This window comes from Microbacterium sp. DT81.1, from assembly GCF_049844955.1.
GTDB lineage: Bacteria > Actinomycetota > Actinomycetes > Actinomycetales > Microbacteriaceae > Microbacterium.
In genome coordinates, this window is sequence record NZ_JBNCMA010000001.1 from 494,833 (window position 1) to 549,796 (window position 54,964).

59 protein-coding genes and 1 pseudogene (2 of these 60 running past the window's edge) are annotated in these 54,964 nt (G+C 69.6%); 43 read left to right on the top strand and 17 right to left on the bottom strand.

Annotated features, from left to right (window positions below):
- The 7 genes from ACLQ2Q_RS02200 to ACLQ2Q_RS02230 all read left to right on the top strand — a co-directional run.
- Positions 1–832: the 3' portion of an anion permease gene (locus ACLQ2Q_RS02200; RefSeq protein ID WP_425817491.1), read on the top strand. It extends 542 nt beyond the left edge of the window; only the last 832 of its 1,374 coding nucleotides appear in the window; its start codon lies off the left edge, out of view; the stop codon is at positions 830–832.
- A complete protein-coding gene (locus tag ACLQ2Q_RS02205) occupies positions 829–1,164 on the top strand; it encodes a peptidase (protein WP_425817493.1) in 336 nt (111 codons plus the stop codon). Before ACLQ2Q_RS02200 ends, ACLQ2Q_RS02205 begins: the two co-directional genes overlap by 4 nt.
- 71 nt (positions 1,165–1,235) lie before the next feature.
- Positions 1,236–2,162, top strand: coding sequence for a phosphodiesterase (locus ACLQ2Q_RS02210; protein WP_425817495.1), 927 nt, complete (start codon positions 1,236–1,238; stop codon positions 2,160–2,162).
- Between the two features lie 33 nt (positions 2,163–2,195).
- The gene (locus ACLQ2Q_RS02215) at positions 2,196–2,576 is read left to right on the top strand and encodes a MerR family transcriptional regulator (protein WP_425817497.1); all 381 of its coding nucleotides are present in this window, start codon (positions 2,196–2,198) and stop codon (positions 2,574–2,576) included.
- The gene (locus tag ACLQ2Q_RS02220; protein ID WP_425817499.1) at positions 2,573–3,550 is read left to right on the top strand and encodes an aldo/keto reductase; all 978 of its coding nucleotides are present in this window, start codon (positions 2,573–2,575) and stop codon (positions 3,548–3,550) included. Before ACLQ2Q_RS02215 ends, ACLQ2Q_RS02220 begins: the two co-directional genes overlap by 4 nt.
- A 100-nt stretch (positions 3,551–3,650) precedes the next feature.
- Positions 3,651–5,117, top strand: coding sequence for an aspartate ammonia-lyase (locus tag ACLQ2Q_RS02225; protein WP_425817501.1), 1,467 nt, complete (start codon positions 3,651–3,653; stop codon positions 5,115–5,117).
- Positions 5,118–5,199: 82 nt separating this feature from the next.
- Complete coding sequence (locus tag ACLQ2Q_RS02230; protein ID WP_425817503.1) at positions 5,200–5,643, top strand: DUF4190 domain-containing protein; 444 nt, start codon at positions 5,200–5,202, stop codon at positions 5,641–5,643.
- Between the two features lie 45 nt (positions 5,644–5,688).
- On the opposite strand, the gene ACLQ2Q_RS02235 is transcribed toward ACLQ2Q_RS02230, so the two are convergent.
- Complete coding sequence (locus ACLQ2Q_RS02235) at positions 5,689–6,564, bottom strand: fumarylacetoacetate hydrolase family protein (RefSeq protein WP_425817505.1); 876 nt, start codon at positions 6,562–6,564, stop codon at positions 5,689–5,691.
- Positions 6,565–6,623: 59 nt separating this feature from the next.
- On the opposite strand from ACLQ2Q_RS02235, the gene ACLQ2Q_RS02240 reads away from it, so the two are divergent.
- The 3 genes from ACLQ2Q_RS02240 (at position 6,624) to ACLQ2Q_RS02250 (ending at position 9,135) form a co-directional block, all read left to right on the top strand.
- On the top strand, positions 6,624–7,829 hold the full coding sequence (locus ACLQ2Q_RS02240; RefSeq protein ID WP_425817507.1) for a PrsW family intramembrane metalloprotease: 1,206 nt from the start codon (positions 6,624–6,626) through the stop codon (positions 7,827–7,829).
- 207 nt (positions 7,830–8,036) lie between these two features.
- Positions 8,037–8,408 carry an FKBP-type peptidyl-prolyl cis-trans isomerase gene (locus ACLQ2Q_RS02245; RefSeq protein WP_425817509.1) on the top strand — a complete coding sequence of 124 codons (372 nt, stop codon included), beginning with the start codon at positions 8,037–8,039 and terminating at the stop codon, positions 8,406–8,408.
- 157 nt (positions 8,409–8,565) lie between these two features.
- A complete protein-coding gene (locus ACLQ2Q_RS02250; RefSeq protein ID WP_425817511.1) occupies positions 8,566–9,135 on the top strand; it encodes a YceI family protein in 570 nt (189 codons plus the stop codon).
- Here the strand turns inward: ACLQ2Q_RS02250 and ACLQ2Q_RS02255 are convergent.
- Together ACLQ2Q_RS02255 and ACLQ2Q_RS02260 are read right to left on the bottom strand one after the other, a co-directional pair.
- Positions 9,098–10,174, bottom strand: coding sequence for a DMT family transporter (locus ACLQ2Q_RS02255; RefSeq protein WP_425817513.1), 1,077 nt, complete (start codon positions 10,172–10,174; stop codon positions 9,098–9,100). The genes ACLQ2Q_RS02250 and ACLQ2Q_RS02255 overlap by 38 nt on opposite strands.
- Positions 10,175–10,263: 89 nt before the next feature.
- Complete coding sequence (locus tag ACLQ2Q_RS02260) at positions 10,264–11,571, bottom strand: MFS transporter (RefSeq protein WP_425817515.1); 1,308 nt, start codon at positions 11,569–11,571, stop codon at positions 10,264–10,266.
- Between the two features lie 216 nt (positions 11,572–11,787).
- Here ACLQ2Q_RS02260 and rpsO point away from each other — a divergent pair, with 216 nt between their 5' ends.
- Entirely contained in the window at positions 11,788–12,057 is a 270-nt protein-coding gene (gene rpsO / locus ACLQ2Q_RS02265) for a 30S ribosomal protein S15 (protein WP_325485341.1), read from the top strand.
- A 216-nt stretch (positions 12,058–12,273) separates the two neighbouring features.
- On the opposite strand, the gene ACLQ2Q_RS02270 is transcribed toward rpsO, so the two are convergent.
- Positions 12,274–13,299: an isopenicillin N synthase family dioxygenase gene (locus ACLQ2Q_RS02270; RefSeq protein WP_425817518.1), complete on the bottom strand. Its 1,026-nt coding sequence runs from the start codon at positions 13,297–13,299 to the stop codon at positions 12,274–12,276.
- A 205-nt stretch (positions 13,300–13,504) separates the two neighbouring features.
- On the opposite strand from ACLQ2Q_RS02270, the gene efeU reads away from it, so the two are divergent.
- The 4 genes from efeU to ACLQ2Q_RS02290 are packed head-to-tail and all read left to right on the top strand — an operon-like array spanning position 13,505 to position 17,813.
- Positions 13,505–14,509, top strand: a complete 1,005-nt coding sequence (gene efeU, locus ACLQ2Q_RS02275; protein WP_425817520.1) for an iron uptake transporter permease EfeU — start codon at positions 13,505–13,507, stop codon at positions 14,507–14,509.
- A complete protein-coding gene (gene efeO, locus ACLQ2Q_RS02280) occupies positions 14,506–15,735 on the top strand; it encodes an iron uptake system protein EfeO (RefSeq protein ID WP_425817522.1) in 1,230 nt (409 codons plus the stop codon). Before efeU ends, efeO begins: the two co-directional genes overlap by 4 nt.
- Before the next feature lies 1 nt (position 15,736).
- Positions 15,737–17,062, top strand: a complete 1,326-nt coding sequence (gene efeB / locus ACLQ2Q_RS02285; RefSeq protein ID WP_425817524.1) for an iron uptake transporter deferrochelatase/peroxidase subunit — start codon at positions 15,737–15,739, stop codon at positions 17,060–17,062.
- A 49-nt stretch (positions 17,063–17,111) separates the two neighbouring features.
- Positions 17,112–17,813, top strand: coding sequence for an NAD(P)H-hydrate epimerase (locus tag ACLQ2Q_RS02290; RefSeq protein ID WP_425817526.1), 702 nt, complete (start codon positions 17,112–17,114; stop codon positions 17,811–17,813).
- On the opposite strand, the gene ACLQ2Q_RS02295 is transcribed toward ACLQ2Q_RS02290, so the two are convergent.
- On the bottom strand, positions 17,810–19,936 hold the full coding sequence (locus ACLQ2Q_RS02295) for a RecQ family ATP-dependent DNA helicase (RefSeq protein ID WP_425817528.1): 2,127 nt from the start codon (positions 19,934–19,936) through the stop codon (positions 17,810–17,812). The genes ACLQ2Q_RS02290 and ACLQ2Q_RS02295 overlap by 4 nt on opposite strands.
- Before the next feature lie 28 nt (positions 19,937–19,964).
- Entirely contained in the window at positions 19,965–21,107 is a 1,143-nt protein-coding gene (locus ACLQ2Q_RS02300) for an acyltransferase family protein (protein ID WP_425818599.1), read from the bottom strand.
- 145 nt (positions 21,108–21,252) lie between these two features.
- On the opposite strand from ACLQ2Q_RS02300, the pseudogene ACLQ2Q_RS02305 reads away from it, so the two are divergent.
- The 3 genes and pseudogenes from ACLQ2Q_RS02305 (at position 21,253) to ACLQ2Q_RS02315 (ending at position 24,353) form a co-directional block, all read left to right on the top strand.
- Positions 21,253–22,420, top strand: a pseudogene (locus ACLQ2Q_RS02305) (N(5)-(carboxyethyl)ornithine synthase).
- 122 nt (positions 22,421–22,542) lie between these two features.
- Entirely contained in the window at positions 22,543–23,712 is a 1,170-nt protein-coding gene (locus ACLQ2Q_RS02310) for an LLM class flavin-dependent oxidoreductase (protein ID WP_425818601.1), read from the top strand.
- Positions 23,709–24,353: an FMN reductase gene (locus tag ACLQ2Q_RS02315; RefSeq protein WP_425817530.1), complete on the top strand. Its 645-nt coding sequence runs from the start codon at positions 23,709–23,711 to the stop codon at positions 24,351–24,353. Before ACLQ2Q_RS02310 ends, ACLQ2Q_RS02315 begins: the two co-directional genes overlap by 4 nt.
- A 66-nt stretch (positions 24,354–24,419) precedes the next feature.
- On the opposite strand, the gene ACLQ2Q_RS02320 is transcribed toward ACLQ2Q_RS02315, so the two are convergent.
- Both ACLQ2Q_RS02320 and ACLQ2Q_RS02325 read right to left on the bottom strand, forming a co-directional pair.
- Positions 24,420–25,103 carry a response regulator gene (locus ACLQ2Q_RS02320; protein ID WP_425817532.1) on the bottom strand — a complete coding sequence of 228 codons (684 nt, stop codon included), beginning with the start codon at positions 25,101–25,103 and terminating at the stop codon, positions 24,420–24,422.
- Positions 25,100–26,398 carry a sensor histidine kinase gene (locus tag ACLQ2Q_RS02325; RefSeq protein WP_425817535.1) on the bottom strand — a complete coding sequence of 433 codons (1,299 nt, stop codon included), beginning with the start codon at positions 26,396–26,398 and terminating at the stop codon, positions 25,100–25,102. The genes ACLQ2Q_RS02320 and ACLQ2Q_RS02325 overlap by 4 nt, the downstream gene beginning before the upstream one ends.
- 133 nt (positions 26,399–26,531) lie before the next feature.
- Between ACLQ2Q_RS02325 and ACLQ2Q_RS02330 the strand changes: the two genes are divergently transcribed.
- From ACLQ2Q_RS02330 to ACLQ2Q_RS02345, 4 genes are all read left to right on the top strand, one after another.
- The gene (locus ACLQ2Q_RS02330; RefSeq protein WP_425818603.1) at positions 26,532–27,989 is read left to right on the top strand and encodes a cation:dicarboxylate symporter family transporter; all 1,458 of its coding nucleotides are present in this window, start codon (positions 26,532–26,534) and stop codon (positions 27,987–27,989) included.
- A gap of 73 nt (positions 27,990–28,062) precedes the next feature.
- A complete protein-coding gene (locus ACLQ2Q_RS02335) occupies positions 28,063–28,755 on the top strand; it encodes an NUDIX domain-containing protein (protein ID WP_425817537.1) in 693 nt (230 codons plus the stop codon).
- Positions 28,752–29,051, top strand: coding sequence for a SelT/SelW/SelH family protein (locus ACLQ2Q_RS02340; RefSeq protein ID WP_425817539.1), 300 nt, complete (start codon positions 28,752–28,754; stop codon positions 29,049–29,051). The genes ACLQ2Q_RS02335 and ACLQ2Q_RS02340 overlap by 4 nt, the downstream gene beginning before the upstream one ends.
- A 23-nt stretch (positions 29,052–29,074) precedes the next feature.
- On the top strand, positions 29,075–29,731 hold the full coding sequence (locus ACLQ2Q_RS02345) for a phosphatase PAP2 family protein (RefSeq protein ID WP_425817541.1): 657 nt from the start codon (positions 29,075–29,077) through the stop codon (positions 29,729–29,731).
- 27 nt (positions 29,732–29,758) lie between these two features.
- On the opposite strand, the gene ACLQ2Q_RS02350 is transcribed toward ACLQ2Q_RS02345, so the two are convergent.
- From ACLQ2Q_RS02350 to ACLQ2Q_RS02365, 4 genes are all read right to left on the bottom strand, one after another.
- Positions 29,759–30,382, bottom strand: coding sequence for a dihydrofolate reductase family protein (locus ACLQ2Q_RS02350; protein WP_425817543.1), 624 nt, complete (start codon positions 30,380–30,382; stop codon positions 29,759–29,761).
- A gap of 90 nt (positions 30,383–30,472) precedes the next feature.
- Positions 30,473–31,276, bottom strand: coding sequence for a DNA/RNA non-specific endonuclease (locus tag ACLQ2Q_RS02355; protein WP_425817545.1), 804 nt, complete (start codon positions 31,274–31,276; stop codon positions 30,473–30,475).
- Positions 31,273–31,458: a DUF5302 domain-containing protein gene (locus ACLQ2Q_RS02360; protein ID WP_425817547.1), complete on the bottom strand. Its 186-nt coding sequence runs from the start codon at positions 31,456–31,458 to the stop codon at positions 31,273–31,275. Before ACLQ2Q_RS02360 ends, ACLQ2Q_RS02355 begins: the two co-directional genes overlap by 4 nt.
- Positions 31,455–31,787, bottom strand: a complete 333-nt coding sequence (locus tag ACLQ2Q_RS02365) for a hypothetical protein (RefSeq protein WP_425817549.1) — start codon at positions 31,785–31,787, stop codon at positions 31,455–31,457. The genes ACLQ2Q_RS02360 and ACLQ2Q_RS02365 overlap by 4 nt, the downstream gene beginning before the upstream one ends.
- Positions 31,788–31,843: 56 nt before the next feature.
- Between ACLQ2Q_RS02365 and ACLQ2Q_RS02370 the strand changes: the two genes are divergently transcribed.
- The 3 genes from ACLQ2Q_RS02370 to ACLQ2Q_RS02380 all read left to right on the top strand — a co-directional run bounded on the left by ACLQ2Q_RS02370 (position 31,844) and on the right by ACLQ2Q_RS02380 (position 36,078).
- The gene (locus ACLQ2Q_RS02370) at positions 31,844–34,135 is read left to right on the top strand and encodes a polyribonucleotide nucleotidyltransferase (protein ID WP_425817551.1); all 2,292 of its coding nucleotides are present in this window, start codon (positions 31,844–31,846) and stop codon (positions 34,133–34,135) included.
- Positions 34,136–34,351: 216 nt separating this feature from the next.
- Complete coding sequence (locus ACLQ2Q_RS02375) at positions 34,352–35,392, top strand: aldo/keto reductase (protein ID WP_425817553.1); 1,041 nt, start codon at positions 34,352–34,354, stop codon at positions 35,390–35,392.
- Between the two features lie 83 nt (positions 35,393–35,475).
- Entirely contained in the window at positions 35,476–36,078 is a 603-nt protein-coding gene (locus tag ACLQ2Q_RS02380; protein WP_425817555.1) for a histidine phosphatase family protein, read from the top strand.
- Positions 36,079–36,084: 6 nt separating this feature from the next.
- On the opposite strand, the gene ACLQ2Q_RS02385 is transcribed toward ACLQ2Q_RS02380, so the two are convergent.
- A complete protein-coding gene (locus tag ACLQ2Q_RS02385) occupies positions 36,085–36,561 on the bottom strand; it encodes a GNAT family N-acetyltransferase (protein WP_425817557.1) in 477 nt (158 codons plus the stop codon).
- A 60-nt stretch (positions 36,562–36,621) separates the two neighbouring features.
- On the opposite strand from ACLQ2Q_RS02385, the gene dapB reads away from it, so the two are divergent.
- Positions 36,622–37,434, top strand: coding sequence for a 4-hydroxy-tetrahydrodipicolinate reductase (gene dapB, locus ACLQ2Q_RS02390; protein WP_425817559.1), 813 nt, complete (start codon positions 36,622–36,624; stop codon positions 37,432–37,434).
- Positions 37,431–37,886, top strand: coding sequence for a hypothetical protein (locus ACLQ2Q_RS02395; protein ID WP_425817561.1), 456 nt, complete (start codon positions 37,431–37,433; stop codon positions 37,884–37,886). The genes dapB and ACLQ2Q_RS02395 overlap by 4 nt, the downstream gene beginning before the upstream one ends.
- A 23-nt stretch (positions 37,887–37,909) precedes the next feature.
- Here ACLQ2Q_RS02395 and ACLQ2Q_RS02400 read toward each other — a convergent pair whose 3' ends face one another.
- The 4 genes from ACLQ2Q_RS02400 to ACLQ2Q_RS02415 all read right to left on the bottom strand — a co-directional run bounded on the left by ACLQ2Q_RS02400 (position 37,910) and on the right by ACLQ2Q_RS02415 (position 40,340).
- Positions 37,910–38,830, bottom strand: coding sequence for a TIGR01777 family oxidoreductase (locus ACLQ2Q_RS02400; RefSeq protein WP_425817563.1), 921 nt, complete (start codon positions 38,828–38,830; stop codon positions 37,910–37,912).
- On the bottom strand, positions 38,823–39,248 hold the full coding sequence (locus ACLQ2Q_RS02405) for an OsmC family protein (protein WP_425817565.1): 426 nt from the start codon (positions 39,246–39,248) through the stop codon (positions 38,823–38,825). The genes ACLQ2Q_RS02400 and ACLQ2Q_RS02405 overlap by 8 nt, the downstream gene beginning before the upstream one ends.
- A 143-nt stretch (positions 39,249–39,391) precedes the next feature.
- A complete protein-coding gene (locus ACLQ2Q_RS02410; protein ID WP_425817567.1) occupies positions 39,392–39,904 on the bottom strand; it encodes a DUF4395 domain-containing protein in 513 nt (170 codons plus the stop codon).
- Positions 39,897–40,340 carry a TlpA family protein disulfide reductase gene (locus tag ACLQ2Q_RS02415; protein ID WP_425817569.1) on the bottom strand — a complete coding sequence of 148 codons (444 nt, stop codon included), beginning with the start codon at positions 40,338–40,340 and terminating at the stop codon, positions 39,897–39,899. The genes ACLQ2Q_RS02410 and ACLQ2Q_RS02415 overlap by 8 nt, the downstream gene beginning before the upstream one ends.
- A 106-nt stretch (positions 40,341–40,446) precedes the next feature.
- Between ACLQ2Q_RS02415 and thyX the strand changes: the two genes are divergently transcribed.
- From thyX to dapF, 16 genes are all read left to right on the top strand, one after another.
- Complete coding sequence (thyX, locus tag ACLQ2Q_RS02420; protein WP_425817571.1) at positions 40,447–41,202, top strand: FAD-dependent thymidylate synthase; 756 nt, start codon at positions 40,447–40,449, stop codon at positions 41,200–41,202.
- Between the two features lie 43 nt (positions 41,203–41,245).
- Positions 41,246–42,043: an SDR family NAD(P)-dependent oxidoreductase gene (locus ACLQ2Q_RS02425; protein WP_425817573.1), complete on the top strand. Its 798-nt coding sequence runs from the start codon at positions 41,246–41,248 to the stop codon at positions 42,041–42,043.
- 58 nt (positions 42,044–42,101) lie between these two features.
- Entirely contained in the window at positions 42,102–43,079 is a 978-nt protein-coding gene (gene dapA / locus ACLQ2Q_RS02430; RefSeq protein ID WP_425817575.1) for a 4-hydroxy-tetrahydrodipicolinate synthase, read from the top strand.
- A gap of 31 nt (positions 43,080–43,110) precedes the next feature.
- The gene (locus ACLQ2Q_RS02435) at positions 43,111–44,787 is read left to right on the top strand and encodes a ribonuclease J (protein WP_425817577.1); all 1,677 of its coding nucleotides are present in this window, start codon (positions 43,111–43,113) and stop codon (positions 44,785–44,787) included.
- Positions 44,788–44,810: 23 nt separating this feature from the next.
- Positions 44,811–45,302, top strand: coding sequence for a GNAT family N-acetyltransferase (locus ACLQ2Q_RS02440; RefSeq protein ID WP_425817579.1), 492 nt, complete (start codon positions 44,811–44,813; stop codon positions 45,300–45,302).
- Positions 45,303–45,383: 81 nt separating this feature from the next.
- Positions 45,384–48,086 carry a DNA translocase FtsK 4TM domain-containing protein gene (locus ACLQ2Q_RS02445; RefSeq protein ID WP_425817581.1) on the top strand — a complete coding sequence of 901 codons (2,703 nt, stop codon included), beginning with the start codon at positions 45,384–45,386 and terminating at the stop codon, positions 48,084–48,086.
- Positions 48,086–48,658 (top strand): CDP-diacylglycerol--glycerol-3-phosphate 3-phosphatidyltransferase, encoded by a 573-nt coding sequence (gene pgsA / locus ACLQ2Q_RS02450; RefSeq protein WP_425817583.1) that lies wholly within the window; start codon positions 48,086–48,088, stop codon positions 48,656–48,658. The genes ACLQ2Q_RS02445 and pgsA overlap by 1 nt, the downstream gene beginning before the upstream one ends.
- The gene (locus ACLQ2Q_RS02455; protein WP_425817585.1) at positions 48,655–49,155 is read left to right on the top strand and encodes a CinA family protein; all 501 of its coding nucleotides are present in this window, start codon (positions 48,655–48,657) and stop codon (positions 49,153–49,155) included. The genes pgsA and ACLQ2Q_RS02455 overlap by 4 nt, the downstream gene beginning before the upstream one ends.
- A 157-nt stretch (positions 49,156–49,312) precedes the next feature.
- On the top strand, positions 49,313–49,621 hold the full coding sequence (locus ACLQ2Q_RS02460) for a helix-turn-helix domain-containing protein (RefSeq protein WP_425817587.1): 309 nt from the start codon (positions 49,313–49,315) through the stop codon (positions 49,619–49,621).
- Positions 49,622–49,642: 21 nt separating this feature from the next.
- The gene (locus tag ACLQ2Q_RS02465; protein WP_425817589.1) at positions 49,643–49,867 is read left to right on the top strand and encodes a DUF3046 domain-containing protein; all 225 of its coding nucleotides are present in this window, start codon (positions 49,643–49,645) and stop codon (positions 49,865–49,867) included.
- Positions 49,868–50,110: 243 nt separating this feature from the next.
- Positions 50,111–51,175 carry a recombinase RecA gene (gene recA / locus ACLQ2Q_RS02470; RefSeq protein ID WP_425817591.1) on the top strand — a complete coding sequence of 355 codons (1,065 nt, stop codon included), beginning with the start codon at positions 50,111–50,113 and terminating at the stop codon, positions 51,173–51,175.
- The gene (locus tag ACLQ2Q_RS02475) at positions 51,175–51,945 is read left to right on the top strand and encodes a regulatory protein RecX (RefSeq protein ID WP_425817593.1); all 771 of its coding nucleotides are present in this window, start codon (positions 51,175–51,177) and stop codon (positions 51,943–51,945) included. The genes recA and ACLQ2Q_RS02475 overlap by 1 nt, the downstream gene beginning before the upstream one ends.
- 45 nt (positions 51,946–51,990) lie before the next feature.
- Positions 51,991–53,571, top strand: a complete 1,581-nt coding sequence (gene miaB / locus ACLQ2Q_RS02480; protein WP_425817595.1) for a tRNA (N6-isopentenyl adenosine(37)-C2)-methylthiotransferase MiaB — start codon at positions 51,991–51,993, stop codon at positions 53,569–53,571.
- Positions 53,568–54,512 (top strand): tRNA (adenosine(37)-N6)-dimethylallyltransferase MiaA, encoded by a 945-nt coding sequence (gene miaA, locus ACLQ2Q_RS02485; protein ID WP_425817597.1) that lies wholly within the window; start codon positions 53,568–53,570, stop codon positions 54,510–54,512. Before miaB ends, miaA begins: the two co-directional genes overlap by 4 nt.
- Positions 54,509–54,928, top strand: a complete 420-nt coding sequence (locus tag ACLQ2Q_RS02490; RefSeq protein ID WP_425817599.1) for a GNAT family acetyltransferase — start codon at positions 54,509–54,511, stop codon at positions 54,926–54,928. Before miaA ends, ACLQ2Q_RS02490 begins: the two co-directional genes overlap by 4 nt.
- Before the next feature lie 24 nt (positions 54,929–54,952).
- Positions 54,953–54,964 carry the 5' portion of a diaminopimelate epimerase gene (gene dapF / locus ACLQ2Q_RS02495; protein WP_425817601.1) on the top strand. 876 nt of this gene lie beyond the right edge of the window, so 12 of the gene's 888 nt are visible here — the first part of the coding sequence; it begins with the start codon at positions 54,953–54,955; the stop codon falls past the right edge of the window.

The window sequence follows — 54,964 nt, forward strand, 5'->3', positions numbered from 1 at the left end:
ACAGATCTTCACCTCGTCGCTGGTCGCGCTGGCGCACGGCACCAACGACGCCCAGAAGACGATGGGCGTCATCACGCTGCTCCTCATCACCGCCGGCTTTCAGAGCGCCAGCGATCCGGACCCGCAGACCTGGGTCGTGTTCGCCTGCGCCATCACGATCGCCCTCGGCACCTACATGGGCGGCTGGCGCATCATCCGCACGCTCGGCAAGGGGCTCACGGACGTCAAGCCCGCGCAGGGATTCTCCGCCGAGTCCTCGACCGCGGCCACGATCCTGGCCTCCAGTGCCCTGGGCTTCGCGCTCTCGACGACCCAGGTGGCTTCGGGCTCCGTCATCGGATCCGGCCTCGGCCGCCGTGGCTCCACGGTGCGCTGGCGCATGGTGTTCCGCATCATGGTCGGCTGGCTCCTGACCCTTCCCGCCGCGGGCGCGGTCGGCGCGGCCGCGGCCCTCGTGGTGGTCTGGTTCGGCATGTGGGGCATCCTCGTGGATGCCGTGCTCGCCGTTCTCGTCATCCTGAGCATCTTCCTGCGCTCGCGCCGCAATGCCGTCACCGCGTCCAATGCCATGAGCGAGGTCGCGGACTCGGGTCGGGCCGTGAAGGTGAAGCGCAACCCGCCTCCCACCCGACGCCAGAGGGCCATCCAGCGTGAGGAGCAGCGCCGCGAGGCGGAGGAGGCGGCACGGGTGAAGGCGGAGAGCAAAGCCGCGGAGCGCCGCGCCACCGAAGAGCGAGCCCGTGTCGCCGCCACCGCGAAGCAGGCCGCCAAGGAGAAGGCGAAGGCCGACGCGCGCAGGGGAGCGGACAAGAACGGAGGGGGATCGCTGTGACCTTCAGCATCGACTGGATCGCCTTCGTGCAGGTATTCGTCGCCGCCATGATCGGGGCGGTCCTCGTCGTGGGCTTCTACTCGTCGGGCCTCCGGCTGCTCGTTCGTGCGGGCAGGGCCCCCGTGGTGACGCCCGCCGAGTTCACCGACGCCATCACCGTGATCACTCGGAAGGATGCCGAGCGCGCGGCGAAGGCTGCCGCGAAGGCGGCCCGCAAGAACCCGCTCACCGACGTGCAGAAGCGGGTGTCGCTGATAGGGGCGTACTTCTGCTTCGGGATGGCGGGGCTCGCCGTGCTCGGTGGGCTGCTGCTCATCCTCTTCAACCACTGAGCTGCTCGTGAACGCCTCGCGTGCCGGTCGCCTCCGTTTGCGCGTCGGCGGCCGCCCCTAGGCTGGGGCGTATGGTCCCCACCCCGGCCGCATCCGTCTCCTTCGGACAGTACCCGCCCGCGCGGCGCACGATCGTGCACCTGAGTGACACCCACCTTCTCGCGGGCAACGCACCGCTGGGCGGCCGGTACGACACCGAGGCGAACCTCGCCGAGACGCTTCGCGCCGTCGAGGCGCTCGGCATCCGCCCCGACGCCCTCGTCTTCACCGGTGACCTGACCGACCTCGGCGAGCCGGACGCCTACCGCAGGCTGCGGGCCGCTGTCGACCCCGTCGCCGAGCGGCTCGATGCCCCGCTCATCTGGGTCGCCGGCAACCACGACGAACGCCCCGCGCTCCGCGAGGCGATGCTCGGCCTGGCACCGACGGAGGAGCCGGTGACCGGCGTCTGGGACCTCGGCGGGCTCCGACTGATCGCCCTCGACACGAGCGTTCCCGGCTGGCACCACGGCGACCTCGACGCGACGCAGCTCCGCTGGCTGCGCGATGTTCTGAGCACGGCGGCGCCCCTGGGCACCCTGCTGGCCCTTCACCATCCGCCGCTGCCCTCGCACGTCCCGCTGTTCGACATCCTCGAGCTGCGCGATCAGGGCCGGCTGGCGGAGGCGATCGAGGGCACGGACGTGCGCGGCATCCTCGCGGGGCACCTGCACTACTCCACGAGCGGGACGTTCGCCGGGGTTCCCGTCAGCGTCGCGGCGGCGACCTGCTACACGATGAACCTGGCACGACCGGGCGACGCGGTGAACGGCATGGACGCCGGACAGTCGTTCCACCTGGTGCACGTCTACGACGACACGATCACCCATTCCGTCGTGCCCGTGACTCAGGCGCCTACCGGCGACTACTTCTCGCCGGAATGGGTCGAGCGGATGGCACGGCTCAGCCCCGAGCAGCGCCTGGAGGAGTTCTCGAGAAAGCCGCCTCGGAACGATTGACTTAGAGCGCGCTCTAAGTTCTAGCCTGGGGCTATGACCGTCACCGACGCCCGCCTCAGCATCTCCGACGTGGCGGAGCTCACCGGCCTGACCACGCACACGCTGCGGTACTACGAGCGTGCGGGCCTTCTGCTCGTTCCCGTAGACCGGGCGTCCTCGAGCCATCGGCGCTACAGCGAGGCCGATGTGGGATGGGTGAGATTCCTCACCAAACTGCGCTCGACCGGGATGCCGATCGCCACGGTGCGCGAGTACGTCGAGCTGGCGCGCGCGGGGGACGGGACGACCGGCGACCGCCTCGAGCTGCTGCTCCGCCACCGCATCTCGGTGCTGGCCCAGCTCGAAGAGATCACCCAGAGTCTCGCGGCCATCGACTACAAGATCGACCTCTATCAGAAAGCGACACTCGAATGAAGAAGATCACCCTCGGCGCGCAGGGGCCGTCCGTCGGCCGCATCGGCCTCGGCCTGATGGGAATGAGCGCGTTCTACACCGGAGCCGCGCAGGATGACGCCGGCTCGATCCGCACGATCCACCGCGCTCTCGAGCTCGGAGTCACGTTCCTGGACACGGCGGAGATGTACGGGCCGTACCTGAATGAGGAGCTCCTCGCCAAGGCGATCGCGGGGCGACGGGACGACGTCGTGATCGCCACCAAGTTCGGCACCCTGCGCCACCGCACCGATGACTCCTACGGCATCGACGGCAGCCCCGAGAACCTCCGGCTCTCGGTGGACGGCTCTCTGAAGCGCCTCGGCACCGATCGCATCGACCTGTACTACCAGCACCGCATGGATCCCGGCACCCCGATCGAGGACACCGTCGGTGCCCTCGCGGAGCTGATCCAGGAAGGCAAGATCCTGCACTACGGCCTCTCGGAGGCGCGGCCCGAGACGATCCGCCGCGCGCATGCCGTGCACCCGGTGACGGCGCTGCAGACCGAGTACTCGCTCTGGACGCGCGACCCGGAGGCGGAGATCCTCCCCACCGTGCGCGAGCTGGGGATCGGATTCGTGCCGTACTCGCCGCTGGGTCGCGGGTTCCTCACCGGGTCGATCCGGTCGCTCGACGAGCTCGATGCGACCGACTTCCGGCGCTCCAACCCGCGGTTCGCGGACGGCAACCTCGAGCGCAACATCGCGATCGTCGAGAAAGTGGATGCCGTGGCCGCCGAACTCGGAGCCAAGCCCGGGCAGGTGGCACTTGCCTGGCTGCTCGCGCAGGGGGATGACATCGCGCCCATTCCGGGGACGAAGAGGATCCCGTATCTCGAGGAGAACGTCGCGGCCGACGCGCTCGAACTGAGCGCGGACCAGCTCCAGGCGCTGGGCGACCTCGAGTCTCCGGTCGGCGACCGCTACGCCGATATGAGCTCGGTGAACCGGTAGCGCTCGGACACAGGGGGCGGGTACCCCGGGCAGAATCGCCGGTCGTCCGGCGATAGGCTCGAAGCACCCGCCTCTCGTGACCCAAAAGGACCCACACACCATGGCACTGGACGCAATGACGCGCACCCGTATAGAAACCGACTCGTTGGGATCGATGGAGATACCCGCAGACGCCTACTGGGGGATCCACACCGCCCGTGCGCTGGACAACTTCCCGATCAGCAAGCGCCCGATCTCCGTCTATCCGGACCTCGTCGTCGCGCTGGCGATGGTGAAGCAGGCCGCCGCGCGCGCGAATCGTGATCTCGGCGATCTCGAGCCGGCGACCGCAGACCTGATCGACCGCGCGAGCCAGCGCGTCATCGACGGCGAGTTCCACGACCAGTTCGTCGTCGGCGTCATCCAGGGCGGCGCCGGCACGTCGACGAACATGAACGCGAACGAGGTCATCACCAACGTCGCCCTCGAGATGGCGGGCCGCGAGAAGGGCGACTACGCCTACCTCTCGCCGATCGATGACACGAACCGCAGCCAGTCGACCAATGACGTGTATCCCACGGCCATCAAGGTGGGCCTCTCGCTCACCCTTCGCAGCCTTCTCGAAGAGCTCGACCTGCTGCGGAAGGCGTTCCTTGCCAAGGCGGTCGAATTCCACGACGTGCTGAAGGTGGGCCGCACCCAGCTGCAGGACGCGGTGCCGATGACGCTCGGTCAGGAGTTCCACGGCTTCGCGACGACCCTTCGCGAGGACTACAACCGCCTGACGGAGAACGCCTACCTGCTGTTCGAGATCAACATGGGTGCGACGGCCATCGGCACGGGCATCACCGCTCATCCCGACTACGCGGCCGGCGTTCTGCGTCACCTGCGCGAGATCAGCGGGCTCGACCTCGAGACCGCCGTCGACCTCGTCGAGTCCACGAGCGACACCGGGGCGTTCATGTCGTTCTCCTCGTCGCTCAAGCGCAATGCCATCAAGCTGTCGAAGATCTGCAATGATCTTCGCCTCCTCTCCAGCGGTCCCCAGGCGGGGTTCGGCGAGATCAACCTGCCGGCGCGCCAGGCCGGCTCGAGCATCATGCCGGGCAAGGTGAACCCGGTGATCCCCGAGGTCGTGAACCAGGTGGCCTTCGCCGTCGTGGGCGCCGACATGACCGTCACGATGGCGGTCGAGGGCGGGCAGCTTCAGCTCAACGCGTTCGAGCCGGTCATCGCGCACTCGATCTTCCAGTCGATCACCTGGATGCGGCAGGCGATGTGGACCCTGCGCGTCAACTGCGTCGAGGGCATCACGGCCAACCGCGAACGCCTCGGCGGGATGGTCGGCTCGTCGGTGGGAGTCATCACCGCACTCACCCCGTTCATCGGCTACGCGGCCGCCGCGGCGCTCGCCAAGACGGCCCTGCTCACCGGCCACAACATCGCCGACCTCGTGGTGGAGGGCGGCCTCATGACCCGGGAGGAGTGCATGAAGCAGCTCTCACCGGCGCGGCTGTCGGGGCTCGAGGCGGTCACCGCGGCGATCCCGATCGTGCCGCCGCCCGGAGCTCCCAAAGAGTCGCTCTAGGCATCCCCGCGGGTTCTGCGTTGCCGGGGGTCGGACCGGAGCGATAGCGTTCGAGCACACAGCTCAACACGAGGAGACCACCGTGACCGACCCCCAGGACCCCCAGAACTCCCCGCCGCCGTACGGCGCGACGCCGCCCCCGCCCGCATACGGCTCGACACCGCCCGCCCCGTCCTATGGCGCGGCACCGCCGGCCCCGTACGGCGGGCAGGCGCAGGGCACCATTCCGGGCAAGACGATGGGCATCGTCGCGCTCATCCTCGCGTTCTTCGTCCAGCTCGTGGCCTTGATCCTGGGCATCATCGCCCTGGTGCAGAGCAAGAGGGCCGGCTACAAGAACACTCCGGCCGTGTGGGCCATCATCGTCAGCTCCGTGCTCATGGTCGTCGGGATCATCGTCGGCATCGTCGTGATCAGCGGCGTGGTCGCGGCGGCGGGCGAATTCGCACGGCTCTGCGCCGAGTACGGCTCCGGCACCCATGACATCAATGGGGTCACCGTCACCCTGAACTGCCCGTCGAACTGAGATCGCCCGGGCGGGCGTCGATTTCGGCCGCTCCCGCCCGGTCGCTCAGTCGAGGATGCGGCAGTGCGTGGTGAGCTCGCCGATTCCGTCGACGCCCACCGTGACCGTGGAGCGGTCGCGAAGGAAGATCTGGGGGTCGCGCGAGTAGCCGGCGCCGCCGGGGCTTCCGGTCGAGATCAGCGTTCCCGGCAGGAGTGTCACGGACTTCGACAGGTGGGCGATCAGCTTGGCGACCGAGCGCACCATCTGGCTCGTGCTGGCGTCCTGCACCCTGTGCCCGTCCACGACGGTCCAGATGTGCAGGTCCTGCGGGTCGGGGATCTCGTCGGCGGTGACGACGAAGGGTCCCGTCGGAGTGAAGCCGTCGAACGATTTGCAGCGCGACCACTGCGCTTCGCTGAACTGGATGTCGCGCGCCGTGATGTCGTTGACGACGGTGTATCCCCACACGTGCTCGAGGGCATCCTCTTCGGACACATCCTTCGCCGGGCGCCCCATGATCACACCGAGCTCGGCCTCGTAGTCGACCGACTCGCTGAGCGAGCGCGGCCACGATGTCGTGTGCTCGTGGCCGCTGAGGGAGTTCGGCCACAGCACGAAGACCGTGGGCGTGGAGTCCGTCTTCAGCCCGAGCTCCCCGGAGTGGGCGGCATAGTTGAGCCCGATCGCGAGGATGACCGGGGGAGCGTTCAGGGCGGACTCGAAACGCACGTCGGCGAGCGGATGCCGCGGCTCGTCGCCCGAGTGCTGTTCTAGGGCGGTGCGCACCCGAGCGAGCGTCTCGTCGCCGCCGTCGATGAGGGTCTGCAGGTCGGCGGGAGCGCCGTCGAAGAGCGTCGGCACGGGAATCGCCTCGGTCTCGAGAACGACGGCCAGAACGGGATCTGTCGCGTCGCCGGGGCGGACGTGGGCGAAGCGCATCCCCCCACGCTACCCGGCCCGCGCCCCTTCGTGCTGGCTCGGCGTCCTAGGCTGGCGGTGTGACGTACAGCCCGCCGCCGCCACCTGGGGAGTTCGCCTCTTCACTCGCGCAGCCCCGCCGCGGTGCGGGCGCTCTGATCCCGCCGGCACCCCCGACTCCGGTCGGGATACCGACACCGCCGGTTCCGGCGCGACGTGGCCGCGTCGCCTCCGTATGGCTCTTCGGCCTTCTGGTGCTCGTGCTCGTCGGGCTGGTCGGGTACTTCCTGAGTGCGCTCGGGCCTGCGGCGTCGCTCATCGGCCTGGTGGTCGCCGTCGTGCCGTTCCTCATCGTGCTCTTCGCCGTGCGGCTCGTCGACCGGTGGGAGCCGGAGCCTCGGAGTCTCGTGGTCTTCGCCATCGCGTGGGGCGCGATCGCGGCGGTCGCCTTCGCCCTGCTCGTCGACCTGGTGCTCTCGCAGGCCGTCGGCAGTGCGCCCACCGAGGCCCGTGAGGTGCTGCGCGCGGTGGTGCAGGCCCCGATCGTCGAAGAGGTCGGCAAGGGTCTCGGCCTGCTGCTGCTGTTCGTGACGGCCCGCCGCGCCTTCGACGGTCCTGTCGACGGGGTCGTGTACGGCGCCCTGATCGGCGCCGGCTTCGCCTTCACCGAGAACATCCAGTACTTCGCGATCGCCTTCATCGAGGGTGGTGCCGCGGATCTCACCACGACGTTCTTCGTCCGCGGCATCCTCTCGCCGTTCGCTCATGCGATGTTCACCAGCGTCACCGGCCTGGCGCTGGGGCTCGCGGCCCGCAGGGGCGCCTCCTTCGGTGGCGCCCTCGGCCCGTGGCTGGGAGGACTCACCGGCGCCGTGATCCTGCACGCGCTCTGGAACGGCTCGGCCGTCTTCGGCGACTTCTTCCAGCTGTACATCACGCTGCAGATCCCGCTCTTCGTGATCTTCATCCTCGGTGTGCTGGCGCTGAGGAGGGAAGAGGCCCGGCTGACCCGCAACCGGCTCGGGGACTATGCCGCCGCTGGATGGTTCACGCCCCAGGAGGTCGAGATGCTCGCGACACCCGGCGGGCGCCGAACGGGGCTTGCCTGGGCGAAGACCCTCACGGGCGACCGCACGGACACGATGAAGACCTTCATCGAGGACGCCACCGCACTGGCAGCCGCGCGGCAGCGGGGGATCTCCGGGCGCGACCCGCGCGCCGTGGACGACGAACGCATGCTGCTGGCGCGCACGGCCGCCACTCGATCAGCCCTGCTCATGCGCTGAGGCAGAACTCAGCGCTCGGTGCCGCGGCGATGCCTGCGTGTCAACCGAGCGCTGAGTCGGTCTCTGTCGTAGAACCAGGGTGGCCCGAGCCCGCAGGCGTGTCAAGCGCCGTGGGGCCGTTCTACGCCCTCTGATGTGCGCGTGCGGCGGTGTTCGCGCCTGGCGCATCGGATTGCTTCTCGGGGGCTTCGCCGGTTGGATGGAGGCATGACTGAAGACCGCACCAAGCCCGAATTCGACGCCCCGCAGGGCCCCGCTCCGGACACCATGCAGATCCGCGACCTCATCGAGGGCGACGGCCCTGAGGCGAAGCCGGGCGACACCGTGACGGTGCACTACGCCGGCGTGGAGTACGAGTCCGGCGAGGAGTTCGACTCGTCGTGGAACCGTGGCGAGAGCATCCAGTTCCCGCTCCGCGGGCTCATCCAGGGCTGGCAGGAGGGCATCCCCGGCATGAAGGTCGGCGGGCGCCGCGAGCTCGTGATCCCGCCGGAGCTCGCATACGGCCCCGCCGGGGGCGGCCACTTCCTCTCCGGCAAGACCCTCATCTTCATCATCGATCTGATCGCCGTCGGCTGAGCTCGACGCTCGAACGGCCCGCGGCGCTTCGGCGCCGCGGGCCGTTCCTCGTGCCGACCCGGAGCAAATTTCCATTCACGGGAATGGAATAGTCCGGGGGTCGGTTGAGAGGGGGGACCGTCGCGGAGATCCGCACCCCCAACCTCAAGGAGCACTCATGTCCACTTCCACCGATCACGCGCTCGACATCCCGGGCTACCGCGCAGGAACCTGGGTGCTCGACCCCTCGCACAGCGAGGTGCAGTTCAGCGTTCGTCACATGATGATCTCCAAGGTGCGGGGCACCTTCGGCATGAAGTCCGCCACATTGATCGCGCCGGAGAACCCCCTCGATGCCCGCGTCACCGCGAGCGTGGATGTCACCTCCCTCGACACCAAGGACCAGGGTCGCGACCAGCACCTGCGCTCCGCCGACTTCTTCGACGTCGAGAACTACCCGACGATGGAGTTCGTCTCGACGGGCGTGCGCATCGAGAAGGGCGAGATGCTCGTCGACGGCGACCTGACCATCCGCGGCGTCACCAAGCCCGTCACGCTCGAGTTCGACTTCGGCGGCTTCGGCACCGACCCGTGGGGCAACTACAAGGCGGGTGCGACCGCCACGACCGTCATCAACCGCGAGGACTTCGGCCTGACGTGGAACGCGGCGCTCGAGACCGGCGGGGTGCTGGTCGGCAAGGACGTCACCATCACGCTCGACCTGCAGGGCGCGCTGCAGCAGGACTGACCACCGGTTCGAAGGGGGCGGATGCCTCGTCGGCGCTCTGTGGGAGCACCGGCGAAGCATCCGCCCTCCGCTCGTCAACCGACGCGAGCGCCTCACCGGGGGCCGTGGCGGCGCGCCGACGACGGAGGCGATCCTGCGCGAGCAGGATGCCGAGGAAGACGATGACGGCACCGACCGGCTCGTTCCAGGACAGGCTCTCGCCGAGCACCAGGATGCCGAGCAGGACCCCCACCACCGGCGTGATGTAGGTGACGGTCGACGCGCGCGTCGGGCCCCACGCCCGCAGCGCGTTCTGGTTCCAGATGTACGCGACGCCCGTGCCGAGGCATCCGAGCAGCACGATGCTGCCGACGATCCACGGGTCGAGCCGTACCGGCGTGAGCACGAGCACCGGTGTCAGCAGCGCCATGATCGCCGCCGCGATGCCGATGTTGAGGAACGAGAAGACGAGCGCGCTCATGCCGGTGTTCCCGACGAACTTGCGCATGTACGCGAGGCTGAAGCCGTAGCAGGCCGTCGCGCCGAGGATGGCCAGCTGTGCGACGAGGCTCTGGCTGAAGTCCAGGCCCTGCCACGGCGCGATGATCACCATGACGCCGAGGATCCCGACGAGGATGCCGGCGACCTGCACCGCCTTGAGCTTCTCCACCCGGAACAGCAGCCCCGCCATGATCGCGGTCATGATCGGCGTCGTCGCGTTGTAGATGCTGGCGAGCCCGGATGTGACGTGCTGCTGGGCCCACGAGAAGAGCAGGAACGGCACGACGCAGAACGAGACGGCGAGCACGCTCATATGTGCCCAGATCCGGATGCTGCGGGGGAGCCGGTCGCGTCGCAGCGCGACGAAGAGGCCGAGGGTGAGCGCGCCGAGCAGCAGGCGGGACCAGGCCACCTGGGCGGGCGAGAGCCCCTCGAGAGCGACCTTCATGAAGAGGAAGCTGGAGCCCCAGATGATGCCCGTCAGGGTGAACTGGATGGCGACCCACGCCGGCGACGGGGTCTTCGCCGCACGGGCGAGGAGGGGGCTGGTCGAAGTCACGGGGCGACTCTACGCGCGGCATCCGACGTTCTGCGGGCCACGCGGATGCCACGTCCGAATCCCGCCGATGGTTGGCGGTTCGGCGTCGATCAGGGCTCGGGGAACTCCGCGTCGTATGCGCGGAAGCGCGGATTGAGGCGCACGAGCGCAGCGACCAGCGCGATGATGAGGAACCCGCCGAGCAGCGGTGGGAACCACAGCGTGGTGACCGACGCCAGCGTGCCCGCGTAGAGCGCGCCGAGGCGCGGTCCGCCGGCCACCACGACGATGAACAGACCCTGCAGGCGACCGCGGATCGCGTCGGGGACGGCCGCCTGCACCATCGTGTTGCGGTAGATCGAGCTCACGTTGTCGGCGGCACCGGAGACGATCAGCGCGGCCACGGCGGCCACGATGAGCACGGAATTGGGACTGTCGATGCCGACGGTCTCCGGTGCGAAGACGCCGAGGGCCCCGGCGAGCAGGATCACGCCGAAGACGGAGATCGCGCCTCCATAGACCGCGATGGCGCGCTGGATGCCGACGCCATGGTGGCGCACCCGGCCGACCGGCCCGGAGAAGAGGCTCGAGAAGAATGCGCCCACCGCCACGGCGGCCGTGAGGATGCCCGTCGTGATCGGTCCGCCGCCGAGCAGCACCGCGCCGATGGCGGGGAAGAGCGCGAGCGGGTTTCCGAACGTCATCGCGACGATGTCCAGCACGAACTGCAGGCGGATGTTGCCCGCACGCTTGAGGAACGCCCAGCCGTCGGCGAGCGACCGCAGGCCGGGGCGCACGAGAACTCCCTCGGGCTGGATGCGGGGGAGGCCCCACAGCCCGAGGAACAGCGACGACATCAGTACGAGGTCGATCGTGTAGGTCCAGCCGTACCCCGAGAAGGCCACGAGCACGCCGGCGAGGGCCGGTCCGATCGTCACCATCACCCCGACTGTGATGCCGCCGAGCGCGGATGCCGCGGGGAGCAGCTCCCTCGGGATCAGGCGCGGGACGATCGACTGACGCGCGGCCATGACGATCGAGTTCGCCGAGGAGTTCACGATGCTGATCACGTACAGCCACCACACCGTCTCGAGCTGGGCCCAGGTGAGTGCGCAGAGCACGGCGGTCGACGCGAAGGTGACCGTCGCGGCAAGCAGAGCGACGCGCCGGCGGTCGAACGCGTCGGCGAGCATCCCGCCGTACAGGCCGGCGAAGATCATCGGCACGAGCCCCGCCACGGCGATCATGGCCACCGCGAACGTCGACTCCGTCAGCTCGTACATCTGCAGCATGATCGCGACGATCGTGAGCTGGCCGCCGAGCCCGGCGAGGGTGGAGCCGATCCACATGCGCGCGAACGCGGGACTCGTCGTGAGGGGCCGCAGGTCGAGGAAGTGGTCGCGACGCAGGCGCGGCATCCTCGTCGGGCCTCGACGAAGCATCACGCGGCGACGACGTCGAGCGGGGGCATCCATCGAGGCTAACGCGCATTCGACGCCCGGTCGCCGCCGCGTTCACCCCTGCAGTGCCCGGCTGGTAGACTCTTCAGGTTGCCGTTCGATCGGCCGCGGATAAAGAGAGCTCACGCATCAGGCGATGGGCGCCGCGCAATGAGGAGAAAGGGGATCCCATCTATGGCACTTGAATTCGACGCCAAGAAGGCGATCATCGAAGAGTACGCGACGCACCCCGGTGACACCGGATCCCCCGAGGTGCAGGTCGCAATGCTGACGCAGCGCATCAAAGACCTCACAGAGCACCTGAAGGACCACAAGCACGACCACCACTCGCGTCGTGGCTTGTTCCTGATGGTCGGTCAGCGCCGCCGTCTGCTCGGCTACCTCCAGGACATCGACATCGCGCGCTACCGCTCGCTGATCGAGCGTCTGGGGCTCCGCCGCTAGGCGCACCAGCGTACATCGCACTTCTCGAAGGGCCGTCCCAGGTGTGGGGCGGCCCTTCGCTGTTGTCCGCGGACGTCGTCGCTGTCGCGAGAATCGGTCGGGCGTAAGAAACTCGGTGCGTCGCACCGATTCTCGGCCGCCGGACCGATTCTCACGACGAGAACAAGGGGAGTCGCCTGCGCCGGTATCGCGGCGGTGAGGGCGGTCAGAGGGTGGTCAGCGGGCGGATGCCGCGGCCCGCGCCGCGAGAAGGTCGCTGTGGTGACGCTCGGCCACGTCGGGGTGCGCGCGCAGCCGCGACTTGAGCGCGTTCTCGCCGTAGAGGGCGTGGATGGGGTTGTCCGGGTCCTGGGTCACACCGGTCGCCTCCGCCGCCAGCTCGGCCGGCAGTTCGATGAGCGGCAGCCGCCGATCGAGCGCGGGGTTGAAGAAGAACGGGACCGAGATGCGGTCATCCGGGTAGCGGGGCGAGACCACGCGGTGGTTCGTCGCCTTCAGATAGCCCTGCGTGGCGTACTCCAGGAGCTCCCCGATGTTGACCACGAACGCGCCGGGCACGGATGGCGCATCCACCCACGCTCCGTCGCGCTCCACCTGCAGGCCGCCCTTGCCCGGTTCGACCCAGAGCAGGGTCAGCACGCCGGAATCCTTGTGCGCTCCGACGCCCTGCTGCGGCTCGGGCTCCCTGCTGCCCGGATAGCGCACGATCTTGATCAGGGTCGACGGTTCCCCGAAGTGCTCGTCGAAGTAGTCCTCGGGTGCGCCGAGCGTCTGGGCCCACGCCCGCAGCAGCCGCCGAGCCACCGCCGTCAGGCGCTCGTGCCACTCCGCGACCACCTCGCGAAGCTCCGGCTGTGCCGCCGGCCAGAGGTTCGGCCCGATCAGGCGCGCGAAGTCCGGCGCGTCCGGATCGGTGATCGCGGCCCGCTCGGGGCCGATGTCGATCTGCTCGCGCCAGTCGACCTTCCCCTGCGTCCGCTCTCCGCCGACCCGCGTGTACCCGCGGAAGTGCGGGCTCTGCACGTTCTCGATCGCGAGCTTGTCCGCCTCGGGGAGGGCGAAGAAGTCGCGCGCCGCCCGGTGCAGGCGCTGCTCGAGCAGCGGTGTCACACCGGTGCCCGTGAGGTAGAAGAAGCCGACGTCGTGGGTCGCGGCCCGAAGGTCCGCCCGGAATCGGGCCGCAGCGTCATTCCCGGCATCCAACTGCGAGAGGTCGAGGATCGGCAGGCTGAGCTCGGACATGCACACGAGGCTAGGCACGGCTCGCGGCATCCGCTCGTTTGTTGCCGATCGTTACTGACGGTGCCGCGCGCGAAGCCTCCTCGATTGGACAGCGGTGCACACCCTGAATACCCTTGCAAGGTAAGGCTTACCTTCCTCGAACACTCGACGGCGCAAGCCGAGCGTCACACAGGACGCCCCTCCCTTCTCACCCACCCGGAATCCCGTGCTTGCAACCTTCCTGATCGGCCTCCGCGAGGGCCTCGAGGCCGCGCTGGTCGTCGGCATCCTCGTGGCCTACCTGACCCGCATGGGCCGGCGGGATGTGCTGCCCCGCCTGTGGATCGGCATCGGGCTGGCCGCCCTGATGGCACTGGTCATCGGCGCGGTGCTCACCTTCGGCGCGTACAGCCTGACGTTCGAGGCGCAGGAGCTCATCGGCGGCACTCTCTCGCTGATCGCCGTGGCGATGGTCACGTGGATGATCTTCTGGATGCAGAAGGCCGGACGCACGCTCAAGCGCACGCTGGAGGGCGGCATCGACCGGGCGCTGGCACGCGGCACCGTCTGGGGACTGGTCGTGCTGGGCTTCGTCTCCGTGGCCAGGGAGGGCATCGAGACCACTCTGCTGCTGTGGTCGATGGTGCAGTCCTTCGGCGACGCGCCCTCCGCGCTGCTCGGCGCGCTGCTCGGCATCCTGACGGCGGTGGCCCTCGGCTGGCTGCTCGCCCGCGGGATGCTGCGCCTAAACCTTCGGCGCTTCTTCACCTGGACCGGTGCCTTCCTCATCATCGTCGCCGCCGGCGTGCTGGCGTACGGCATCCACGACCTGCAGGAGGCGGGCGCGCTGCCGGGTCCCTTCTCCGCTCTTGCGCCCGTCGCACAGGCAACGGGCGCCGTCGCGGTAGGCGCGAGCGCCTTCCCGTTCGGCTGGGCGTTCGACGTCAGCGCGGCGATCCCGCCCGGCAGCCCACTGGCCGCGATCCTGCAGGCCACGATCGGCTTCACCCCGCGGATGTCGTGGCTGCAGATCATCGCGTGGGTGCTGTACGTCGGCATCGTCGGCTCGATCTTCCTGGTGCGCTCGCTGCACTCCAAGCGCCGGGCGGCAGCCCCCTCTGCGGCAGGCGCCCCGACCGCGTCCACGCCGGCTTCGGCCGCGCTTGCCTCGGCGGTCACTCCCTCCTCCGCCGCATCGACCTCCTCCCCACCCCCGCTAGGAGCATCATGACCCCGAACAGGATCCTCGCCGGTCTCGCCGCGACCGCCGCCGCCGGCCTCGTCGTGACCGGCTGCGTCGCCAAGGCCGACGCCGCCGCATCCGATGCCATCACCGTCACGTCCACCGACGGATCGTGCGACGTCTCCGCCACGACCGCCGAGAGCGGAACGGTGGCCTTCGAGGTCACGAACGCCGGCGCCGACGTCACGGAGTTCTACCTGCTCGCCGACGACGGGCTGCGCATCGTGGGCGAGGTCGAGAACGTGGCACCCGGCGCGTCTCGCAGTCTGACCGTGGTGGCCCAGCCGGGGGAGTACTTCACCCTCTGCAAGCCTGGGATGATCGGCGAGGGCGTTGGCCGGACGGGCTTCACCGTCTCGGGCGACGCGGTCGCCGTCGATGGTCCGGATGCCGAGCTGAAGCAGCAGGCCGTCGACCTCTACGCGGCGTTCGTGAAGGACCAGGTCTCGCAGCTGGTGCCGCGGGCCGAGGAGTTCGCCGCCGCCTATGCTGCGGGCGACGACGAAGCGGCGCGCGCCGCATTCCCGCAGGTGCGCGCGTACTACGAGCGCATCGAGCCCGTGGCGGAGGCGCTCGGCGACCTCGACCCCCGCATCGACTACCGCGAGGTGGATGCCGTTGCCGAAGGCCTCGACTGGACGGGCTTCCATCGCATCGAGAAGGACCTGTGGGTGCCGGCGACGGACGCGCTGAACGCCGACGGCGAGACGCCGGCATGGCAGGACTGGGCGCCATCGACCCCCGAGCAGCGCGCCGAGTTCGGCGACCTCCTGGTCGCCGACGTCGCGGAGCTCTACGACTACGTGCACTCCGCCGATTTCCAGGCCGCGATCGACGCGCAGGGTGTCGCCGGGCTGAGCAACGGAGCGATCGCGCTCCTCGACGAGGTCGCCACCGGCAAGATCTCCGGCGAGGAGGACTGGTGGTCGGGCACCGATCTCTGGGATTTCGCCGCCAACGTCGAGGGCTCGAAGATGGCGTTCTCGCTCGCGCGCGACTTCGCGGCATCCAAGGGCGAGTCCGGCGCGGCCCTCGTCGAGGAGATCGACGCCGGCTACGCGGCGCTCGAGAGCTCCCTGGCCGCCCACGGATCTCTCGCGACCGGCTTCGTGACCTACTCCGCGCTGACGGATGCCGACAAGCGCGAGTTCACCGACCTCATCAACGCCCTCGCCGAGCCGCTGTCCCAGCTCACGGTGACCGTGCTGGAGTGAGATGACGGATCCTCACGACCCCTCGACAGGCTCGGGGACCGATTCGCTTACCGACGACGCCCCCGCGGCCGGTGTGAGCCGGCGTGGTCTGCTCGGCTTCGTCGGGGCGGGAGCAGCCGGCCTTGCCCTGGGCGCCGGTGCGGGACTGGCGGGCGGCGTCGCCGTCGCTCGTGCCGCCGCCGACACGGGAGCGGGCGCATCCGCCTACGACTTCTACGGCACGCATCAGGCCGGCGTCACCACGCCCGTTCAGGACCACCTGCACTTCGCGGCTTTCGACATGATGGCCGGTGCGACGCGCGCCGCCCTCGTGTCGCTGCTCGAGGAGTGGTCGTATGCGGCGGCGCGGATGACGCGCGGTCTCGACGTCACCGCCACCGGCGCCGTGGGCGGCTCGCCGATGGCGCCGCCGGATGACACGGGGGAGGCGCAGGGCCTTTCCGCCAGCAACCTGACGATCACGTTCGGATTCGGTCCGACCCTGTTCGAGGCGGACGGCGTCGACCGATTCGGCATCGCGTCGCGCCGCCCGCCCGAGCTCCACGAGCTGCCGGCGTTTTTGGGCGACGACCTCGACCCCCTCACGAGCGACGGCGATCTGTGCATCCAGGCGTGCGCGGACGATCCGCAGGTGGCCGTTCACGCCGTCCGCAACCTCAGCCGCATCGCCTTCGGGCGGGCCCGCCTCCGCTGGTCGCAGCTCGGCTTCGGCCGCACCTCCAAGACGACGGCCGCTCAGGCCACGCCGCGCAACCTGTTCGGCTACAAAGACGGCACCGCCAACATCCTCGCCGATGACCGCGAGGCGCTCCAAGACCACGTGTGGGTCGCGGCAGGCGATCAGCCGGCGTGGATGACCGGCGGTTCGTATCTCGTCGCCCGCAAGATCGCGCAGCTGATCGAGTCGTGGGACCGCGTGCGGCTCGCCGAGCAGGACCGCATCATCGGGCGATCCAAGGGGGAGGGGGCACCGCTTTCGGGCGGGAACGAGTTCACCGCTCCTGATTTCGAGAAGGCGGATGCGGCCGGCGCGCCGGCCATCGACATGGCGGCGCACGTGCGGCTGGCGCATCCCGCTCAGAACTCGGGGGCCCGCATGCTGCGGCGCGGCTACAACTTCGTCGACGGCAACAATGACCTCGGCCGCCTGGACGCCGGGCTCTTCTTCCTCTCTTATCAGCGCTCGCCGGAGCAGTTCATCACCGTGCAGCGAGCACTGGCGAGCGACGCGCTCAACGAGTACATTCGGCCCGTCGGATCGGCGTTGTTCGCCGTGCCGCCCGGCGCCGCCCCTGGTTCGTACGTCGGGGCCGGGCTCTTCGCCTGATCCGCCGCGACGATCCGGTTGAGGAGACGACCCGGTGAAGGAGGCGTCGGTGGCTGAGAGCGCGCCCGTCTACCTCGCCGCGCAGGTTCGAGCCGCAGAGAAGCCGCTGCTCGATGCGGGCGAACCGCTCATGCTGCGCGCCGCGGGGGCCCTCGCGCGCATCGCTCTGGGTGAGCTGGGCGCGCGCGGAGGCCGAGTGCTGGTGCTCGCCGGCAGCGGCGACAACGGGGGCGACGCCCTGTTCGCGGGCGCGCACCTCGCCGCGGAAGCAGGCGTGGCGGTCGACCTGCTGCTCACGTCCGACCGGGTGCACACCGCCGGGTTCGAGGCGGCGGTGGAGGCGGGGGCGCGAACGATAGGGCTGGCGGAAGCCGTCTCCGCGGCATCCGATCCCGACCTGCTGCTCGACGGGATCCTCGGCATCGGCGCGTCGACGTCCGCGGCGCTCCGCGGCGACGCGCGTGTGATCGTCGCCGGGCTGCTGCCCGCAGTGCACGCCGGCAGGCCGAGGGTGATCGCCGTCGACGTGCCGAGCGGGCTGCAGCCCGACGACGGATCGAGCGATGACGTCGTGCTCCCCGCATCCGTCACGGTCACCTTCGGAGCGGTGAAGGCGGGCCTGGTGCGGGGAAGGGGACCCGAGCTCGCCGGGCGGATCGTGCTGGTCGACATCGGGCTCGGTCCGCGATTGGCCGCAGCAGGCTCGGTGGGCACGGCTGCGGTGGCGGCGATCGTGCACGGTGGCGGCTAGGCGCGTGCGGCGAGCACGAAGGGAAGCACCGCTCCCGCTCCGGCGCGCCGCAGCAGCCGTCCCGCCACCGTGAGCGTCCAGCGGCTGTCGACCAGATCATCGACCAGCAGCACGGGAGCGGCCCGGAGGTCGCTGAGCGAGGAGGCCAGTTCGGGCCCCACCGCGAAGCTCTCGGCCACCCCGGCCAGGCGATAGGCGCTGTTGCCGCCGCTCCCGCCGGGACCCTTGCCGGTGAGCTCCAGCGTGCCGAGCAGCGGCAGGCGTCCGAGCTCGGAGATCGTGCGGGCCAGAGAGCCGACGAGGCGGGGGTGCGAACGGGACGGCATTGAGACGACCGCCGCGGGGCGCGTGTCCCAGCCCCAGTCCGCCAGCACGCGGACGCAGGCCGCGGCCATCGCCGACGAGATCTCGGCATCGGGGCTCCCGGGGGCGAAGAGCTCCCGCAGCGGGCCGCCCCAGCCGAGATCGGTGAGCCGCGCGAGTGCGCGCCCCGGCTCGAGCCGCTCGCCCGGTGGGATGTTCCCGCGCAGCTCCAGTCCGAGTCTCGGCATGCCGCTCGGCCACTGCGCGCGCGGCTCGATGAGGACGCCGACCCGGTTCAGCGCCGCGTCCGCAGCCACGGCGGTCGCCTCTTCGATGCCCGTCGGGTACCACGCCGATGTGCAGGTGTCGCAGCGGCCGCACGGCGCTGCGGCGGGGTCGTCGAGCGCGCGCTGCAAGAACTCCATGCGGCATCCGGATGTCCTCTCGTACTCGAGCATCGCGTCCTGCTCGTGGCGTCGCGCCGCCGCGATGCGACTGTAGCGCTCGGCGTCGTACGCCCAAGGGACACCGGTCGAGCGCCAGCCGCCCTGCACGCGCTCGACGGCCCCGTCCACATCGAGCACCTTGAGCAGCAGCTCGAGCCGGCTGCGGCGGATGTCCACTCGCGCCTCCAGGGCGACCGTGGACAGGGCGCCGCCCTCGTGGTCCAGCTCGTCGAGCACCGCGGTCGCCTTCGCCTGCTCGGGCATCGAGGACGTCGCGAAGTACTGCCAGATCGCCTCGTCCTCGGGGCCGGGAAGCAGCAGCACGTCGGCCCGAGCGGTCGCGCGCCCTGCGCGCCCGACCTGCTGGTAGTAAGCGACGGGCGATGACGGCGCGCCGAGGTGCAGCACGAAGGCGAGGTCGGGCTTGTCGAATCCCATTCCGAGCGCGCTGGTGGCCACGAGGGCCTTGACGCGGTTCTCCTTGAGCAGCCGCTCCGATTCCTCCCGTTCGGCCGGGTCGGTCTGGCCGGTGTACGCGCGGACCTCGTGGCCGGCGTCGCGGAGCAGGCGAGCGGTGTCCTCCGCGGCGGACACCGTCAGGGCGTAGATGATGCCGCTCCCCGGCAGGTCGCCGATGTGACTGAGCAGCCACGCGAGGCGCGTCGCGGCGTCGGGAAGGCGCAGCACGCCGAGTCGCAGTGAATCCCTGGCGAGCGGCCCGCGGATGGTCACCACACCATCGCCGCCGGTGCCCAGCTGCTCCTCCACATCGTGCACGACGCGTTCGTTCGCGGTCGCGGTGGTGGCCAGCACCGGAACTCCGGGCGGCATCCCGGCGATGAGGTCGCGCAGGCGCCGGTAGTCCGGCCGGAAATCGTGCCCCCAGTCCGAGATGCAGTGGGCCTCGTCGACCACGAGCAGCCCTATGCGCGCCATCAGCGCGGGGAGCTGCTCGTCACGGAATCTGGGGTTGTTCAGTCGCTCGGGGCTGACCAGGAGCACGTCGATCTCGTCGTTGCCCAGGCTGGCGAGGATGTCAGTCCACTCCAGGGGGTTCGCGGAGTTGATGCTCGCGGCCCGCACCCCGGCTCGCTCGGCGGCCGCCACCTGGTCCCGCATGAGCGCGAGGAGCGGGGAGACGAGGATCGTCGGCCCGGCGCCGCGGCCGCGCAGCAGCAGGGTCGCGACGAAGTACACGGCGGACTTGCCCCAACCGGTGCGCTGCACCACGAGCGCCCGGGCACGCCGCTGCACGAGCGCCTGGATCGCTTCGAACTGGCCGTCGTGGAACGTCGCCGTCTCGTCGGCCACGAGACGCCGGAGCGCCCCGAGAGCCTCGTCGCGCAGGTCTTCGGCCGTCTCGGGTTCACTCACCCCGCGACCGTACACGGTTCCGCCGACGTCAGGCGCTCTCGCGCGGGCGCCGAGAGCCGGTCGGATCCGACCGCCGGCCCTCCCGGGCCGCGAGCGATGGATCGTCGAACAGCCATCGCGGCCGCGGTTCGACCAGTGGCCGGAACAGCCGTCGCACCGGCTTGGTCGAGAGTCCGATCGCGATCAGCACCGACGCCACGATGACGATGGGCAGCCAGATCCAGGTGGGCTCGAGGTCGCGCAGCAGGCCTGATTCGCGGAACGGATACAGCACGAAGGAGTGGAGCATGTAGACGTACATCGTGTACTGGCCGAAGTGCGTCCACCAATGCCCGCCGCGGGGGACCAGCGCGAAGAACGCGGCGCAGAGCACGACCGCTATCGCCATCACTCCGAGCCGCACGGCCCCCGCCCACCATTCTTCCCCGAGGAGGTCGGAGTAGGACTCGTCGTAGAAGAGCCAGTGCCGCAGGTCGACGTCCTGCCACAGGTCCTTGCCGTACCACGCCACCCAGCCGGCCAGGGCGAACAGCCCCGCGGCCCCCGCGAAGACCCACCATGGTCGCTGACGCAGAAGCCCCAGCCGCTCCACGATGTCGTGCTCGTGAAGCCACCAGCCGAGGGTGAAGAAGGGCAGCAGCCCCAGGGTGCGGGCGAGGGAGAAGGTGTCGTCGACGTTCGGCAGGTATCCGGCGCCGATGGAGATCGCCACGGTCCAGAGCAGCGGCCATCTGAGCAGGGCGAGATACGGCAGCACGAGACGGAACGTGCCGAGGGACAAAAGGAACCACAGCGTCCACGACGGCTGCGTCAGATTGGGATTGGCGCCGCCCTCGACGATCCACTTCGTCAGGGTCCACAGCGATTCGAAGATGACGTAGGGCACCAGGATGTCGGTGATCACGCGTGCCATCTGCACCCTGGTCGGCGGGCCGCCCTTGGAGAAGTATCCCGAGATGATGGCGAACGCGGGCATGTGGAACGCGTAGATGAGCAGGTACAGGCCGAGCGCGATATCCGAGTCGTAGGTCAGTCGCTGCACCGAGTGGCCGAGCACGACGAGCACGATGCACGCGAACCGTGCGTTGTCCCAGAACGGAACACGGCGCTTGGGGCGCGCGATGGAGCCGGTCGGCGTGGCGCCGGTCCGCGCCGCTCCGCTGTCGGACATCGTCACCGCCGGGTCTTCGAGGAACGTGTCCACACTATCCGCGGGGCGATGCCACGCGGCTTCCGCTCCGGCGATCCGTCGGGGAGCCCGGGTGTAGCGTCGGGATGTCGGGGCAGGCCTCGCCCGGCTGACGGAATGAGCAGACATGACCTCAGCAAGCCTCAGCCTCGGCGTGATCGGAACCTCCCGCAAACCCGATGAGCGGCGGGTCCCCATCCATCCGGGGCACTTCGACCGCATCCCCTCGGATCTGCGCGACCGCATCGTCCTCGAGGAGGGGTACGGCGAGCGCTTCGACGTTTCGGATGCCGAGCTGCGACCCCTCGTCGGCTCGGTCGCGTCGCGCGCAGACGTGATCGCGGCATCCGATGTCGTGCTGCTGCCCAAGCCGCAGCTGGACGACGTTCGAGCGCTGCGGGACGGTCAGGTGCTGTGGGGCTGGCCGCATCTCGTGCAGGACGCGCGGATGACGCAGCTCGCGATCGACAAGCGCCTGACGATGATCGCCTTCGAGGCCATGAATCACTGGGGTGCGGACGGGACATTCGGGCTGCACGTCTTCCACATGAACAATGAGCTCGCCGGGTACTGCTCGGTCCTTCATGCCCTGCAGCTCTGCGGGTCGACGGGTGACTACGGGCGGCGGCTCACGGCCGTCGTCATCGGGTTCGGCGCGACGGCTCGCGGTGCGGTGACGGCCCTCCGCGCCCACGGCGTGCACGATGTGCGGGTCCTCACGAACCGCCGTACGGCATCCGTCGCCTCTCCCATCCACGCGGCGCACATGATCCAGTTCGACCATGACGACGGCCCGTACCTCAGCGAGGTGATCACGGATGACGGCAGGGTGCCGCTCGCGCCGTTCCTCGCGGAGAGCGACATCGTCGTGAACTGCACGCTCCAGGACCCGAACCGGCCGCTGCTGTACCTGCGGGAGAAGGATCTGGACGCGTTCCGTCCGGGCAGCCTGATCGTGGATGTGTCGTGCGACGAGGGCATGGCGTTCGAGTGGGCGCGTCCGACGAGCTTCGCCGACCCCATGTTCACCGTCGGCGGCAACACCGATTCCGGCGCCATCATCAACTACTACGGCGTCGACCACAGCCCCTCGTATCTCTGGAATTCGGCCAGCTGGGAGATCAGCGAAGCGCTGCTGCCTTTCCTTCCCACCGTGCTCGCCGGTCCGGAGGCGTGGCCCGCGGACGAGACGATCCGCCGGGCAACCGAGATGAGATGGCATCATCCTCAATCCCGCGATCCTCGAGTTCCAAGGCCGGGATGCCGCGTACCCGCATTCGAGAGCTCCCGCCTGAGCGGCGCTCGCCGCGCCCGGACCGCTCTGCGGCTGGGCCGGGAATATCCTTGAGGGTGTCGCGTTACACGAGATACATTCACTTGCATAGAAACGCGAGGAGCGATCGTGAACGAGAACCAGATGCAGTTCGGCATCTTCACGGTGAGCGACATCACCGAAGATCCGACCACGGGGCGAACCCTCAGTGAGGCGGAGAAGATCCGCAACACCATCACCGTGGCCAAGCACGCCGAAGAGGTGGGTCTCGACGTCTTCGCCCTCGGCGAGCACCACAACCCGCCGTTCTGGTCGTCCTCTCCCACCACGACCCTCGCGTACATCGCCGCGCAGACGGAGCGCCTGCTGCTCTCGACCGCGACGACGCTGATCACGACGAATGACCCGGTGAAGATCGCCGAGGACTTCGCGATGCTGCAGCACGTCTCGGGCGGTCGCACCGACCTGATGCTCGGCCGCGGCAACACCGGCCCCGTCTACCCGTGGTTCGGCCAGGACATCCGTCAGGGCGTCCCTCTCGCCATCGAGAACTATGCCCTGCTGCACAAGCTGTGGCGGGAGGACGTCGTCGACTGGGAGGGCAAGTTCCGCACGCCGCTGCAGGGATTCACCTCGACCCCGCGCCCGCTCGATGATGTGCCCCCGTTCGTGTGGCACGGCTCGATCCGCACGCCCGAGATCGCCGAGCAGGCCGCGTATTACGGCGACGGCTTCTTCGCGAACAACATCTTCTGGCCGAAGGAGCACTACCAGCGCCTGATCACGCTCTACCGCCAGCGCTACGCCCACTACGGGCACGGCACGCCGGAGCAGGCGATCGTCGGCCTCGGCGGCCAGGTCTTCATGCGGGCCAACTCGCAGGACGCCGTCCGCGAGTTCCGGCCGTACTTCGACAACGCCCCGGTGTACGGGCATGGCCCGTCGCTCGAGGACTTCGCCGAGATGACCCCGCTCACCGTCGGTTCTCCGCAGCAGGTCATCGACCGCTACGCCGGCATGCGCGAGTACTTCGGCGACTACCAGCGCCAGCTGTTCCTCATCGACCACGCGGGTCTGCCGCTGAAGACGGTGCTCGAGCAGCTCGACATCCTGGGTGGCGAGGTCGTTCCCGCCCTCCGCAAGGAGCTCGCGAAGAACCGCCCGGTCGAGGTCCCGGACGCCCCCACCCACGCGGCCCGCGTGGTGCAGGCTGCGCGCGGCGAGCTGCCGGTCGCCGGCGGCACGAAGGCGCCTCAGCCGGTCGCCGCGCAGGCCGCACGGGGAGCCGCCTTCGGTATCGGGGGCGCACGATGAACCCTCGCCGCATCGCCGTCGTCACGGCAGGGCTCTCGAATCCGTCGACGACCCGCCTTCTGGCCGACCGCCTCGCGACGGCCACGGTGCGCGAGCTGGCCGAGCGCGACATCCAGGCGGACATCGACGTGTTCGAACTGCGCGACTACGCGCACGACATCACGAACAATCTGCTGACGGGCTTCGCCCCGCCGGCGCTGGAGTCGATGGTCAACACAGTCGTCTCCGCGGACGGGCTGATCGTCGTGACACCGATCTTCTCGACCAGCTACTCCGGGCTCTTCAAATCGTTCATCGATGTGCTCGACCCGGACGCACTCACCGGCATGCCGGTGCTGCTCGGCGCGAACGCCGGGACGCCGCGGCACTCGCTCGCGATCGACTACGCCGTGCGGCCGCTCTTCGCGTACCTGCACGCCGAGGCCGTGCCGACGGGCGTCTTCGCGGCGTCGAGCGACTGGGGCTCGAACGGCGACGGCGTCGCCCCACTGGGCGAGCGCATCGACCGGGGCGCCCGCGAGCTGGCCTCCGCGATCGCGGCGCGCGAGTCGTCGACGTCGAGCGACCCGTTCGACCCGGCGAGTTATCTGGGCGACGGCGGCTCGTTCGGCCACCTGCTCGGCGGGCTCGCGGGGGAGTAGGCCCGCGTCAGCGAGCCGGAGGTTTGGGGCGGAGCCCCATAAAGAGGCGCGCGTCGCGGGCCCGCGTCAGCGCCGCCAGGCGTACTCCGTCTCCGGCCTCCCCGGCGTGCCGTACCGGGAGTCGCGGCCCACGCTGCCCTGTTCCGCGAGGTGCTCGAGATACCGCCGCACCGCGACACGTGACATCCCGAGCGCCGCGGCGGCTTCGCTCGCCGAGAGCGGTCCCGACGCGCGGACGGCCGCCGCGACGCGGTCGAGCGTCGTTGCCGAGAGGCCCTTGGGCAGGTCGACGGATGCCGGGGGCCGAAGCGACCCGAGCAGCGCGTCGACCTCGGCCTGCGTCGCCTGGCCCTCGACGTCCGAGACCTTCGCCCGGAAGGCCCGATACTGCTCCAGCCGTTCGCGGAACGTCGCGAACGTGAACGGCTTCAGCAGGTACTGGGCAACGCCCAGCGCGACTGCCTGACGCACGACATCCGCGTCCCGCACACCGGTGATGGCGATGATGTCGACGTCCGAGGCGCGGGCGCGGATGTGCCGGGCCACGTCGAGCCCGTGTCCGTCCGGCATCGTCATATCCAGCAGCACGAGGTCGATGCCCTCGGCCGGAGGACTCTCGAGCACCGCCGTCACGGCCGCCCGGGCGCCGGCGCACTCCGCAACCACCCGGAACCCGGGAAGGCGCTCGACGTACTGGCGATGCAGCTCCCGCGTGAGGCGTTCGTCGTCGACGATGAGCACCTGGATCACGACGCGCCCCTGGTCACCGTCGGCGCGCCCGCGACGCCGACCGCGGGGAGCACGACCGAGAACGCCGTGGGCGGTGCCGCAGCGAGGCTGACGGTGCCGCCGGCCGCCGCGACGATGTCCCGCACGAGCGCCAGCCCGACGCCGCGACCGGCAGCGCCGGCCGGTTTGGTGCTGAACCCGTGCTCGAAGATCCGCTCCCGGAGGCCCGGATCCACGCCCCGCCCGCTGTCGGTCACCGTGACCGACAGGTCGGCGCCCGCCCTGGCGATCCGCACCCGCACCCACCGCGGCTCGGGCCCCGCCGCCGCCGCGTCGATGGCGTTGTCGATCAGGTTGCCGACAACCGACACGGCGTCAACGGGTCCGAGCACCGATCGCGGCGCCATGGGGTCGACATCCACGATCCATTCGATGCCCCGCTCCTTGGCCTGCGAGGCCTTCCCGAGCAGCAGGGCCGCCACGGTCGGGTCGCCGTCGCGCGCGAGCACGCGGTCGACCAGGTCCTGGCTGACGCGCGAGGTCTCCGTCAACAGCTCCACCGCCTCGTCGCTGCGGCCGAGTTCGATCAGTGCGACCGCGGTGTGCATGCGATTCCCGTGCTCGTGCGTCTGCGCACGCAGGGCCTCGCCCAGGGTGCGCACCGACTCGTACGACGAGACGGCGTCGCGCACCGCGCTTGCGGGAAGGTCGCCGGCGATCCGGCGGGTCAGGCGGCGCGCGAGCCAGGCAGCCATGATGCCGATGGCCGCGAGCGCGATGGCGATCGCGATGACGAACGGAATCTGACCCCACACTCCGGTTCCGACGCTGCCGAGGGTGATTCCGGCGGACACGAGTGCAACGACCTCGCCGTCGCTGACCACCGGGACCACCGAGCGCAGCGACGGACCCAGCGTTCCGACCGCCTCTTCGGTGAGCGACCGGCCCTCGAGCCCCTCCTCGATGGTCCCCAGATAGGGCTTCCCGATCTCGGTCGGATCGCGGTGCGTCAGCCTGATTCCGTCGGTGTTCATGATCGTGACGAAGTCGATCGGCGTCTCATCCATGATCGCCTCGGCGATGGGCTGCAGGGATGCCGTGGCCGCGGCATCCGTCCCGCTTGCCACGGCCTCGGCGACCGCAGGCATCTCGGCGATCGTCTGAGCGACGGCGAGGGTCAGGGCCTCCGCCTCAGCGCGCTCCGTCGCCTGTGCCTGCCAGGCGAGCAGCGCCACCAGCACGGCGGTGATGACCAAGACCGCTCCGAGAAAGGCGAGGAAGACGCGGGATGCCGCGCTCGCGCCGCTCCGCGCCATGCGAGCCCCCGCCTCTCCGAGACCAATACGACCGCAACCCGGCTGCGTCGCCGATGAAGGCCCAGAGTACTCCCAGGGCGGATGCCGCGACCGCGGTCCGCAGAACAGTGAAGTTTCTCCCCTGGAGGCGATGATGGCTCTTTCCAATCCCAAGACGGGATCGTTCAAGCTGCCCGGTTACAACTGGCGACGGGGCAAGACGGCCTGGGACAAGCACACCTGGCTGTACGTCGCGGTGATCGTCGCTGTCGTGGCCGGCGCGACGATCGGCCTGATCTGGCCCGAGTTCGCCGTGACCCTCAAGCCGATCGGGACGGCCTTCGTCTCGCTGATCAGGATGATGATCGCGCCGATCATCTTCTGCACGATCGTCGTGGGGGTCGGGTCGATCGCCAAGGCGGCGACGGTGGGCAAGATCGGCGGACTCGCGCTTCTGTACTTCATGGTGATGTCGACGTTCGCGCTGGCGATCGGCCTGGTGGTCGGAAACATCATCCACCCCGGCGAGGGCCTCAACATGACGGCCGCGACGTACGAGTCCGCCGCGACAGCGGAGGCGAAGACGACCGAGGAGTTCCTCCTCGGCATCATCCCGACCACGTTCTTCTCCGCGTTCGTCGGCGAGAACGTCCTCCAGGTCCTGTTCATCGCGCTGCTGGTCGGGTTCGCCCTCCAGCAGATGGGCGAAAAGGGTCAGCCCATCATGAACGCCGTCAAGCAGCTGCAGTCGCTCGTGTTCCGGATCCTCGGCATGATCCTGTGGCTCGCTCCGCTCGGCGCATTCGGTGCCATCGCGGCCGTCGTGGGTGAGACAGGGGTGGCGGCGATCTGGAGCCTCGGCATCCTGATGGTCGCGTTCTACATCACGTGCATCGTCTTCATCGTCGGCATCCTCGGGACGCTGCTCTACGTGGTGACCCGCATCAACATCTTCAGCCTCATGAAGTACCTCGCCCGCGAATACCTTCTCATCGTGGGCACCTCCTCGAGCGAGTCGGCCCTGCCACGACTCATCGCCAAGATGGAGCATCTCGGCATCCAGCGCGCGGTCGTCGGCATCACCGTCCCGACCGGCTATTCCTTCAATCTGGACGGCACCGCGATCTACCTCACGATGGCGTCGCTCTTCATCGCATCGGGGATGGGTGCGCCGATGTCGATCCCCGAGCAGATCGGGCTGCTGGTCTTCATGATCATCGCGTCGAAGGGTGCGGCCGGCGTCACGGGTGCCGGGCTCGCGACCCTCGCGGGCGGCCTCCAGGCCTACCGCCCCGACCTCGTCGACGGCGTGGGCGTCATCGTCGGCATCGACCGCTTCATGTCCGAGGGTCGTGCCCTCACGAACTTCACCGGCAACGCCGTCGCGACGATCCTCATCGGAACGTGGGTGAAGGAGATCGACAGCGCCCGCGCGCAAGCGGTGCTCCGCGGCGAGATTCCCTTCGACGAGACGACGATGCAGGGGGACGATCACGACGGCATGTCGGATGCGAAGGATGCCGTCGGCACGCAGGGCCTCGAAGACGCGGCGATCGCCGAGGCCGAGGCGAAGGAAGCACGTCAGGCGCAGCGCGCGGTCGCCTCGCACTGAACCACGCGGAGGAGCCACGGCGCGAGCCCGTCCGGTCCCGACCGGGCGGGCTCGCTCGCGCTATGGTGCCGGAGTGACGACTTCCCCCGCAGGCTGTCCCGGCGCCGACATCCCCGACTCCCGCGGCCGCACCGGCCTTGACCGCACCGGACTCGATCTGACGGGCAATCCGCGGGTGCGGGTGACGGATGTCGAACTGGTCGCGGCCGCGTGGCACGTGCTGCGGCGCACCACTCTCGAATACCAGGACGCCTCGGGCGAGTGGTCGACGCAGCAGCGCGAGACCTATGACCGCGGCAACGGCGCCACCGTGCTGCTCTACGATCCCGATCGCCGAACCGTGCTGCTCACGCGCCAATTCCGCTTCCCGGTCTACGTCAACGGCCATCCGGACGGGATGCTGATCGAGGCGGCGGCCGGACTGCTCGACGAGGATGACCCCGAGACGGCGATCCGCCGCGAGGCCGCCGAGGAGACGGGCGTGGAGATCGGCGAGCTGCAGCACGTGTACGACGTCTTCATGAGCCCCGGGTCGGTGACCGAGCGCCTGCACTTCTACGCCGCGCCGTACACCGCCGATACCAGGACCGCCGACGGAGGCGGGCTGGCGGACGAGGGGGAGGAGATCGACGTGCTCGACATCCCGTTCGACGAATCCCTGGCCATGATCCGGGACGGGCGGATCTGCGACGCGAAGACGATCATGCTGCTGCACTGGGCGGCGCTCGACGGGCCGTTCGCGCCGAGTGCCGGTCACTCACGATGATCCACCACATCAAGGTCGTCTACTGCACGCAGTGCGCCTGGATGCTGCGAGGCGCGTGGGTCGCGCAGGAGCTGCTCACCACGTTCCAGGACGAGCTGATGGGCGGGGGCGCCACCCTGGTACCGGGCACGGGCGGGATCTTCGAGGTCTACGCCGACGACCAGCTCGTGTGGTCCCGCAAGGACGACGGCGGCTTCCCGGACATCGTGCTGCTGAAGCGCCGGGTGCGCGACCGCATCGCGCCGGATCGTCCGCTCGGTCACGCGGACCGCGCCGCGGCGCGACCCGATGCCTGAGCGGTGCCTGCGAGGATAGCCCAGTGCAACCTCCCCACGAACGCCCCGACCTCTCACGGCTGATCCCGCTGATCGTGGGCGCGGCCGCCGCCATCGTCGCGATCATCTTCCTGTGGATCGTGACGTCGGTGCGCCGCGACCAGCCGTTCCCGATCGATGTCTGGTGGCACGAGCTGATGGTCTCCAATCGGACGGATGCGGGGCTGGTGCTGGCGTGGATCCCTGGACACCTCGGGGGTCCGGTGCTGGCCATCGTCACCGGACTGGTCGTCGTGGGAACACTCCTGATCCTGCGGTGGTGGTGGGCCGCCATCACCGTCGCCGCGACGCTGGTGGTGTGCATCGCCATCGCCGCTCCGCTGGCTGCGGTCGTCGCCCGGATCAGGCCGGAGGATTCGCTCGCCGAAGACGTCCCGACCTCGTTCCCCTCGGGCCACGTCGCCTTCGCGGCCGCCCTCACGACGGTTCTCGCGCTGCTCCTCCGGCATTGGGTCTGGTGGGCGCTCGCGGCGGTGTGGATCGTGTGGATGTCGTGGAGCCGGACCTATCTCGCCGCCCACTGGCTGACAGATGTCATCGGCGGGGCGTTCCTCGGCATCGCCGTCGGAATTCTCGTCTGGGCGACGGTGGAGACGATCCGCAGGCGAAGAGCGGCCCGCCTCGCGAACGCCTCGCCCTGACGTGAACGGGGGTGGCGCGGGCCGTCTTCAGCCGCGGTCCGTCGACCGCGGTATCCGGTAGATGAGATGGGTCACCCGGTCGCCGGGGTGGATCACGGGATCCTCGAACAGGATGTCGCCATCGAGCTCGCCGAACCAGCGGATGCCCCCGCCGAGCAGCACCGGCACGAGGTCGATCCGGATCTCGTCGACGACGCCCCGACGCAGACACTGCCGCACGACATCCGGCCCCGCGACCCCGATCTCCCCGCCGCCCGCGAGTTCGGCCGCGCGATCGAGCGCGGCGTCGAGGTCTCCCACGAACTCGAACGGCGCAGGGGCGCCATCCCGACGCGCGGGCGGCCAGTCAGCGGGGGGCTCCCGGTGGGTCAGCACCACGGTCGGCGACTCGTTCGGCGGATGCCCGCCCCAGCCTCTCGCGACGTCGAAGAGGCGGCGCCCGGTGAGGAAGGCGCCCTCGCGGGGCAGGGAATTCCAGTACTCCGAGTCCGCCTGGCTCAGATGGAACGGAACCGGATGACCAGGCATCCACGTCTCGACGTCCCCCGCCTCGTACCAGTCGAAGAGGGGGCCCACGCTGTCGTCGTCGCGGGCGATGAACCCGTCGATGGACATCGAGAACTGGGCGGAAACACGGCTGGAGCGGTGCACGCAACCATTGTATTGATAAACCGCCAGGTTGTCAACGGCGAGATACGCTACTCCCGCAGGGCGACCCCGCTACGCGCAGTGCCGCTGGACCTACAGCACGATGTCGGCGGTGGTGCGCAGTTCACGCCATCGCGGGCGGGGGAGCGCCGTGACCGGCACGAGGACATCCGCCGCGACGAGCGGGCCGAAGTCGATGCCGGCGAGGTCGCCTAGCTCGGCGATCGGCGCCTGGAAGGTGCGGAAGCCGCCCAACGGCGGCACGGCCCTGGGAGAGCCGTCCCGCAGGAGGGCGCTCTGGTCGAGCACGAACCCGGCGGCGCTGAGCGCCCCGTCGGATGCCCACGCGGCGACCTTCCAGAACCGCCGGGGAATCTGCACTCCCCGATAGAGCGGGTCGTCTTCGACCAGCACGGGTGCGGTGAAGACCGACACGCGCAGGTCCTGGGCGTCGGCGTAGCCGAGAACGTGGTCCTCGAGTCCGACCCACAGATCCTCGCCCTGATTGAAGCGACCGACCTGGGGTGCGGCGTTCGTGTAGACGAAGGTCTGCTCGGTCGCGGCGCGCGCGGTCGCGGCATCCCCCCAGCCGGGATCGCGCCGCCGGACCATGTGGCCGCGGTCGAAGTCATTGTCGCTGTAGAGGGCTGGCCCCGCCTGCGCGCTCGCGGGAACTCGGGCGTCGAGCTCCCACCTGCCCGTCCGCGGCAGGTCGAGCAGCGCCTCGCCGTCGATGTTCACGGCGGTCACGCTCGCGAGCCGGCGCTCGATGTCCAGCAGCACGCTGAAGTGCAGGTACGCCAGCTCGCGCACCTCGGCCCCGCCGAGCGGAGTCGGCACGGGGACCGGCACCCCCAGGAACGAGGCGTCGTAACCGACCTCTTCGGCGTCGATCACCCGCTCTTGCGGCGGAACTCGCGCTTGGTCTGGATCGGCCCGTGAGCCGCGTGCACCGTTGAATCGCCGTCGAGGTGCGCCTCGCCCTCGCGGTGCTTCGCGTTCTTCTTGTCGAGCGCCTCCTTGAACTTGCGCTTCTGTTCGTCGGCTGCCGCTTCCTGCGGCTTATCGTCGGTGCTCATGCCTCCCACCCTAGATCGATGCCTCCTCGCCCCGCCAGACGCGGCCGATCGCGGCGTACGACGGGCACGCTGGTAGGCTTGTGCAGGTTGCCTTCGGGCATCCGCTCAATTTCATATGAGCCACTACGGAGCAGGCCGGCAGGATGCTGGTCCCCTGTGGTGGTCTCCCAGTCGCCGATCTCGCCATCGGCGGCTGGTGGACTTCCACTGGTGACCAGCGCAAGCGCATCAAAAGCCGTGCTGAAATCTGCCTGTTCCTGCTCCTTCGAACGAACTCGCGCGCCACTCGGGCGGGCGAGGAGTTCCTCCCCGGTATGGGAGGAGCTCATCAAAGAGTCGTCCCCGGGTAGGGGAGGACTCATCAACAAAGAAGGAGATAGACCTCTTGGAAGGTCCTGAAATCACGTTCGCCGAAGCCGTTCTCGACAACGGCCGTTTCGGCACTCGCACGATCCGTTTCGAAACGGGTCGTCTCGCGCAGCAGGCGCAGGGCGCCGTCGCCGCGTACCTCGACGAGGAGACGATGCTCCTCTCGGCCACCAGCGCCGGAAAGCACCCGCGCGAAGGCTTCGACTTCTTCCCGCTGACCGTCGACGTGGAAGAGCGCTCATACGCCGCCGGCAAGATCCCCGGCTCGTTCTTCCGCCGCGAGGGCCGCCCCTCGACCGAGGCGATCCTCGTCTGCCGTCTCATCGACCGCCCGCTGCGCCCGTCGTTCGTCGACGGCCTCCGCAACGAGGTGCAGATCGTCATCACCGTGCTCTCGATCGCGCCGGGCGAGTTCTACGACGCGCTCGCGATCAACGCGGCATCGCTGTCGACGCAGATCTCCGGTCTGCCGTTCTCCGGCCCCATCGCCGGCGTGCGCCTCGCCCTCATCCCTGGTCACGGCGACAACGCCGACCAGTGGATCGCGTTCCCCACCGTCACCCAGCTCGAGGAGGCCGTCTTCGACCTCATCGTCGCCGGTCGTGTCATCACCGCTGCCGACGGCAGCGAGGACGTCGCGATCATGATGGTCGAGGCCGAGGCCACCGAAGGCAGCTGGAACCTCATCAAGGGCGGCGCCACCAAGCCGAACGAGCAGGTCGTGGCCGAGGGCCTCGAGGCCTCGAAGCCCTTCATCAAGCAGCTGGTCGCGGCACAGAACAGCGTCGCGAGCACGGCGGCCAAGGAGATCCAGGACTACCCGGTCTTCCTGCCGTACACGAAGGAGACCTACGACTTCGTCGCCGGTCGCGCGTACGACAAGCTCGTCCCGATCTACCAGATCGCCGACAAGCAGGAGCGCCAGAACGCGGATGACGCGGTCAAGGATGCCGTCAGGGCCGAGCTGACCGCCGCGGTCGAGGCCGGCGAGCTTCCGGCCACCGCCACGCTCGAGTTCTCCGCTGCCTACAAGTCGGTGACGAAGATCATCGTGCGCGGCCGCATCCTCGCCGAAGGCGTGCGCATCGACGGCCGCGGGCTGGCGGACATCCGCCCGCTCGATGCCGAGGTGCAGGTCATCCCGCGCGTGCACGGCTCCGCGATCTTCCAGCGCGGCGAGACCCAGATCCTGGGTGTCACCACGCTGAACATGCTCAAGATGGAGCAGCAGATCGACTCGCTGTCGCCTGTGACGCACAAGCGCTACATGCACCACTACAACTTCCCGCCGTACTCGACCGGTGAGACCGGCCGAGTGGGCAGCCCCAAGCGTCGCGAGATCGGGCACGGCTTCCTGGCCGAGCGCGCCCTCGTGCCGGTGCTGCCCAGCCGCGAGGAGTTCCCGTACGCGATCCGCCAGGTGTCCGAGGCTCTCGGCTCCAACGGCTCGACGTCGATGGGTTCCGTGTGCGCCTCGACCCTCTCGCTGCTCAACGCCGGTGTGCCGCTGCGCGCACCCGTCGCGGGCATCGCGATGGGCCTCGTCTCCGACCAGGTCGACGGTCAGACCCGCTACGCGGCGCTGACCGACATCCTCGGTGCAGAAGACGCTCTCGGTGACATGGACTTCAAGGTCGCCGGCACGAGCGAGTTCGTCACGGCGATCCAGCTCGACACGAAGCTCGACGGCATCCCGACCTCGGTGCTGACCGCCGCGCTCCAGCAGGCCCACGACGCCCGCCTGACGATCCTCGGCGTGCTGAACGCCGCGATCGACGGTCCGGACGAGATGGCGCCGACGGCTCCGCGCGTGATCAGCGTGCAGATCCCGGTCGACAAGATCGGCGAGCTGATCGGCCCCAAGGGCAAGACGATCAACGCGATCCAGGACGAGACCGGCGCGCAGATCTCCATCGAGGAGGACGGCACCGTCTACATCGGCTCGGCGGACGGCCCCTCGGCCGAACTCGCCCGCGCCCAGGTGAACGCGATCGCCAACCCGACGAACCCGGAGATCGGCGAGCAGTTCCTCGGAACCGTTGTCAAGATCGCCACCTTCGGCGCGTTCGTCTCGCTCCTTCCCGGCAAGGACGGACTGCTGCACGTCAGCGAGGTCCGCAAGCTCGCCGGCGGCAAGCGCGTCGAGAACGTCGAAGACGTGCTCGGTGTCGGCCAGAAGATCCTGGTGCGCATCACGAAGATCGACGACCGCGGCAAGCTGTCGCTCGAGCCCGTGGTCGAAGAGGCCGCGGGGACCGAGTCGCCGGTGGCCGCGCCGGAGAGCCTCGAGGCACCCGCAGAGGTCTGAGCGACGCTCTGACGAAGCAGAAAAGGCCCGGCTGTCCCCTATTCGGTGGACAGCCGGGCCTTCGCTTGCGCACCGTGACCAAACTGTTATGTAATGTTTACCGCCGGTCCGCCTGATTGACGGTCTCTGTCGGAGCCCTGCTCTAGCCTCGAAGTACGCGCCGGGGGGTGCGCATTAGATCACGAAGAACCCAAGGGCTTCGTGGGGGGTGGGCTCATGTCTTTCTTCGGCGTTGGTACAACGGCTTCCGCCGAGGTGCCATCCGGTGGACCGGATGTCCAGGCGAACGCGCCGCACCCATCAGCCCCCATTCCCGTCCAGGGACCCGCCGTCGGACGCAGCGTGCGCGTTCCACTGGGCGAATCAGGCCCCGGGGTCTTCCCGCTGATCCTCGGCGGTGCCGAGTTCGGCTGGAATGTCGACCTCGAGTCGAGCCACGACATCCTCGATCGCTACGTCGAGCTGGGCGGCAACACCGTCCACACCGCGGACGCATACTCCGCCGGCCGCAGCGAGCACATCATCGGGCAGTGGACCCGCTCCCGCGGACTCCGCGACGACGTGGTGCTGGCGGTGCGCGTCGGCGGCCACGCCGACAATCCGGGGCTCGGTCCGGTCAGTCTGGTGCGAGCCGTGGAAGCGTCGCTGACGCGCCTCGGCACCGACCGCATCGACGTGCTCTATCTCGACGCCACCCATGCCGACGCTCCGCTGGAGGACACGCTCGCCACCGCCGAGTGGCTCGTCGAGGCCGGCAAGGCGCGGGCACTCGGCGCGTTTGCCTTCTCCGCTGAGAAGTTGGTGGAAGCACGCATCCTGGCATCTGCCGGCTACCCGCGCATCACGGTGCTCGACGCGCCGTACAACGTGCTGCGGCGACAGGAGTTCGAGGGTGACGTCCGCCTCGTCGCGAGCGCGCAGAGCGTCGCCGTCACTCCTTCCCACGCGCTCGAGCACGGCTTCCTCTCGGGCCGCCACCGCCAGCGCTCCCGACTCAGCCACACGGTCCGCGGCGCCCAGATGGTCGGCAGCCTCAACCGCCGGGGCACGCGCACGCTGCGCGCGCTGGATGCCGTCGCCGCCGAGTTGCAGGTGCCGGACGCCGCGGTCGCTGTGGCATGGCTGCTCGCGCAGAAGACCGTCGTGGCGCCGATCGTCAACGCCTACGCGGCTCAGCACGTCGAGGAGCTCGTACAGGGCGTCGGTGTGCACCTCAGCCGAGCACAGCTGGCCGAGTTGAACAGGGCGGCCGAGTAGCGGAGACCGACCCTGCGGCGGCCCTGGCGCGACGTGGCATAGTCTGATGGTTCCCCCCAGCCGAAGTATCGGAGTGATGTGCAGTGACGCACTTTATCTACCTTGTGCGCCACGGTGAGCATCAGGATGCCGAGCACGGCCTCCATGACGGACCGCTGTCGGCGCGCGGCCGGAGGCAGGCCTCCCTCATCGCCGATCGCCTCTCCGGGGTGCCGCTGGAGGCGGTCTGGCACTCCCCGCTCGAGCGGGCAGCGCAGACCGCCCGGATCGTGGCCGACCGGCTGCCGTCCGTGACACCCGAGCCGTCGGCGCTGCTCTTCGACTGCGTGCCGACGGGCATGACCGGGCAGACACCCGCCGCTTTCGAGCCGTTCTTCGGCTCGATCACCGAGGCGGAGGTCGATGCCGGCCGGGCGCAGATGGCCGATGCCGTCAGCGAGTTCTTGGTGCGTCGGCAGGGCGATGTGCACGAGCTCCTCATCACCCACAATTTCGTCATCGCCTGGTTCGTGCGCGAAGTGCTGCAGGCGCCGGAGTGGCGCTGGATGACGCTCAACCAGGCGCACGGCGGCCTGACGGTGATCTCGCAGAAGCAGGGCAGGCCCTGGACGCTGAACGCCTTCAACGACCTCGCGCATCTGCCCTTCGAGCTCCGCACCGGCCTTTCGGACCACACCGTCGTCTAGGCCGGATCAGACGGGCGAGAGAACCTTCCCGTACCAGCGCGTGGCGTTGCTGTTGTCGTTGTACGGCTCGATGGGGGTGAAGCCGGAGCGGGCGTACAGAGCGCCGGCGGCCTCGAGGGTGTGATGGGTGTCGAGCACGAGCTCGACGGCGCCCCACTCGCGTGCCCGGCGCTCGAGCTCATCCATGAGCAGCCGCCCCCAGCCCCGTCCGCGCGTCTCGGGGCGCAGGTAGAGGTGCTTGATCTCGTAGCGCCGGCCGTGCGGACCATCCGGGATCGCGCGGATCCCTCCGCATCCCACCGGCGCTCCGTCGTCGTCCTCCACGAGGAGGAAGACACCCGCCGGCGGCTCGAACGTCTCCGGGGCGGGAAAGGTGGTGCGGTAGGTGGCGTCGGGGAATCCGGTGGCTCTTGCAGCGAAGTACTCCGCGAGCAGCGCGTGGGCATCCGGCGCGTCGACGGCGGATGCGCGAAGCAGTACCATGCTTCGAGCCTAACGAGTGGGCGGAAAGGACCGCGCGGCGGCCGAACGTAGGATGGACCCATGACGACGCGTGTGGCACTCGTGGGCGGCACCGGCAGGCTCGGGAGCATCATCCGCACTGTCGTCGACCAACTGGACGACTTCGAGGTCATCGCCGTGCTGGGCTCGGGCAGCGACTGGGACGATCTGTCCGGCGCCGACCTGGTGGTCGATGCGAGCACACCGGCGGTGAGCATCGACGTCGTCCGCGCCGCCATCGAACGCGGCATCAACGTGCTGGTCGGCACGTCGGGCTGGTCGAGCGAACGAGTTGCGCTCGTCCGTCCGCTCGTCGACGCCGGCGGCACCGGAGCGGTCTTCATCCCGAACTTCTCGCTCGGCTCGGTGCTCGGCTCCGCGCTTTCCGCTGCCGCCGCCCCCTTCTTCCCGTCGATCGAGATCGTCGAGGCGCACCGCGAGACGAAGGTCGACTCGCCGAGCGGCACCGCCGTTCGCACCGCCGAGCTCATCGCCGCGGCCCGCGCCGATGCCGGCCCCGTCGAGTCTCCGCACGTCGATCAGCGGGCCCGCGGCCAGCAGGTCGCGAGCGTTCCCATCCACTCGCTGCGCCGGCCGGGTGTCGTCGCGAGGCAGGAGGTGATCCTCGCCGGAGCGGGCGAGTCGTTGACCATCACGCACGACACCATCGAGCCCGCCACGGCGTACGCCCCCGGCATCCGGCTCGCCCTGCAGGCCGCTCGCGCAGCGCGGGGAGTGACGATCGGCCTCGAGAACTTCATCGACATCGGCATCCGCGTCCCCGGCACACCAGGGGCCGCCCCGGTCGACGACGGCGGCGTGCCCGGCCAGGTCGCTCGGGCGACAGGGGCGTGAGCGCCCGCATCGGCGTGGCCGTCATGGCCGCGCTGCTCGTCCTGTATCTCGTGCTGGTGGCGCAGCGCGGATGGCTGCTCCTGCGCAGCGGTGACCCCATCGGCGTGGCGATGGGCGTCGCCCTCTTCGTCCTGCCGGCGATCGCCGGGTGGGCACTCGTTCGCGAGCTGATGTTCGGCCGGTCGGCGGAGCGCCTCGGCGCGCGGCTCGAGGCGGACGACGCCCTCCCCGCCGAATCCGTCGCGGTCAGGCCCAGCGGTCGGGTGCTTCGAGAGGAGGGCGACGCCCTGTTCCCGGTCTACCGGGAGGCGGTCGAGGCCGCTCCGGAGGACTGGCGCGCCTGGTACCGGCTCGGACTCGCCTACGATGCGGCGGGCGACAGACGACGCGCACGCTCCGCGATCCGGCAGGCGATCCGCCTCGAGGCGGGCTCGCGCGACGTCAGCCCGTGACGCTCACCCGGCGCCCGTGACGCTCAGTCGGCCCGGAGTGCGGCCGCGATCGCTTCCTCCACCGTCGTGTGCTGGAACGTGAAGCCCGAGCCCTGTAGCGCCGCGGGCACGACATCCGCGTCCGCGGCGAGGAGTGCATCCGTCGCATCCGACCCGAGGACGAGCTTCATCCCCCAGATCGGCGCGCGCACGACATAGGGGCGGTTCATCGCCCGCGCGAGCGCGAAACCGAGGTCATTCGCCGTGGCGCGGGTCGGCCCGGTCAGGTTCGCAGGGCCTTCGACGTCGGCATCCAGAAGGTGCCGGATGGCACGCACCTCGTCATCCAGTGAGATCCACGGCCACGCCTGCGTGCCTCGCCCGATGGGGCCGGCGACGCCGAATCTCGTCAGCAGCAGCAGGGGCTTCAGCACGCCGCGCGGATGCACGAGCGGCGCGGTGCGGGTCAGCACCACACGCGCGTGCGGTCCGGCCGCGAGGGCTGCGGACTCCCATTCGCCGCACAGGTCTGCGAGAAACGACTCCCCGCGCGGCGAGGCTTCCGTGAGCTTGCGCCCCGGCGCCGAGCCGTAGTAGCCGACGGCGGACGCCGAGACGAACGCGGGCGCGTCCGCCCCGAGCGCCTTGATCGCGGTCGCCAGCGCGCGCGTGGGCGTGATGCGGGACCAGAGCAGGGTGCTCTTGTAGGAGCGGGTCCAGGGGAAGCGACCGATGCTGGCGCCGTTCATGCCGACAACGGCATGCGCCCCCTCGAGCACGCCGGGGTCGAGGACTCCGCCGCCCGTCAGCCACTCGACCTCATCCGGCGCCTCCGGGGGCCGCCGCACGAGCGTCGTCACGCGGATGCCGTCGGCGCGGAGGCTGTCCACCAGCGCGGAGCCGATGAGCCCTGAGGACCCCGCCACCACGACGTGGCGCGAGGGCCCGTCCCCATCGTCAGGCAAGCGTCGCCTCGAGTGTGATCTCGACGCCCGCCAGGGCCTTCGAGACGGGGCAGTTCGCCTTGGCCGTCTCGGCGATCCGGTCGAAGTCCGCCTGGTCGAGGCCCGGCACGACCGCGTTGACGTTCAGGTGGCTCCCGGTGATGCCGACACCGGGCTTGAAGGTGACCGATGCCGTGGTGTCGATGGATTCCGGCGGGGTGCCGTTGTTCGTGAGCTCGAGCGAGAAGGCCATGCTGAAGCACGAGGAGTGCGCTGCGGCGATGAGCTCCTCGGGGGTGGTGGTCGTGTCCGATCCCTCGCTGCGCGCCTTCCAGTTCACATCGAACGTTCCGGAATGTGACGAGTCGAGCGTGACGGTGCCCGATCCCTCGAACAGGGTGCCCTTCCAGGCGGTGGATGCTTCACTCGTTGCGGTCATATGATTCTCCGGTTCTCGCGGACTGGTGCGGGCTTCCACGCCCGCGGCCAGCCTAAACCGGCAGCGCACGGCAGGGCGATGGCTTGACGGATCGGATGCCGTGTGCGGATCCGGTGATCGCCGCGACGGCCGGGTCCGCGGCGCTACGCGGACGCGGCGCGCCGGCGGCCGATGATCCCGACGCGCTGCAGAAGCAGGTACAGCTCGCACCCGAGGCAGTAGCCGAAGGCGGCGTTGAGCAGGGCGGCGACGAATGCCGCGGCAGCCGCCACGGGCAGCGCCCACGGCACGCCCGCGAGATGCAGCAGCAGCCCGGCACCGGTCACGAGCAGGCCGACACCCTGGGCGAAGCGCGGAGGACGCGGATCCTCCCACTCGGTGGGGGGTTTGAGGCGCGGGCCTACGGCACGGCGGAAGAGCACGGCGTACGGGTGGGTACTCGGCGAGAGTACGCCCCACAGGAACAGTCCGGCGATGAGGAGCAGCACCAGGAAGCCGGGATCACCGGCTCGCTGCGCCGCCGTTGCCGCCGGCATCCCGGCCGACGTGGCGATCCCCGTGAGCGCCAGCAGCACTGCCGGCAGCAGCAGGACGGCCGTGATGGACGCCGCGAAGCGCGGACCGCGCGGATCGATGCGACCGGACGTCTCAGGCATGGGAACGCTCCTGTTCTCCCACGACCCGGGCCACCTCGAGTTCGACGACGTCACGCCGGGCTGCTCCCCCGAAGCGGGTCTGCACGACGCCGTTCCGATCGAGGATGAGGGTCGTCGGCGTCTGGAGCACGTGGAAGTGCTTGGCGATATCCGGTCGGTGGGTGAGATCGATGTCGAGGTGGGCCACGCCGTCGAAGCTTTCGGCGACATCGGCGAGGGTGCGATGCACCGCGGGGCAGCGGGTGCACATCTCCGTGCTGAACTGCAGCAGCGTCGCGCGTTCGCCGAGCGGGGGGGCCCCGAGACGGGAGGCCTCGATGACCTCATGCGCCCTCGAGGGCCGCGGCCGGCCCTGGCGCCACTTGAGGAGTGCGCCGACGCCGATCGTCAGCACCAGCAGAGCGGTGAGGGCGAAAAGCGCGTTGATCAGGGTCACAGCACCCCAGGCTAACCCCTTGCGCCTGAATGGAAGGCCGAAGGGGTCTCTGTGACGCGCGTCCGGTGACAATCCCGGTGTCGGCGGCGTCGGTAGTGTGGGGCGCGTGAGCGATGCGACATCCACGGCAGCAGAGAGTGCAGTTCCCGAATTCCGAAGCGACGTCACCGTCGAACTCGTCCGCTCCAGCGCGTCGGATTCCGACGTCCTCTTCGCGGCGCGGGTCTCGACGCAGGGGGAGCAGACCCTCGGCGAGGCGCAGTCGGATGCCGGTGCCACCAGCCGCGACCGCGGACTGATCAACTACCTCATGCGGGACCGACACGGGTCCCCGTTCGAGCACAACTCGATGACCTTCTACGTGCAGGCGCCGATCTTCGTGTTCCGCGAGTTCATGCGCCACCGCATCGCCTCGTACAACGAGGAATCCGGCCGATACCGCGAGCTGCGGCCGGTGTTCTACGTTCCCGGGCCCGATCGCCGGCTCATCCAGGTCGGCAAGCCAGGTGCCTACGAGTTCCTCGAGGGCACCCCCGACCAGAGCGCCCTCGTCGACGAGGTGACCCGTGCGTCGTCCGTAGCCGCCTTCGATGCCTATCAGCGGATGCTGGAGGCCGGTGTGGCCCGCGAAGTCGCCCGCATCGTCCTTCCCCTGAACATCTACTCGTCGATGTACGTGACGATGAATGCCCGCGCGCTCATGAACTTCCTGTCGCTGCGCACCAGGGTGGCGGGCACTCACTTCCCCTCCTTCCCGCAGCGCGAGATCGAGATGTGCGCCGAGAAGATGGAGACGGCGTGGACGGCGCTCATGCCGATGACGCATGCCGCCTTCAATGCGAACGGTCGGGTCGCCCCCTAGGCCGCGGGGCGCGCCGGGTCGGCGCCGACATAGGCTGACACGCATGGTGAGAACGGCATTGATCACGGGCGCGAGTTCCGGCATCGGAGCGGAATTCGCGCGGCAGCTTGCCGCGCGCGGCATGGACCTGGTGCTCGTCGCGCGCGACAGGGCGGCGCTGTCGACGCTCGCCATCGCCCTGCACGACGAGCACGGCGTCGAGGTCGAGGTGCTGAGCGCCGACCTGCTCGTGCCGCGACAGCGGGACCGCATCGTCCGCCGCCTGACCGACCCGGAGCAGCCGATCGACATGCTCGTCAACAACGCCGGATTCGGGCTGCCGCTGCAGTTCGAGCGCAACGACGTCGAGGACGAGGTGCGCCACCTGGAGCTGCACGTCGAGGTGCCGATGCGGCTGACCCACGCCGCGCTCGGGCCGATGCTGCAGCGGGGGAGCGGACGCATCGTCAACGTCGCCTCCGTGGCCGGGTTCATCCCGCGTGCGACCTACGGCGCATGCAAGGGATGGCTGATCGCCTTCAGCCGTTGGGCGAACGGGAAGTACTCGGGACGCGGCGTCACCGTCACCGCGGTCTGCCCGGGCTACACGCACACCAACTACCACGAGCGGATGGGACTGGCTCCGGGCGCCGAGGGAGTCCCGGGCTGGATGTGGCTCGACGTGAGGGACGTCGTCGGCGAGGCACTGCGCGACGTGGCCCGCGGCAGAGGCGTGTCGATCCCGTCGCTCCGATACAAGGCACTCGTCGCCCTGTCGCGGGTGGCACCGCCGGGACTCGCCGCGAGGATCGGCGAGCGCGGCAGACCGTCCGCGGGTGCGGGTCGCACCGCGATCGGCTGATGGCCCTGCCCTCCTCCGCCCGGATGACCCGCCACCGCGCGACCGATAGCCTGAGGGCATGACGCACACCGGCAACCCATTCGGTCAGGTGCTCGTCGCGCTCGTCACCCCGATGACGGCCGACGGCGAGGTCGATTGGTCTGCCGTCGAGAAGCACATGGACGACGTGATCACCGCCGGCGCCGACGGCATCGTCGTCACGGGCACCACGGGCGAGACCAGCACGCTTACCGACCCGGAGAAGATCCGGCTCGTCGAGGTCGGCAAGGATGTCTCGGCCGGCCGCGCGAAGATCATCACGGGCGGCGGATCCAACGAGACCGCACACGCGATCGGCCTCTACAAGGCGAGCGAGAAGGCCGGCGCCGACGGCATCATGATCGTCACGCCGTACTACAACAAGCCGACGCAGGCCGGCATCCTCACGCACTTCCGGCTCGTCGCCGACGCGACCGACCTGCCCGTCATCCTCTACGACATCCCCGGCCGCACGGGCGTGCCGATCAAGTACGAGACGCTCCTGCGGATCGCGAAGCACCCGAACGTGCTCGCGATCAAGGACGCGAAGGGCGACTTCAGCGAGGTCAGCCGTGTGCTGAACCAGACCGACCTGATGTACTTCTCCGGCGACGACGCCAACGTGCTGCCGCACCTGAGCATCGGGGCCGCCGGTCTGATCGGCGTCACGGCCAACATCGCGTCGGCCCCGTACCGCACGATCGTCGACGCGGTGAACCGGGGCGACCTCGCCGCCGCCACCGCGGCTCACAAGAGTCTCGAACCGCTGGTGCGCGCGACGATGACGCACGTGCCGGGCACGGTCGCGGCGAAGTACATCCTGCACGGCCTGGGTCGCATCGGCAGCCCGCGTGTCCGCCTTCCGCTCGTCGGCCCCGAAGAGTGGGAGGCCGCCATGATCGAAGACGAGCTCGCCCTCGTGAAGGACGTCCCGGGCGCCGATTTCTCCAACTTCCGCCCCGACCGCAACGCCGCCGCCGGCGGCGCGCTGCCGAAGGTGCACGGAACCACTCGCTGAGGGGATGCGCGCCATCCCGAGGAGGCACTGAATGCCCACGAACGTCTACGATCCGCCCGCGCTCGCGCCACAGACCCTGCGGGTCACCCCGCTCGGCGGGCTCGGCGAGATCGGTCGCAACATGACCACCTTCGAGTACGAGGGCAAGATCCTCATCGTCGACTGCGGGGTGCTGTTCCCCGAGGAGCACCAGCCGGGGGTCGACCTGATCCTGCCCGACTTCGAGCCGATCAAGCACCGACTCGACGACATCGTCGGCGTGGTGCTCACACACGGCCACGAAGACCACATCGGCGCGGTTCCCTACCTGCTGAAGCTCAAGTCCGACATCCCCCTGATCGGCTCCGGCCTCACGCTCGCCCTCATCGAGGCGAAGCTCAAGGAGCACCGGATCAAGTCGTACACGCTGACTGTCAGCGAGGGTCAGCACGAGCGGATCGGACCCTTCGACCTCGAGTTCATCGCGGTCAATCACTCGATCCCCGACGCCCTGGCCGTCGCCATCCGGACCCCCGCCGGCCTCGCCCTCGCCACAGGCGATTTCAAGATGGATCAGCTGCCGCTGGACGGGCGCCTCACCGACCTCCGCGCGTTCGCCCGGCTGGGGGAGCAGGGCGTCGACCTGTTCCTCGTCGATTCGACGAACGCGGACGTCCCGGGTTTCACGGCGCTGGAGCGCAGCATCGGCCCCGTGCTCGATCAGGTGATCGGCAAGGCGCCCCGGCGCGTGATCGTGGCGAGCTTCGCGAGCCACGTGCACCGCGTGCAGCAGGTGCTGGATGCCGCGGCGGCGCACGGTCGCCGTGTCGCGCTCCTCGGTCGGAGCATGGTCCGCAACATGACGATCGCCGATGAGCTGGGCTACCTCAACGTTCCCGAGGGCGTCCTCATCGACTACAAGAAGGCGCGCGACCTGCCGGACGACAAGATCGTCTACATGTCGACGGGCTCGCAGGGCGAGCCCATGGCCGTGCTCAGCCGCATGGCCAACAACGACCACGAGATCGAACCGGGTCCGGGCGACACGGTGATCCTGGCCTCGAGCCTCATCCCGGGCAACGAGAACGCGGTCTACCGCGTGATCGACGGGCTCACCAAACTGGGTGCGAACGTGGTCCACAAGGGCAACGCCAAGGTGCACGTCTCCGGCCACGCGGCCGCGGGCGAGCTGCTCTACTGCTACAACATCCTGCAGCCGAAGAACGTGCTTCCCGTGCACGGCGAGTACAGGCACCTGATCGCCAACGCGAAGCTCGCGCAGGACACCGGCATCGCGCCCGAGCGCACGATCGTCGGCGAGAACGGCACGGTGATCGACCTGCGCGACGGCGTCGCCTCGGTCGTGGGGCAGCTCGACCTCGGATTCGTGTACGTCGACGGCTCGACCGTGGGCGAGATCACGGATGCCGACCTGAAGGATCGCCGGATCCTCGGCGAAGAGGGCTTCATCTCCGTGATCGTCGTGGTGGATGCCGCGACCGGCAGGGTCATCTCGGGCCCCGAGATCCACGCCCGGGGGTTCGCGGAGGACGACGCCGTGTTCGAGGGGGTCAAGCCGAAGATCGCGGCGGCACTCGCCGACGCCGCGCAGTCCGGGGTCCGCGACAACCACGCCCTCTCGCAGATCGTCCGCCGGACCATCGGCCGGTGGGTGAACACTTCGCTCCGCCGCAAGCCCATGATCATCCCCCTCGTGATCGAGGCGTAACACGGCGCGGGTACTATCCCCGCATGGCCACCTTCCGCGTACGCCCCGCCGGTCAGTCCGACGGCGCCTTCCTCGGCGACATGGTCGTCGAGGCCGCCAACTGGCGGCCGGAGGCGGCGCGTCCGAAGGTGCAGCTGCTCTCCGACGCCGAGCACACCCGGTACCTGACGGGCTGGAAGCGCCCTGCCGACGCCGGTTTCATCGCCGTCGACGCGGGCGGCGATCCCATCGGGGCCGCCTGGTATCGCCTCATGCCCCGCAGCGACCCCGGATTCGGCTACGTCGGAACGGGCGTGCCCGAGCTCATCATCGGGGTTCGCCCCATCTGGCGCGCCCACGGCGTCGGTCGGGCCCTTCTGCAGGCGCTGACGGAGCAGGCGCGCGCGGACGGCTACGCGCGCATCAGCCTGAGCGTCGAGCGGGCCAACTTCGCCACGACGCTGTACCGCTCGGAGGGCTTCGCCGTGACGCAGCGCGGCGTCGGCCGCGACACGATGGTGAAGCTGCTGCGCTGAGCGAGCGCGCGGGCGCGGGGCGGAGATAACGCTCCCGCGTCGTTCCGGTGATTCGGGGGCGCTTCCGCCTACCGTGGAGGAATGGCCAGGAGCTCAAGCCCGACCAAGAATGGTCGCGCGCCCGCGAACGCGTCATCTTCGCGCGCCCGCAAGCCGGCCCCCGCGCCGAAACGGTACGTCGGCGAGGAGGACAAGCCGCCCGTTCCGGCACGCGCATGGATGGGCCTGGCGCACGGCACCGGCGGCCTGTTCCGGGCGTTCGGTCCCGAGACGCTCGAGAAGGAGCAGCGCCGCGACGGCCTGCCGTTCCTCCTCGTCCTCCTCGCCATCGCGGGAACCGTCGTCGAGTGGTTCTTCATCGGCAACGAGGTCGCCGAGAACATCAGCGCCTACACCGTCGGCGGACTGATCGGCCGCGTGGCCTTCGTGTTCCCCGTGCTGCTTCTGCTGCTTGCGGGCTGGCTCTTCCGGCATCCGTCATCGGTGCACGACAACGGCCGCATCGGCATCGGCTTCGGCCTCTTCACTCTCACCGTCGCCGGCTTCTGCCACGTCGCGGGCGGACGGCCCGTCCCACGCGAGGGGCTTCCCGCGCTCAGCGAGGCCGGCGGGCTCTTCGGCTGGATGGTCGGCGAACCTCTTGCGATGCTGCTGACGGATGTCGGCGCATACATCGTGCTGTCGCTGCTCGCCGTGCTCAGCATCCTCATTCTCACGAAGACCCCGCCCAACCGCATCGGCAAGCGGCTCGGTGACCTCTACTTCTGGATGTTCGACGCCGAGCGCAAGCCGGAGCCGCAGCCCGGCGTCGTCACGGCCGTGCCGGCATCCGACGCCGACCCTTCGATGCCGGATCCTTCGATTCCATGGTGGCGCCGCAACAAGACCGGCCGCGAGGAGGACCCGGACTCGGGCATCGGATCGCAGGATCTGACCGAGCTGCTCACCCCTGGACAGGCGCAGGGCGGCTTCGAGCAGGCCATCGCCCCGGCGGTGCCCCCGTCGCCGTCGCCCGTGATCTTCGATGCGGCGACCGAGGTGCTCGGCAACGTGCAGGCCGTCGCCGGATCGCTCGGCAAGGGCGGCGCGACATCGATCCTCGACGACGGCGAGGACGACGACGACGCCCTCCCCGGACTCTCCGGCTTCGGCACCGACGGGCCCGGTGCGGGCGGCCCCCGCCCTCCCGCGCCGCCGTACAAGCTGCCCTCCACCGCGACGCTCGCCGCCGGCACGCCGCACAAGGAGCGCTCCGCGGCGAACGACGCGATCGTGGCCGCCATCACGAGCGTGCTGCAGCAGTTCCAGGTGGATGCCCGTGTCACGGGCTTCTCGCGCGGTCCCACCGTCACGCAGTACGAGGTCGAGGTGGGGCACGGCGTGAAGGTGGAGCGCATCACGGCGCTGACCAACAACATCGCGTACGCGGTCGCCTCGAACGAGGTGCGCATCCTCGCCCCGATCCCCGGCAAGAGCGCGATCGGCGTCGAGATCCCCAACACCGACCGAGAGATCGTGACGCTCGGCGATGTGCTCCGCTCGCCGACCGCGATGAACAGCACGCACCCGATGACCATCGGCGTGGGCAAGGACGTCGGCGGCGGCTACGTCATCGCGAACCTCGCGAAGATGCCCCACCTCCTCGTGGCCGGTTCGACCGGCTCCGGCAAGTCGAGCTTCGTCAACTCGATGATCACGAGCCTGCTGATGCGGGCCAAGCCCTCCGACGTGCGGATGGTGCTGATCGACCCCAAGCGCGTCGAGCTGACCTCCTACGCGGGCGTGCCGCACCTCATCACCCCGATCATCACGAACCCGAAGAAGGCGGCCGAGGCGCTGCAGTGGGTCGTGAAGGAGATGGACATGCGGTACGACGACCTCGCGTCGTTCGGCTTCCGTCACATCGACGACTTCAACAAGGCCGTCGTCGCGGGCGAGATCGATGTGCCGCCGGGCAGTGAGCGCGTGCTGAAGCCCTATCCCTACCTGCTGGTCGTGGTCGACGAGCTCGCGGATCTCATGATGGTCGCCCCCCGCGACGTCGAGGATTCGATCGTACGCATCACGCAGCTCGCCCGGGCAAGCGGCATCCACCTGGTGCTCGCCACCCAGCGACCCTCGGTGGATGTGGTCACCGGCCTCATCAAGGCCAACGTCCCTTCCCGGCTTGCCTTCGCGGTGACCAGCGTGACCGACTCCCGGGTCATCCTCGACCAGCCGGGGGCCGACCGCCTGATCGGCCAGGGCGACGCGCTCTTCCTGCCGATGGGCGCCTCGAAGTCCATCCGCGTGCAGGGCGCGTGGGTCAGCGAGGCCGAGATCGAGAAGGTCGTCAAGCATGTGACGCAGCAGGCCCGGCCGGAGTACCGCGAGGTCGCCGTGGCGGCCGAGAAGAAGGAGATCGACGCCGACATCGGAGACGACCTCGAGCTTCTGCTGGCCGCGGCGGAGCTCGTGGTGTCCACGCAGTTCGGCTCGACATCCATGCTGCAGCGCAAGCTGCGCGTCGGCTTCGCCAAGGCGGGCCGGTTGATGGACCTTCTGGAGTCCCGCGAGATCGTCGGACCCTCGGAGGGGTCCAAGGCCCGCGATGTGCTCGTCACCGCCGAGCAGCTGCCCGGCGTGCTCGCACAGATGCGGGGTGAGGACGCGCCGGCCTCCGGCGGCCGCTCGCTGGGCATGTCCGCGGGCGCGGCGGACCCGATCGAGGCCCAGTACGAAGGGATGCCCGTCGTCGAGGAGGATGGCGACGAAGACGCGTGGGGCCTGACGGGTCGCGACTGATGGCCGTGCCCCGGCAGCTCCCGAACACGATCACGCTGGTGCGCATCCTCTGTGCGCCGATCTTCCTCTGGATGCTGATCGCCGACGGGGGTGCCGACGGACCGCTCCGCTGGTGGGCGGCGGCCCTCTTCATCGTCGCGATCGCCAGCGACGGGATCGACGGCTGGATCGCGCGCCGGTACGACATCGTCACGGACCTCGGAAAGCTCCTCGACCCGATCGCCGACAAAGTGCTGACGGGGTTCGCATTCGTCGGGCTGTCGATCCTCGGCGAACTGCCGTGGTGGGTCACGATCGTGGTGCTCGTGCGGGAGGTGGGCATCACGGTGCATCGCCTCGTCGTCGCGAGCGACCACGTCGTCGCGGCCGCCTGGATGGGCAAGCTCAAGACGCTGGCGCAGGCGGTCGCGCTCTCCCTCGCGCTCCTGCCCCTGTGGACCCTCGTGGGGGAGTGGATCTTCTGGGTCAACACGGTCACGATGTGGATCGCCGTGCTGCTCACCGTCGCGAGCGGCATCGACTACGTCGTCACGGAGGTACGAGGCGCCCGCAGGCAGCGGGATCCCGCGTGAGCGGGGCGCACCCCGCGTCTCCGTCCGACGCCGAGCGGCTGCTGCGGGCACTCCGCGAGCGAGGCTGGTCGATCGGCGTGGCCGAGTCCCTGACCGGCGGGCTCGTCGTGGAGGCGCTCGTCGCCGTGCCCGGGGCCTCAGCGAGCGTGCGTGGCGGGATCGTCGCGTACGCGACGCCGGTCAAGGCGTCGCTGCTGGGCGTCGATGCCGGCCTGCTCGAAGCGCAGGGCGCCGTGCATCCCGAGGTGGCGCGGCAGATGGCCGAGGGCGTCCGCGACGCGCTCGCCGTCGACGGGAAGGCGGCGGATGTCGGGGTTTCGACGACCGGGATCGCCGGGCCCGATTCGCCGGACGGGCAGAGGGTGGGCACGGTCTTCGTCGGCATCGCCACACCTCGAGGGACACGCGTGGAATCGCTGCACTTGGATGGCACACGGGACGCCATCCGGCAGGAGGCCGCCCGCCGCGCGATTCGCCTGGCGATCGAGGCGACGTGAGGGCGTCGCGCGACGGCTGGAATACGGAGTGTTTCGCCTCGGTTACATTCGGTGATTCTCAACCCTTCCCCAGCCCAGGGGATTAGATTGGAATCAGCGGGTGTTGTACTGTTATCCACCCGGCACGCAGATCCAGCAGCGAAGGAGGGGGTCCATCATGATTCTGGTACGTCAAGAAATCGGCGACGTCCTGCGGGACTTCCGCCTTCAAAAAGGCCAGACGCTTCGGCAGGTGGCGAGTCGCGCCAGCGTCGCCCTCGGTTACCTCAGCGAGGTCGAGCGGGGTCAGAAAGAGGCGTCGAGCGAGATCCTCGCCTCGGTGGCGGATGCACTCGATGTCCCGATCTCGACCATCATGCGCGAGGTCGGCGACCGGATCTCGGTCCTCGAAGGCATCCATCCCTTCCCGGATGTCGTACCGGACGACCTCGTGGCGTCGGTCGACGCCGAGCTGTCGTTCCGCTGATTCCGGGCCCGGAGGCAGTGCATGCGGCGCAGTGAGTTCCTGCGCGCCGTTCAGGATGAGTTCGGCGCACGCGGGCCCGCCCTGCTGAGCGACCTCGTGCTGCCGGCCGTCGGCGACCGCACCGCGGCCGCCGCGATCGATGCGGGTGTGCCCCCCAAGGACGTCTGGCTGGCGCTGTGCGCCGAGACCGACGTGCCGATGGAGCGCCGTCACGGAGTAGGTCGGCTCGAGCCCCGCCGACGCTGAGATCGCGGTCGACACGCCGGGCCGGTCCTCGAAGATCTGTTCGATCTCCCGTAGTCTCCTGCACAGGTGGTGTCGAGCGCCTTTCTGCCCACAGCGTCGTCCATTCCGGCTCCAACGTCGGAGGTTCCTCGTAGCGTGCAGATCGGCACAACACACCACTACGCCTTGTCGCAGATCCCGTGCCACCCTCGGTGCGAGGCGCGACAGCCTACAGGCGACGGAACGCGAGCATAGGAGCACGTCATGCCCTCAGCAGAGAACCGCGAGAAGGCCCTCGAATCGGCCCTCGCCCAGATCGACCGGCAGTTCGGAAAGGGCTCGGTCATGCGGCTGGGCAGCGACGAGCGCGCGCCGGTCGAAGTGATCCCGACGGGCTCGATCGCCCTCGATGTCGCCCTCGGCGTCGGTGGGCTGCCCCGCGGACGCATCGTGGAGATCTACGGACCGGAGTCATCGGGAAAGACCACGCTCACGCTGCACGCCATCGCGAACGTGCAGAAGCAGGGCGGCATCGCCGCGTTCATCGACGCGGAGCACGCCCTCGACCCCGAGTACGCGCAGAAGCTCGGTGTCGACATCGACCAGCTGCTCGTCTCCCAGCCCGACACGGGGGAGCAGGCGCTCGAGATCGCCGACATGCTCATCCGCTCGGGCTCGATCGACCTCATCGTCATCGACTCCGTCGCAGCCCTCGTGCCTCGTGCCGAGATCGAAGGCGAGATGGGCGATTCCCACGTCGGCCTTCAGGCGCGGCTCATGTCGCAGGCGCTCCGCAAGCTCACGGGTGGGCTCAACACCACCAACACCACGATGATCTTCATCAATCAGCTGCGCGAGAAGATCGGCGTGTTCTTCGGCTCGCCCGAGACCACCGCCGGTGGAAAGGCGCTGAAGTTCTACGCGTCGGTCCGTCTCGACATCCGCCGCATCGAGACGCTGAAGGACGGGACGGATGCCGTGGGCAACCGCACCCGCGTCAAGGTCGTCAAGAACAAGATGGCGCCGCCCTTCAAGCAGGCCGAGTTCGACATCCTCTACGGCACGGGCATCTCCCGCGAGGGCAGCCTGATCGACTTCGGCGTCGAGCACGCGATCGTCAAGAAGTCCGGCGCCTGGTACACGTATGAGGGCGAGCAGCTGGGTCAGGGCAAGGAGAACGCCCGCAACTTCCTCCTGAAGAACCCCGACATCGCGACGGAGATCGAGACGAAGATCAAGACGAAGCTCGGCATCGGCGTCCCGAAGGCCGAGACGGCGGCCGAGCCGCCGAATGCGGCCGACGAACTGGCCAAGCGTCGTCCGGCCTGATGACCTCACACGGCCATGGTGATGGGGGCGAGAAGCTCGCCCCCATCACCTTCCTCCCCGGTGTTGTACCGCCTGTCGAGTCGGAGCCAGCGCTGCAACAGCGTGAAGCGCCGCGGCGTGCGGCGTCGCTGCCGGACGGGACGCGACGCCCGGTCGCCTTCACCGAGGACTACTGGGCAGAGGACGACGCATCTGGGGACACGTCCGCGGCATTCGCCGGCGACGTCCTCTCAGGGGACGACGTCTCCGGCGAGCCGCAGGTCCCCGACCGGGAATCGATCGCCGCATCGGCCGCCGACGGCCTGACCCGCGACCTGGGGCGGCGAGGCCTCTCGGTGGCCGAGGCCAACGCCCGGCTTCGCGCGGACGGCCTCACCGATGCCGAAGCGGCCGGTGTGGTTCAGGGCTTCGTGGAGCGCGGCTGGCTCGATGACGCCGTGCTCGCGGAGCAGCTCGTCTATGCGGCCACCACTCGCAAGGACATGGGAACCCGCGCCGTCCGCCAGCTGCTCGTCAAGCGACTCGTCAGCCGCGAGGTGATCGACGCCGTGATCGCAGAGCTGCCGGATGACGACGCGGAACGTGCGCTCGAGTTCGCCCGCGTCAAGGCCAGGGCGCTGACCCGATATGACGATGCCACCGCCACGCGGCGCCTGATGGGCATGCTCGCCCGTCGCGGATTCGGCGGCTCCGCCGCGGGGCAGGCGGCTCGCGCGGCACTGGCGGAGGCGCGCGGTTCCTCGGGCGCATCCGGGGTCCGCTTCCGCTGACCGCCCAGCCGGTCATCGGGCATCGAGCCGTAGAATCGGGGAATCATGACTCTGCTGGATGGCACCCCCACGCTCATCGCACCATCGCCCGCCGCTCACGATGCGGCCGGCAAGGCGCGCTCCTACGAAGTGCGCACGTTCGGATGCCAGATGAACGTGCACGACTCGGAACGGCTCTCCGGGTCGCTGGAGAGCGCGGGCTACGTGCGTGCCGCGGCCGGGGAAGAGGCCGACGTCGTCATCATCAACACGTGCGCCGTCCGTGACAACGCGGCCGGCAAGCTGTATGGAACCCTGGGGCACCTGGCGTCCATCAAGCGCCGCAGAGACGGCATGCAGATCGCGGTCGGCGGCTGCCTCGCCCAGATGGACAAGCAGACGGTGCTCGACAAGGCCCCCTGGGTGGACGTCGTCTTCGGCACCCATAACATGGGCTCGCTGCCGAGCCTGCTCGAGCGCGCCCGGCACAACGGCGAGGCGGAGCTCGAGATCCTGGAGTCGCTGGAGGTCTTCCCGTCCACGCTTCCGACCAAGCGCGACTCCATCTACAGCGGCTGGGTCTCCATCTCGGTCGGCTGCAACAACACGTGCACGTTCTGCATCGTGCCGAGTCTGCGCGGCAAGGAGAAGGACCGCCGGCCCGGCGACATCCTCAACGAGATCCGGCTGCTCGTCGAGGACGGCGCGATCGAGGTCACGCTCCTCGGCCAGAACGTGAACTCCTACGGGGTCGAGTTCGGCGACCGGCTCGCCTTCGGCAAGCTGCTGCGCGCGGCAGGTGAGATCGACGGGCTCGAGCGGATCCGCTTCACGAGCCCCCACCCCGCCGCGTTCACCGACGATGTGATCGACGCCATGGCCGAGACCCCCTCGGTGATGCCGCAGCTGCACATGCCCCTGCAGTCGGGAAGCGACCGCATCCTGCGCGCGATGCGCCGGTCGTACCGCAGCGAGCGGTTCCTCGGCATCCTCGACCGCGTGCGCGAGCGCATGCCGTACGCCGCCATCACGACCGACATCATCGTCGGCTTCCCGGGCGAGACCGACGAAGACTTCGAAGACACCCTGCGAGTGGTCGAGCAGGCGCGGTTCACGAGCGCCTTCACCTTCCAGTACTCGATCCGCGAGGGTACCCCTGCCGCGACGATGCCCGACCAGGTCCCCAAGGCGCTCGTGCAGGAGCGCTACAACCGCCTGCTCGCGCTGCAGGAGCGCATCTCGCTGGAGGAGAACCAGGCGCAGGTCGGGCGCGAGGTCGAGGTGCTCGTATCGATGGGAGAGGGCAAGAAGGATGCGGCGACGCACCGGCTGACCGGCCGTGCGGAAGACAACCGCCTGGTGCACTTCGAGCTGCCCGCCGGCAGCGACACACCGCGGCCGGGGGACGTCGTGTCGGTGCGCATCACGCACGCCGCCCCGTTCCACCTGCTGGCCGATGCGCCGGCGGGGGGACCGCTTCTCATCCGCCGCACGCGCGCGGGCGACGCGTGGGATCGATCGCAAGCCGAGTCCTGCGCCATCCCGGCGGCATCCGTCGACGCCGGCACCCCACGCGCCGTGTCGCTCGGGCTGCCGACCCTCCGCGCGACGTCTCTCGCGGCGCCCGCGCTCCCCGTCGGGGAGTGAACCAGCCGGCACGGACCGAGCAGGGGTCCGCGGGGCCGCAGCTGTTCGCGGTCGTCGGCGCCACGGGCACGGGCAAGAGCGACCTCTCCCTCGATCTCGCCGAAGCCCTCGCCGCCTCCGGGCGCCCGGCGGAGGTCGTCAACGCCGACGCGATGCAGCTGTACCGGGGCATGGACATCGGAACCGCCAAGCTCACCGTGGCCGAGCGCCGCGGCATCCCGCATCACCTGCTCGACGTGCTCGATGTCACGGAGGACGCCGCGGTCGCCCGCTACCAGAGCCGGGCTCGCGCCGCGATCGAGGCGGCTCTGGGGCGTGGGTCCCACGCGATCCTGGTCGGAGGGTCGGGACTCTACGTCTCGAGCGTGCTGTTCGACTTCCGCTTTCCGCCGCGGGACGAGGCGGTGCGGGCCCGGCTGGAGGATGAGCTCGAAGCCCTCGGGCCGGGTGCGCTGTTCGAACGGCTGCGCGTGGCGGACCCCGCGACCGCCGCTCGCGTCGACCCTCGGAACGGCCGGCGGATCGTCCGTGCCCTGGAGGTGATCGCGCAGGGTGAGGCGACGCACGGCGCCGCCCTTCCCGACGAGCCGGTGCTGTGGCGACCCTCCACGATCATCGGCCTCCGAAGCCCCCGGGACGAGCTGATCGGCCGGCTCGACGCGCGCGTCGAGCGCATGTGGGCAGCGGGTCTGCTCGAAGAAGTGCAGAGGCTGAGAGCCGACGGCCTCGAGAACGGCATCACGGCCCGCCGCGCGATCGGGTATGCACAGGCCCTCGCCCAGCTTCGCGGCGACAGCACGCAGGCCGACGCGATCGCCGAGACGCAGGCGCTCACCCGGCGCTATGCGCGCCGTCAGGTGTCGTGGTTCAACCGTTACCCCGACGCGCGGTGGTTCGATGCGGGCGATTCGGGGGCGGTGGCACGGATACTGGGTGGATGACCAGCATCCGAGCGTTCACGCTCCGAGACACCGAGTCCGTCATCTCGCTCTGGCAGCAGACCGGCCTCACCAGATCGTGGAACAACCCGCACCTCGACATCCAGCGCAAGCTCTCGGTGCAGCCAGAGCTGTTCTTCGTCGCGGTGGACGGTCATGACGTCGTCGGAACGGTGATGGCGGGCTACGACGGCCATCGCGGGTGGCTCTACTACCTCGCAACATCGCCGCGTCACCGCGGGCAGGGCATCGCCCGGGCTCTCGTCACCGCGGCGGAGGACGCGCTGCTGGACCTCGGCTGCCCCAAGGTCCAGCTCATGGTGCGCCCGGAGAACGAGGACGTCCTCGGCTTCTACGACGCGCTCGGCTACGAGCGGTTCCCGACGACGACGACCGGGAAGCGCTTGATCGCCGACTGATCCCCGCCCCCCTAAACTGGGGCGATGCCCGCCGAC

What these genes read in the sequence shown, in the direction of transcription:
- efeO (WP_425817522.1), top strand. Translation starts at nt 14,506, where the DNA reads ATGACCCCGAACAGGATCCTCGCCGGTCTCGCCGCGACCGCCGCCGCC.
- dapA (WP_425817575.1), top strand. Translation starts at nt 42,102, where the DNA reads ATGACGCACACCGGCAACCCATTCGGTCAGGTGCTCGTCGCGCTCGTC.
- ACLQ2Q_RS02405 (WP_425817565.1), bottom strand. Translation starts at nt 39,248, where the DNA reads ATGACCGCAACGAGTGAAGCATCCACCGCCTGGAAGGGCACCCTGTTC.
- ACLQ2Q_RS02490 (WP_425817599.1), top strand. Translation starts at nt 54,509, where the DNA reads ATGACCAGCATCCGAGCGTTCACGCTCCGAGACACCGAGTCCGTCATC.
- ACLQ2Q_RS02210 (WP_425817495.1), top strand. Translation starts at nt 1,236, where the DNA reads ATGGTCCCCACCCCGGCCGCATCCGTCTCCTTCGGACAGTACCCGCCC.
- ACLQ2Q_RS02365 (WP_425817549.1), bottom strand. Translation starts at nt 31,787, where the DNA reads ATGAGCTCCTCCCATACCGGGGAGGAACTCCTCGCCCGCCCGAGTGGC.
- ACLQ2Q_RS02340 (WP_425817539.1), top strand. Translation starts at nt 28,752, where the DNA reads ATGATCCACCACATCAAGGTCGTCTACTGCACGCAGTGCGCCTGGATG.
- ACLQ2Q_RS02410 (WP_425817567.1), bottom strand. Translation starts at nt 39,904, where the DNA reads ATGCCTGAGACGTCCGGTCGCATCGATCCGCGCGGTCCGCGCTTCGCG.
- ACLQ2Q_RS02440 (WP_425817579.1), top strand. Translation starts at nt 44,811, where the DNA reads ATGGCCACCTTCCGCGTACGCCCCGCCGGTCAGTCCGACGGCGCCTTC.
- ACLQ2Q_RS02460 (WP_425817587.1), top strand. Translation starts at nt 49,313, where the DNA reads ATGATTCTGGTACGTCAAGAAATCGGCGACGTCCTGCGGGACTTCCGC.
- ACLQ2Q_RS02235 (WP_425817505.1), bottom strand. Translation starts at nt 6,564, where the DNA reads ATGCGCTTCGCCCACGTCCGCCCCGGCGACGCGACAGATCCCGTTCTG.
- ACLQ2Q_RS02325 (WP_425817535.1), bottom strand. Translation starts at nt 26,398, where the DNA reads ATGGCGCGGAGCGGCGCGAGCGCGGCATCCCGCGTCTTCCTCGCCTTT.
- ACLQ2Q_RS02425 (WP_425817573.1), top strand. Translation starts at nt 41,246, where the DNA reads ATGGTGAGAACGGCATTGATCACGGGCGCGAGTTCCGGCATCGGAGCG.
- rpsO (WP_325485341.1), top strand. Translation starts at nt 11,788, where the DNA reads ATGGCACTTGAATTCGACGCCAAGAAGGCGATCATCGAAGAGTACGCG.
- ACLQ2Q_RS02375 (WP_425817553.1), top strand. Translation starts at nt 34,352, where the DNA reads ATGTCTTTCTTCGGCGTTGGTACAACGGCTTCCGCCGAGGTGCCATCC.
- pgsA (WP_425817583.1), top strand. Translation starts at nt 48,086, where the DNA reads ATGGCCGTGCCCCGGCAGCTCCCGAACACGATCACGCTGGTGCGCATC.
- ACLQ2Q_RS02360 (WP_425817547.1), bottom strand. Translation starts at nt 31,458, where the DNA reads ATGAGCACCGACGATAAGCCGCAGGAAGCGGCAGCCGACGAACAGAAG.
- ACLQ2Q_RS02300 (WP_425818599.1), bottom strand. Translation starts at nt 21,107, where the DNA reads ATGTCCGACAGCGGAGCGGCGCGGACCGGCGCCACGCCGACCGGCTCC.
- ACLQ2Q_RS02475 (WP_425817593.1), top strand. Translation starts at nt 51,175, where the DNA reads ATGACCTCACACGGCCATGGTGATGGGGGCGAGAAGCTCGCCCCCATC.
- ACLQ2Q_RS02215 (WP_425817497.1), top strand. Translation starts at nt 2,196, where the DNA reads ATGACCGTCACCGACGCCCGCCTCAGCATCTCCGACGTGGCGGAGCTC.
- ACLQ2Q_RS02330 (WP_425818603.1), top strand. Translation starts at nt 26,532, where the DNA reads ATGGCTCTTTCCAATCCCAAGACGGGATCGTTCAAGCTGCCCGGTTAC.
- ACLQ2Q_RS02315 (WP_425817530.1), top strand. Translation starts at nt 23,709, where the DNA reads ATGAACCCTCGCCGCATCGCCGTCGTCACGGCAGGGCTCTCGAATCCG.
- miaB (WP_425817595.1), top strand. Translation starts at nt 51,991, where the DNA reads ATGACTCTGCTGGATGGCACCCCCACGCTCATCGCACCATCGCCCGCC.
- ACLQ2Q_RS02385 (WP_425817557.1), bottom strand. Translation starts at nt 36,561, where the DNA reads ATGGTACTGCTTCGCGCATCCGCCGTCGACGCGCCGGATGCCCACGCG.
- ACLQ2Q_RS02245 (WP_425817509.1), top strand. Translation starts at nt 8,037, where the DNA reads ATGACTGAAGACCGCACCAAGCCCGAATTCGACGCCCCGCAGGGCCCC.
- ACLQ2Q_RS02465 (WP_425817589.1), top strand. Translation starts at nt 49,643, where the DNA reads ATGCGGCGCAGTGAGTTCCTGCGCGCCGTTCAGGATGAGTTCGGCGCA.
- ACLQ2Q_RS02435 (WP_425817577.1), top strand. Translation starts at nt 43,111, where the DNA reads ATGCCCACGAACGTCTACGATCCGCCCGCGCTCGCGCCACAGACCCTG.
- ACLQ2Q_RS02310 (WP_425818601.1), top strand. Translation starts at nt 22,543, where the DNA reads ATGCAGTTCGGCATCTTCACGGTGAGCGACATCACCGAAGATCCGACC.
- dapB (WP_425817559.1), top strand. Translation starts at nt 36,622, where the DNA reads ATGACGACGCGTGTGGCACTCGTGGGCGGCACCGGCAGGCTCGGGAGC.
- ACLQ2Q_RS02445 (WP_425817581.1), top strand. Translation starts at nt 45,384, where the DNA reads ATGGCCAGGAGCTCAAGCCCGACCAAGAATGGTCGCGCGCCCGCGAAC.
- ACLQ2Q_RS02220 (WP_425817499.1), top strand. Translation starts at nt 2,573, where the DNA reads ATGAAGAAGATCACCCTCGGCGCGCAGGGGCCGTCCGTCGGCCGCATC.
- ACLQ2Q_RS02260 (WP_425817515.1), bottom strand. Translation starts at nt 11,571, where the DNA reads ATGCCGCGCCTGCGTCGCGACCACTTCCTCGACCTGCGGCCCCTCACG.
- ACLQ2Q_RS02225 (WP_425817501.1), top strand. Translation starts at nt 3,651, where the DNA reads ATGGCACTGGACGCAATGACGCGCACCCGTATAGAAACCGACTCGTTG.
- ACLQ2Q_RS02270 (WP_425817518.1), bottom strand. Translation starts at nt 13,299, where the DNA reads ATGTCCGAGCTCAGCCTGCCGATCCTCGACCTCTCGCAGTTGGATGCC.
- ACLQ2Q_RS02250 (WP_425817511.1), top strand. Translation starts at nt 8,566, where the DNA reads ATGTCCACTTCCACCGATCACGCGCTCGACATCCCGGGCTACCGCGCA.
- efeB (WP_425817524.1), top strand. Translation starts at nt 15,737, where the DNA reads ATGACGGATCCTCACGACCCCTCGACAGGCTCGGGGACCGATTCGCTT.
- recA (WP_425817591.1), top strand. Translation starts at nt 50,111, where the DNA reads ATGCCCTCAGCAGAGAACCGCGAGAAGGCCCTCGAATCGGCCCTCGCC.